The sequence below is a fragment of the Robertmurraya korlensis genome (assembly GCF_023715225.1).
Lineage (GTDB): Bacteria > Bacillota > Bacilli > Bacillales > Cytobacillaceae > Robertmurraya_A.
Window position 1 is genome coordinate 1 of record NZ_JAMBNS010000020.1, and the last position, 57,671, is coordinate 57,671.

50 protein-coding genes, 1 tRNA gene, 1 rRNA gene and 1 pseudogene are annotated in these 57,671 nt (G+C 36.5%); 12 read left to right on the forward strand and 41 right to left on the reverse strand.

Features of this window, described 5'->3' with window-relative positions; translation table 11 throughout:
* The 3 genes from M3175_RS23020 to M3175_RS23030 form a co-directional block, all read right to left on the reverse strand.
* Positions 1 to 82 (reverse strand): 16S ribosomal RNA (locus tag M3175_RS23020); the annotation flags it as partial.
* 329 nt (positions 83 to 411) lie between these two features.
* Entirely contained in the window at positions 412 to 1,188 is a 777-nt protein-coding gene (locus M3175_RS23025; RefSeq protein ID WP_251523967.1) for a TerC family protein, read from the reverse strand.
* 345 nt (positions 1,189 to 1,533) lie between these two features.
* A complete protein-coding gene (locus M3175_RS23030; protein WP_251523969.1) occupies positions 1,534 to 1,899 on the reverse strand; it encodes a Na-translocating system protein MpsC family protein in 366 nt (121 codons plus the stop codon).
* A 129-nt stretch (positions 1,900 to 2,028) separates the two neighbouring features.
* Here M3175_RS23030 and M3175_RS23035 point away from each other — a divergent pair, with 129 nt between their 5' ends.
* Positions 2,029 to 2,802: a C39 family peptidase gene (locus tag M3175_RS23035; RefSeq protein ID WP_251523970.1), complete on the forward strand. Its 774-nt coding sequence runs from the start codon at positions 2,029 to 2,031 to the stop codon at positions 2,800 to 2,802.
* A gap of 170 nt (positions 2,803 to 2,972) precedes the next feature.
* Positions 2,973 to 4,607, forward strand: coding sequence for an alkaline phosphatase (locus M3175_RS23040; RefSeq protein WP_251523972.1), 1,635 nt, complete (start codon positions 2,973 to 2,975; stop codon positions 4,605 to 4,607).
* Between the two features lie 53 nt (positions 4,608 to 4,660).
* Here the strand turns inward: M3175_RS23040 and M3175_RS23045 are convergent, their stop codons facing one another.
* The 3 genes from M3175_RS23045 to M3175_RS23055 all read right to left on the reverse strand — a co-directional run bounded on the left by M3175_RS23045 (position 4,661) and on the right by M3175_RS23055 (position 7,518).
* Positions 4,661 to 6,073: a SpoVR family protein gene (locus M3175_RS23045; RefSeq protein ID WP_251523975.1), complete on the reverse strand. Its 1,413-nt coding sequence runs from the start codon at positions 6,071 to 6,073 to the stop codon at positions 4,661 to 4,663.
* A gap of 112 nt (positions 6,074 to 6,185) precedes the next feature.
* Entirely contained in the window at positions 6,186 to 6,503 is a 318-nt protein-coding gene (locus M3175_RS23050; RefSeq protein WP_251523978.1) for a DUF3889 domain-containing protein, read from the reverse strand.
* 25 nt (positions 6,504 to 6,528) lie between these two features.
* Positions 6,529 to 7,518, reverse strand: coding sequence for a M14 family zinc carboxypeptidase (locus tag M3175_RS23055; RefSeq protein ID WP_251523981.1), 990 nt, complete (start codon positions 7,516 to 7,518; stop codon positions 6,529 to 6,531).
* A 171-nt stretch (positions 7,519 to 7,689) separates the two neighbouring features.
* On the opposite strand from M3175_RS23055, the gene M3175_RS23060 reads away from it, so the two are divergent.
* Positions 7,690 to 7,947 carry a YhdB family protein gene (locus M3175_RS23060; protein ID WP_251523984.1) on the forward strand — a complete coding sequence of 86 codons (258 nt, stop codon included), beginning with the start codon at positions 7,690 to 7,692 and terminating at the stop codon, positions 7,945 to 7,947.
* Positions 7,948 to 7,999: 52 nt separating this feature from the next.
* Here the strand turns inward: M3175_RS23060 and M3175_RS23065 are convergent, their stop codons facing one another.
* Positions 8,000 to 9,733, reverse strand: coding sequence for a phospho-sugar mutase (locus M3175_RS23065; RefSeq protein ID WP_251523987.1), 1,734 nt, complete (start codon positions 9,731 to 9,733; stop codon positions 8,000 to 8,002).
* A 208-nt stretch (positions 9,734 to 9,941) separates the two neighbouring features.
* On the opposite strand from M3175_RS23065, the gene M3175_RS23070 reads away from it, so the two are divergent.
* The 3 genes from M3175_RS23070 (at position 9,942) to M3175_RS23080 (ending at position 11,524) form a co-directional block, all read left to right on the forward strand.
* Complete coding sequence (locus M3175_RS23070; RefSeq protein ID WP_251523990.1) at positions 9,942 to 10,544, forward strand: TetR/AcrR family transcriptional regulator; 603 nt, start codon at positions 9,942 to 9,944, stop codon at positions 10,542 to 10,544.
* A 73-nt stretch (positions 10,545 to 10,617) separates the two neighbouring features.
* Positions 10,618 to 11,049, forward strand: a complete 432-nt coding sequence (locus M3175_RS23075) for a disulfide oxidoreductase (RefSeq protein WP_119707077.1) — start codon at positions 10,618 to 10,620, stop codon at positions 11,047 to 11,049.
* Between the two features lie 4 nt (positions 11,050 to 11,053).
* Positions 11,054 to 11,524: a thioredoxin family protein gene (locus M3175_RS23080; protein ID WP_251524008.1), complete on the forward strand. Its 471-nt coding sequence runs from the start codon at positions 11,054 to 11,056 to the stop codon at positions 11,522 to 11,524.
* 35 nt (positions 11,525 to 11,559) lie between these two features.
* On the opposite strand, the gene M3175_RS23085 is transcribed toward M3175_RS23080, so the two are convergent.
* Positions 11,560 to 11,952, reverse strand: coding sequence for a DUF5365 family protein (locus tag M3175_RS23085; protein ID WP_251524010.1), 393 nt, complete (start codon positions 11,950 to 11,952; stop codon positions 11,560 to 11,562).
* Between the two features lie 128 nt (positions 11,953 to 12,080).
* Between M3175_RS23085 and M3175_RS23090 the strand changes: the two genes are divergently transcribed.
* Positions 12,081 to 12,995, forward strand: a complete 915-nt coding sequence (locus M3175_RS23090; protein WP_251524013.1) for an RluA family pseudouridine synthase — start codon at positions 12,081 to 12,083, stop codon at positions 12,993 to 12,995.
* 198 nt (positions 12,996 to 13,193) lie between these two features.
* Here M3175_RS23090 and M3175_RS23095 read toward each other — a convergent pair whose 3' ends face one another.
* The 11 genes from M3175_RS23095 to M3175_RS23145 form a co-directional block, all read right to left on the reverse strand.
* A complete protein-coding gene (locus M3175_RS23095; RefSeq protein WP_251524016.1) occupies positions 13,194 to 16,091 on the reverse strand; it encodes an ATP-binding protein in 2,898 nt (965 codons plus the stop codon).
* Positions 16,081 to 16,443, reverse strand: coding sequence for a response regulator transcription factor (locus M3175_RS23100; protein WP_251524020.1), 363 nt, complete (start codon positions 16,441 to 16,443; stop codon positions 16,081 to 16,083). Before M3175_RS23100 ends, M3175_RS23095 begins: the two co-directional genes overlap by 11 nt.
* The gene (locus tag M3175_RS23105) at positions 16,440 to 19,688 is read right to left on the reverse strand and encodes a hypothetical protein (protein WP_251524023.1); all 3,249 of its coding nucleotides are present in this window, start codon (positions 19,686 to 19,688) and stop codon (positions 16,440 to 16,442) included. The genes M3175_RS23100 and M3175_RS23105 overlap by 4 nt, the downstream gene beginning before the upstream one ends.
* A complete protein-coding gene (locus tag M3175_RS23110) occupies positions 19,685 to 21,097 on the reverse strand; it encodes a glycosyltransferase family 2 protein (RefSeq protein ID WP_251524026.1) in 1,413 nt (470 codons plus the stop codon). The genes M3175_RS23105 and M3175_RS23110 overlap by 4 nt, the downstream gene beginning before the upstream one ends.
* Position 21,098: 1 nt before the next feature.
* On the reverse strand, positions 21,099 to 22,142 hold the full coding sequence (locus M3175_RS23115; RefSeq protein WP_251524028.1) for a HEAT repeat domain-containing protein: 1,044 nt from the start codon (positions 22,140 to 22,142) through the stop codon (positions 21,099 to 21,101).
* Complete coding sequence (locus M3175_RS23120; protein ID WP_251524031.1) at positions 22,139 to 23,764, reverse strand: diguanylate cyclase; 1,626 nt, start codon at positions 23,762 to 23,764, stop codon at positions 22,139 to 22,141. Before M3175_RS23120 ends, M3175_RS23115 begins: the two co-directional genes overlap by 4 nt.
* An 85-nt stretch (positions 23,765 to 23,849) precedes the next feature.
* Complete coding sequence (gene proC / locus M3175_RS23125; RefSeq protein ID WP_251524034.1) at positions 23,850 to 24,662, reverse strand: pyrroline-5-carboxylate reductase; 813 nt, start codon at positions 24,660 to 24,662, stop codon at positions 23,850 to 23,852.
* 145 nt (positions 24,663 to 24,807) lie between these two features.
* Positions 24,808 to 25,128 (reverse strand): hypothetical protein, encoded by a 321-nt coding sequence (locus M3175_RS23130; protein ID WP_251524037.1) that lies wholly within the window; start codon positions 25,126 to 25,128, stop codon positions 24,808 to 24,810.
* 126 nt (positions 25,129 to 25,254) lie between these two features.
* A complete protein-coding gene (locus M3175_RS23135) occupies positions 25,255 to 25,578 on the reverse strand; it encodes an STAS domain-containing protein (RefSeq protein WP_251524041.1) in 324 nt (107 codons plus the stop codon).
* Positions 25,579 to 25,826: 248 nt separating this feature from the next.
* Entirely contained in the window at positions 25,827 to 27,470 is a 1,644-nt protein-coding gene (locus M3175_RS23140) for a response regulator transcription factor (RefSeq protein WP_251524044.1), read from the reverse strand.
* Between the two features lie 58 nt (positions 27,471 to 27,528).
* On the reverse strand, positions 27,529 to 28,146 hold the full coding sequence (locus M3175_RS23145) for an NUDIX hydrolase (protein ID WP_251524047.1): 618 nt from the start codon (positions 28,144 to 28,146) through the stop codon (positions 27,529 to 27,531).
* A 170-nt stretch (positions 28,147 to 28,316) separates the two neighbouring features.
* Between M3175_RS23145 and M3175_RS23150 the strand changes: the two genes are divergently transcribed.
* Positions 28,317 to 29,126 (forward strand): uroporphyrinogen-III synthase, encoded by an 810-nt coding sequence (locus M3175_RS23150; RefSeq protein ID WP_251524050.1) that lies wholly within the window; start codon positions 28,317 to 28,319, stop codon positions 29,124 to 29,126.
* 76 nt (positions 29,127 to 29,202) lie between these two features.
* The gene (locus tag M3175_RS23155) at positions 29,203 to 29,949 is read left to right on the forward strand and encodes a sirohydrochlorin chelatase (RefSeq protein WP_251524053.1); all 747 of its coding nucleotides are present in this window, start codon (positions 29,203 to 29,205) and stop codon (positions 29,947 to 29,949) included.
* Positions 29,950 to 29,979: 30 nt separating this feature from the next.
* Here M3175_RS23155 and M3175_RS23160 read toward each other — a convergent pair whose 3' ends face one another.
* From M3175_RS23160 to queG, 12 genes and pseudogenes are all read right to left on the reverse strand, one after another.
* Positions 29,980 to 31,065: a metallophosphoesterase gene (locus M3175_RS23160; protein ID WP_251524056.1), complete on the reverse strand. Its 1,086-nt coding sequence runs from the start codon at positions 31,063 to 31,065 to the stop codon at positions 29,980 to 29,982.
* 16 nt (positions 31,066 to 31,081) lie between these two features.
* The gene (locus tag M3175_RS23165) at positions 31,082 to 31,747 is read right to left on the reverse strand and encodes an NAD(P)H-binding protein (RefSeq protein ID WP_251524059.1); all 666 of its coding nucleotides are present in this window, start codon (positions 31,745 to 31,747) and stop codon (positions 31,082 to 31,084) included.
* Between the two features lie 105 nt (positions 31,748 to 31,852).
* On the reverse strand, positions 31,853 to 34,423 hold the full coding sequence (locus tag M3175_RS23170; RefSeq protein WP_251524062.1) for a diguanylate cyclase: 2,571 nt from the start codon (positions 34,421 to 34,423) through the stop codon (positions 31,853 to 31,855).
* Positions 34,424 to 34,561: 138 nt separating this feature from the next.
* Positions 34,562 to 35,974 (reverse strand): aryl-phospho-beta-d-glucosidase, encoded by a 1,413-nt coding sequence (bglH, locus tag M3175_RS23175; protein WP_251524065.1) that lies wholly within the window; start codon positions 35,972 to 35,974, stop codon positions 34,562 to 34,564.
* 30 nt (positions 35,975 to 36,004) lie between these two features.
* Positions 36,005 to 37,929 (reverse strand): annotated as a pseudogene (locus tag M3175_RS23180) (beta-glucoside-specific PTS transporter subunit IIABC).
* 135 nt (positions 37,930 to 38,064) lie between these two features.
* Complete coding sequence (gene yhbH / locus M3175_RS23185) at positions 38,065 to 39,234, reverse strand: sporulation protein YhbH (protein WP_251524068.1); 1,170 nt, start codon at positions 39,232 to 39,234, stop codon at positions 38,065 to 38,067.
* Positions 39,235 to 40,064: 830 nt separating this feature from the next.
* Positions 40,065 to 40,304 (reverse strand): hypothetical protein, encoded by a 240-nt coding sequence (locus tag M3175_RS23190; RefSeq protein WP_251524071.1) that lies wholly within the window; start codon positions 40,302 to 40,304, stop codon positions 40,065 to 40,067.
* Between the two features lie 83 nt (positions 40,305 to 40,387).
* Complete coding sequence (locus M3175_RS23195) at positions 40,388 to 42,283, reverse strand: PrkA family serine protein kinase (protein WP_251524074.1); 1,896 nt, start codon at positions 42,281 to 42,283, stop codon at positions 40,388 to 40,390.
* Between the two features lie 336 nt (positions 42,284 to 42,619).
* On the reverse strand, positions 42,620 to 43,363 hold the full coding sequence (gene nfsA, locus M3175_RS23200) for an oxygen-insensitive NADPH nitroreductase (RefSeq protein ID WP_251524076.1): 744 nt from the start codon (positions 43,361 to 43,363) through the stop codon (positions 42,620 to 42,622).
* A 48-nt stretch (positions 43,364 to 43,411) separates the two neighbouring features.
* On the reverse strand, positions 43,412 to 43,888 hold the full coding sequence (gene trmL, locus M3175_RS23205) for a tRNA (uridine(34)/cytosine(34)/5-carboxymethylaminomethyluridine(34)-2'-O)-methyltransferase TrmL (RefSeq protein ID WP_251524079.1): 477 nt from the start codon (positions 43,886 to 43,888) through the stop codon (positions 43,412 to 43,414).
* A gap of 65 nt (positions 43,889 to 43,953) precedes the next feature.
* Positions 43,954 to 44,823, reverse strand: coding sequence for an amidase domain-containing protein (locus M3175_RS23210; RefSeq protein ID WP_251524082.1), 870 nt, complete (start codon positions 44,821 to 44,823; stop codon positions 43,954 to 43,956).
* Positions 44,824 to 44,890: 67 nt separating this feature from the next.
* Positions 44,891 to 46,021 carry a tRNA epoxyqueuosine(34) reductase QueG gene (gene queG / locus M3175_RS23215; RefSeq protein ID WP_251524085.1) on the reverse strand — a complete coding sequence of 377 codons (1,131 nt, stop codon included), beginning with the start codon at positions 46,019 to 46,021 and terminating at the stop codon, positions 44,891 to 44,893.
* Between the two features lie 88 nt (positions 46,022 to 46,109).
* On the opposite strand from queG, the gene M3175_RS23220 reads away from it, so the two are divergent.
* On the forward strand, positions 46,110 to 46,778 hold the full coding sequence (locus M3175_RS23220; RefSeq protein WP_251524088.1) for a B3/B4 domain-containing protein: 669 nt from the start codon (positions 46,110 to 46,112) through the stop codon (positions 46,776 to 46,778).
* A 40-nt stretch (positions 46,779 to 46,818) separates the two neighbouring features.
* Here M3175_RS23220 and M3175_RS23225 read toward each other — a convergent pair whose 3' ends face one another.
* Together M3175_RS23225 and M3175_RS23230 are read right to left on the reverse strand one after the other, a co-directional pair.
* Positions 46,819 to 47,664 (reverse strand): aldo/keto reductase, encoded by an 846-nt coding sequence (locus M3175_RS23225; protein ID WP_251524091.1) that lies wholly within the window; start codon positions 47,662 to 47,664, stop codon positions 46,819 to 46,821.
* 3 nt (positions 47,665 to 47,667) lie between these two features.
* On the reverse strand, positions 47,668 to 48,858 hold the full coding sequence (locus M3175_RS23230; RefSeq protein WP_251524094.1) for an MFS transporter: 1,191 nt from the start codon (positions 48,856 to 48,858) through the stop codon (positions 47,668 to 47,670).
* Between the two features lie 165 nt (positions 48,859 to 49,023).
* Here M3175_RS23230 and M3175_RS23235 point away from each other — a divergent pair, with 165 nt between their 5' ends.
* Complete coding sequence (locus tag M3175_RS23235) at positions 49,024 to 49,389, forward strand: winged helix-turn-helix transcriptional regulator (protein WP_251524097.1); 366 nt, start codon at positions 49,024 to 49,026, stop codon at positions 49,387 to 49,389.
* 96 nt (positions 49,390 to 49,485) lie between these two features.
* On the opposite strand, the gene M3175_RS23240 is transcribed toward M3175_RS23235, so the two are convergent.
* A tRNA-Gly gene (locus tag M3175_RS23240) sits at positions 49,486 to 49,559 on the reverse strand.
* A 178-nt stretch (positions 49,560 to 49,737) separates the two neighbouring features.
* On the opposite strand from M3175_RS23240, the gene M3175_RS23245 reads away from it, so the two are divergent.
* Entirely contained in the window at positions 49,738 to 51,003 is a 1,266-nt protein-coding gene (locus tag M3175_RS23245) for an ATP-binding protein (RefSeq protein WP_251524100.1), read from the forward strand.
* 123 nt (positions 51,004 to 51,126) lie between these two features.
* On the opposite strand, the gene M3175_RS23250 is transcribed toward M3175_RS23245, so the two are convergent.
* The 7 genes from M3175_RS23250 to M3175_RS23275 form a co-directional block, all read right to left on the reverse strand.
* Complete coding sequence (locus M3175_RS23250; RefSeq protein WP_251524103.1) at positions 51,127 to 52,218, reverse strand: glycosyltransferase family 61 protein; 1,092 nt, start codon at positions 52,216 to 52,218, stop codon at positions 51,127 to 51,129.
* 141 nt (positions 52,219 to 52,359) lie between these two features.
* Positions 52,360 to 53,337 carry a CgeB family protein gene (locus M3175_RS23255; protein ID WP_251524106.1) on the reverse strand — a complete coding sequence of 326 codons (978 nt, stop codon included), beginning with the start codon at positions 53,335 to 53,337 and terminating at the stop codon, positions 52,360 to 52,362.
* A 167-nt stretch (positions 53,338 to 53,504) separates the two neighbouring features.
* Positions 53,505 to 54,692 (reverse strand): DUF3880 domain-containing protein, encoded by a 1,188-nt coding sequence (locus M3175_RS23260; protein ID WP_251524126.1) that lies wholly within the window; start codon positions 54,690 to 54,692, stop codon positions 53,505 to 53,507.
* Between the two features lie 621 nt (positions 54,693 to 55,313).
* Positions 55,314 to 55,466 (reverse strand): hypothetical protein, encoded by a 153-nt coding sequence (locus M3175_RS25215; RefSeq protein WP_371321721.1) that lies wholly within the window; start codon positions 55,464 to 55,466, stop codon positions 55,314 to 55,316.
* Positions 55,457 to 55,702 carry a hypothetical protein gene (locus M3175_RS23265; protein WP_251524129.1) on the reverse strand — a complete coding sequence of 82 codons (246 nt, stop codon included), beginning with the start codon at positions 55,700 to 55,702 and terminating at the stop codon, positions 55,457 to 55,459. The genes M3175_RS25215 and M3175_RS23265 overlap by 10 nt, the downstream gene beginning before the upstream one ends.
* Before the next feature lie 141 nt (positions 55,703 to 55,843).
* Entirely contained in the window at positions 55,844 to 56,059 is a 216-nt protein-coding gene (locus M3175_RS23270; protein WP_251524133.1) for a hypothetical protein, read from the reverse strand.
* A 210-nt stretch (positions 56,060 to 56,269) separates the two neighbouring features.
* Positions 56,270 to 57,226 carry a UDP-glucuronic acid decarboxylase family protein gene (locus M3175_RS23275; protein ID WP_251524136.1) on the reverse strand — a complete coding sequence of 319 codons (957 nt, stop codon included), beginning with the start codon at positions 57,224 to 57,226 and terminating at the stop codon, positions 56,270 to 56,272.
* Between the last annotated feature and the right edge of the window lie 445 nt (positions 57,227 to 57,671).

Below are 57,671 nucleotides of genomic sequence, written 5' to 3' on the forward strand. Positions count from 1 at the left end.
AGCTCCCAAAGATCCGCTCGACTTGCATGTATTAGGCACGCCGCCAGCGTTCGTCCTGAGCCAGGATCAAACTCTCCAATAAAGAGTAAGATTAGCTCTTAAAGTTAAAACGTTGGCTAGTGTATATCTCAACACTAATCTTTTTTTGTTGACGTATGATTTGTTTAGTTTTCAAAGAACAAAATCAGTTCACTTCTTGCTTTGTCGCTCAGAAGCAACTATATTAGAATAACATTTTCCGTTTTGCTCGTCAACAACTTTTTTTAAAAAGTTTGTGTATCAACTTATAAAATATGTTGTTTCGCAAGCAGATTTTTATAATACCATCCGTCCTTTTTGTCGTCAATAGATTTTTATCATTTTTTGTCGAAAAAGCGTTCATTAGAAAATCCTAATGAACGCTCTTCAAAATTATGCTGCATTTTCTACTTCCTTCTCTTCTTTTGAGAGAAACCAACCAGCCAATGCAATTAGAACTAATACGATATAGAAAGTAATTTTCCACTCAGGCGATTTTGCAAATGTACTAGGAAGTACGGATAATGCGGGGTGTGATAAGGTGTAGACTGTAAGTTTCACCCCTACCCAACCTACAATAGCAAAGGCAGCGATTTCTAGACCAGGGCGCTTGGCAAGAAGTGTTACAAAGAAGTTTGCTGCAAAACGCATAATAATTAGACCAATTAAACCTCCAGCAAAGATAACTAAAAACTTACCTCCATCCAAACCACCAATAGGAGGAAGTGGAGTATCTGGTAAAGCTACAGCCAAAGCAACAGCTGCTAAAATTGAATCTACTGCAAAAGCTATGTCTGCTAACTCAACTTTGATAACTGTTGTCCAGAAACCCGAATTCTTTTCTTTCTTTTCTTTGTCAATTGACTTCTCTTCAAGTTTCTTCTTAAATAGTTTCCTCAAAATATGATTAAGGGCAATAAATAATAGGTAGACCGCACCAATTGCCTGCACTTGCCATACATCCACTAAGAACGAAATAACAAATAAGGAAGCAAATCTAAAAATAAAAGCTCCTGCTAAACCATAAAATAATGCCCTTTTTCTTTCTTCTTCAGGTAAATGCTTTACCATAATTGCTAATACAAGGGCATTATCTGCTGCAAGTAAACCCTCTAATGCAATTAGAACTAATAATACCCAACCATATTCTAATAATAAACTAAGATCCAATTTTCGTTTCCCCTTTCGATTGAGAACTCTCCACCATGCACTCTTTTAACATTCCGTATATATCTATAACAATTAGATCAGTTGTACTCATTTACTATTTCATACACTCTCCCCTTCCCAAATACTATATTTTGGTAAAGGTTAGAGACGCAAAAAAGACCTTTACCATTGATAGGTAAAGGTCTTGCTAACAACTAGTATCGTTGCCAACAAAGCCGAGAGCGCGTGTCTCTGAAATGACGACTTTGTTGTAAAAGCTACTCCCCTTTAAGGAATATCTTATTAAATTCTTATCATTATCATATGATGTTCTTGAATAATCGTCAATAAAAAAATACTTGTTATTCAAATAAACTCCTTTTCAAGATCACCCTGTAGCCGGAAGATCATCATTCTTTCTCCAGTCCGAGTACTAATATCTGTATGAAAATTAAGGACATTTTGACCGGTTATATTAGAAATTAATTGTCTTAAGTCACCTGTACCAGACTCAACCAAATCAGCACGCGTACGTTTTATGGCTAACATCCCATCCTTTGTTTCACAAACTGAATACTCAGCAGGAGTTAGAATTCCTTTTAAAGATACAATGATCATGTCTCGTAGAATATCTGCCTTTACAGATATTGACCCTCTACCTAAGTAGTCCTTTTCCCATTGAGTAATGGCTTTACTTATTTCTGCCTCGATTGAACCCTTTGTTTTCTTCATATTTCACCTCTTCCCACATTATAATAGTTCCTTAAAGATTCCTCAATTCTTCCTAACCTCGTAATAGTTTGTTCATAAATTAAATCTATCATTATGAAATCTATTACTTTATGAAGAAGGAAGGTTTCCATGAGCTATAAAATCCCTGCACTCATATTATCTACCACCCTATTTGCAGCAACTTTGTTCCTCGTTAACGATGAACAGGCTGAATCTACGACAAAAAAGGAATCAACAGCAGTAGCTGTTCAAACTACATCCAGCCCTTCTTTTACTGAAGAGACTGCTTCCTCAGGAACTATTGCTGAAGAAGAAGATCAAGAAATTACTGAGATTCTACTTGATGTTCCTTTATTGAACCAAATGGACAGTCCTAGATTATATAATGGTTGCGAGGTAACAAGCTTAGCAATGATTTTACAATATAATGGTCTTGATGTAACAAAAAATCAATTAGCAGAAGCAGTGGTTCGAACACCGCTCCAATATTCTAGTGGTGAGTATGGAAATCCTAATATTGGGTTTGTTGGTAATATGGAAGACGGGCCTGGTCTTGGAGTATATCATGGTCCCATTTATGATCTGGCAACAAATTATTCGAATCAAGTCATTGACTTAACAAATCAACCATTTGATGATTTGTTAAGTCAAGTTGCTCAAGGTCACCCTGTATGGATTATTACCACCTCTACCTTTTCTCCTGTTGATGAATTTGAGACGTGGGAAACACCACAAGGAGAAGTTACTATCACATATAAAATGCATAGTGTTGTCATAACAGGCTATGATAATGACACTATTTATATAAACAATCCTTATGGAGAGAAAAATCAACAACTTGACCGAGAGTCATTTATTCAAGCTTGGGAGCAAATGGGAAGTCAAGCGATCGTCGTTTTATAACCTCAAATACAAATTGTATTTGAGGTTTTTTTATGCCCCGATAAACTCCCTCTATTTTTACAAATCTGTGAATAGTTTTACAATTTATTAACACTCTATTAAAACTACAAATGTATACTCCAAAAGTAGAGTTAGAGATTCATACATTTAAATAAATGGAGGTATATGAAATGAAAGTAAACAAAAAAGTAATTGGAGTCACTCTTGCAAGCAGCCTTGCACTCAGCACACTTGGTTTCACAGCCGACAATAGCAAGGTAGAAGCGAAAAAAGATCCTGAAAAAGCGAAAAACGTTATTGTTTTAGTCATGGATGGGGTAAGTTCAAGTACAACTACACTTGCTAGATGGTATAAAGGGGAGCCACTTGCAATGGACGAAATTTTAACAGGTGGTGTTCGTACATACTCAGCAGAGTCTGCAATAACGGATTCCGCACCTGCTGGTACTGCTCTTGCCACAGGAAATAAATCAAACGACAAGTTTGTTGGTGTTTTACCAACTACAGTTACAAGTCCTGGGGTTGACCAATCACTTGCAGAAAACCCGTACAAGCCGGTAGCGAACGTTCTTGAAGGTGCAAAAATTAGCGGAAAAGCAACTGGAATCATATCTACATCAGAGATTCAACATGCCACACCAGCTGCTTTTTCTTCACATGTAACACATCGATCAGATTACGATAATATTGCTGAACAACAAGTCTACCAAAACATGGATGTCGTTTTAGGTGGAGGCAAAAATACACTACTTTCCCAAAATCGTAAAGATGGAGAAGATTTAGTAAATGTGATTGAAAGCAAAGGATATGATCTCGTTGAAACTCGTGATGAGTTGTTGAATTCTGAATCCAATAAGCTATGGGGCACTTTTGCTTCATCAGCATTGGCATATGATATGGATCGATCAAAAACAAACCCAGAAGAACCAACTCTAGCTGAAATGACTAAAAAGGGGATTGAAACTCTTTCAAAAGATAAAGATGGATTCTTCTTATTTATTGAAGGAAGCAAACCAGACTGGGCAGCACATGCAAATGATGCAATTGGTATGATTAGTGACACGCTTGCTTTTGACGATGCAGTAAGAGAAGCAATAGAATTTGCAAAGAAAGATAAAAACACGATGGTAGTCGCTGTTTCAGACCATGGAAACAGTGGTATCTCAATAGGAAACCAAAATACAAACGGGTCTTACCCATCTATTCCAGTATCTACTTATGTTGACCCACTTAAAAAAGCTACAATGACACTTGAAGGTGCATTAAAGCAACTTAAATCTGATAAATCTAATGTTTTAGAAGTGGCGGCTTTATATGGAATTGATAATCCAACACCTGCTGAAACAAAAGAGCTTAATAATTCCACTAACTTAGGAAAAACACTTGTCCAACTTCTAGCTACTCGTGCAAACATTGGCTTTACTACAGGTGGACATACAGGTGAAGATTTGTTTATGTATTCTTACGGACCTGGAAAGCCTGTAGGATTTGTTGAAAATACTGACATTGCACATTCAGTAGCAAGCGCGATGGGATTTGACTTAAAGAAACTAGACGATCAATTATTTGTTAATGCAGAAGTTGCTTTTAAGACGATTGGAGCAACAGTAAGTATTAATGCTTCAAACAAAGAAAATCCTATCCTTGTTGTACAAAAAGGAAAAACAATAGCAGAACTACCAGTTAATAAGGACATTGTCTTAATTAACGGCAAAGAGAATACGCTTAGAAGTGTGACTGTTCAATCTAATGGAATATTCTATGTTTCAAATGAAGTAGTTGAACTTGTAAAAAAAGGAAAATAATAACTTCATAAAAAAAATCAAACCCCATTTGTTTTGCAAATGGGGTTCTTCTTCTATAAATACTTTCTGTGTATACTTTTTCCATCATACGTATATAGCATATTTTTCCCTTCTATTACGGTTTCCATATGAATGCTTCTTCCCCATAGTTGATGAATATACGGCATAACCTTTTCCAAGTACTTAATATCAAGTTCAATTCCTTCGTAACCATGCAAAATATAAAGCTCACCGTTTTTCATATAATCGCCATCCGTTACCGATAAGTATGGAAAGCCACCGTTTACCCTCATACTTACCAACTGATCTCGGACATTTTCCCATGCTTTATCAACAATTTTATAATCCTTCCCTTGTTTTTGGAACAAATACATATCTTCTCGCATAACAAGATCCTTCGTTAAATAGTTGCGGAGGAAGGAAATATCTGATTCTATTTCACGTACCTCAAACATCTTCTCTCGACCTGATCCAGGTTGGACTCCCCGTCGCTTCATTTCTTCGGTCGGATTATTGTATCGTTCTTCAATATCCTCAAATATCTTCAACCCAAGGTAATATGGGTTTATCCCAGTTCGAGAAGGTTGAACAACACCAGCATTAAGCTTCGCAAATTCCAATGCTTCGCCACTCGTTAAATCCATCTCACGGAGAATTCTTTGATGCCAGAACGACGCCCAGCCTTCATTCATGATTTTTGTTTCTAACTGCGGCCAGAAATATAGCATTTCCTCGCGCATCATCGTTAAAATATCACGTTGCCAGTCTGATAACTCGCGACTGTAACTTTCAATAAATAACAAAAGATCTTTCTCAGGCTGTGGAGGGAACTTCTTTTTTCTTCTTACAGGTTCTAGCTTCTTTTTATCCTTTTCATCCAAATCCCACAAATCATCATAAGGACTTACCGCAACAACTTCTTCTTCGAATTCTACATCCTCCATGCTCCAAGCAAGTTTAGGCCTCATTAATGAGGGGTCAATATGTTCTTCAATAGCAAGGACGGCATCAAGAAACGTTTCAACTTCATGTTTCCCATATTGTATTTCATACTTCCGGATTCTCTCAGCTGTTGCGGCCATGCTTTCGACCATGTCTCTTTTTGTATTTTGGAATCGCACATTATTTTTAAAAAAGTCACAGTGAGCTAAAACGTGTGCAACAATTAGCTTGTTTTGTATAAGAGAATTGGAATCCAATAAAAATGCATAACAAGGGTCCGAGTTAATAACCAGTTCATAAATTTTAGACAACCCAAGATCATAGTGTAGCTTCATTTTATGAAACTGTTTCCCAAAGCTCCAATGGGAAAATCTTGTTGGCATGCCATATGCACCAAAGGTATAAATAATTTCAGATGGACAAATTTCATAACGCATTGGATAAAAATCGAGTCCAAAGCCAACCGCTATCTCCGTTATTTCTTCAATGGCATACTGTAAATCCTTCTGTTCTTGTTCACGCATTAGCTTTCTCCCCCTTTTTGCTCTTATCACAATGTATGAAACGAGAGAGAGAATGATGTACTAAGAAAAAGAAAAAAGCAGAACCCTATTGTTTTTAGAGCTCTGCTTTCCCTTATTTCTTTTCTTCTACTATAATTGTCAATTCTTTTCCTACCTTATTGTCATGTGAAATTTTGACTGTCACAATCTGTTTCTTGCCATTGACCATGACTTCAAACTGAAAGGAATCCATTACCTTGTTTTCAGCTAATGTCTCTCTTCCGACATACTTATACTCCACCACCTGCTGTCCAGGATAGTCTTCAGTTACAACTACTGTTGCGATTTTTCCAAACTTTTTATAGTCTAGTCCTGGCTGTTCAGCATAAGTAGAAGAAAGTGATCCAAAAATACATAATAGAGTTATGATTGGAATTAGAATTCTTTTCAAGCTTTTCCCTCCTTGTTTGTCATTTTTATTTTTCCATTTTCCCCTCACTTTTATGTAATTCCAAAACTTCATTTACTAATTTCATCCCAACATATTGATTCCTTTTCCATACCTCTGGGAAGCTGGACAATGGTGGGGCTCGATTGACCATTGGTGGACATATTTCTATGGTTAATGCTGGACGACGGTACGTGGTAATAAACCAATCCGTAAATCCTCCACCAGTAGCCTTTTTAGGAGGCTTCCCTAATTTATATCCAGTTAATTGAGCAATTTCCTTAGCGATCGAATAATCCCTTTGTTCATATTTCCCATTTTTATACTTCCAATAAATCTCCTGCCCAGTTGAGTGATAGGCTACGGCAATAGAGGGTTGGATTTTATCAATAAAAGCAGCTAAAGCTTGAGTTTCCAATGCCTCAAATGGTCTATTTCCCTTATAAAATTGGTAAGTAGGTGTATGTGGGCCCCTTAACTCTCTCCAGCCTGCTGGATATTGGCGATTTAAATCAATCCCCATCCCATTTGCCTTCCATCGCGAAAAATTAATTTCTCCTTCATTCATTAAAAATAGCTGATCAACAAAGACTAAAGGGATGTCCCGCTGCTGAATTTTGACTCCATCAGGATTAAGCATCGGAACAAACCAAATGGACACATCATTTAGCATATTGGAGTCAAATGGTCCAACTTTTGCACCAGTGCTAAAAGCTCCAACATAATTTTCAAGCATTCCCATTAAAAGAGAGCTTGTTAACCACTCTCTTCCATGATGTGCACCAATGAGTACGACATTTTTCTTCCCTTTTCCAATTTGTATTGCTGGAATATCATTTCCATAATAAGATTGACCAATTACTGTTACTTCTAGTTCTCTCTCATAGGTTTCCTTCAATTTTTGTATATCAAATTGCATTTGTTCGTATGTGTAGATTCGGTCTGACTTAACAATATTTGTTGCAAATACAGATGGGCAATACAGTAAAAAGCAAATAAGAAATATCGAAGTTTTCATTTCATTCATTCCTAAAATAAAATTTCCATCTTTAATGTGTCTTGAATATCCTAAATCTATTCAGGAAAAAGATGAAAACACTGATATATCAACAGTGACAAGTTTTTCTGAGAGTGATTTTAACAGAAAATCATACACTAAACTCAACTCCTTAAGAGGAGGAGAGAGAAAATGAATCATGTTGATTATGATCGAGCCTTGTACTATACACATCGCTCTGAATGGGATAACTTATTAATATTGATGGTACGGACAAAGGACCAATTTTTAGCCAAAAAAATTGAGCATTTCCTTCATGCGTACAATTTTGAAAAAGATTACCAAATAATTGAGAAACATTTATATTCTTTACTTCGTTACATCGACCATGCAAACGATCTTGTTGAAGCAAATGACGGCTTGCTTGATACAGTGATAACCATGGGGTAACAACCAGAATTCCACCAAAAAACACGGTCAAATTTGACCGTGTTTTTATGATTTATTTAGATAGTGCATTCATTTTATTTTCTACCGCTTGCATAAATGCATCTTCAATTGACTGTAATTTTTCTTTGCTTTCAGTTAAGCTTGATCCCTTTACGCCAAAATAAAACTTAATTTTCGGCTCTGTCCCTGATGGTCGAAGGCAGACCCATGAACCATCTTCAAAGAAGTACTTTAACACGTTGGAAGCAGGAAGATCGATTGGTTCTTCTGTTCCTCCCTCATATCTTGTACTAGTGAGATAATCCTCCGTTTTTGTTACCTTAAGACCAACCAGTTCTTCAAGTGGCTCAGCTCGGAACGATTCAAGTGTTTTATTAATTGTTTCTGCACCTGATTTCCCTTTTAACGTTAATGAACGTAAGCCTTCTTGATAATATCCATACTTATCAAAAATCATTAACAAGGCCTCATATAGAGACTTACCTTGCTTTTTATAGTACGCACATACTTCAGTTGCTAAAAGTGAAGCTTGAATAGCATCCTTGTCTCTTGCAAAATCACCAATTAAATAACCGTAGCTCTCTTCATATCCAAACAAGAAGCTATGTTCATTTGTGGAATCATACTCGTTAATTTTTTCTGCAATAAACTTAAATCCTGTTAATACATCAATTGTTGGAACACCAAAAGAAGCTGCAATCGTTGCACCCAATTCAGATGTAACAATTGTCTTTAAAACCAATGCATTTTCTTGTAATGTTCCCTTTGCAGTTTTATTTTCTAGTAGGTAATTCAGTAATAAAGCACCTGTTTGGTTTCCTGTAAGGATTTCATACTCCCCTGTTTCATTTTTAACAGCAATTCCAAGACGGTCTGCATCAGGGTCCGTAGCAATCAATAAATCAGCATTTACCTTTTTTCCAGCTTCTATTGCCAATTCAAACGCAGCGTGTTCTTCTGGGTTTGGACTTTTCACGGTAGAGAACTGTGGATCAGGCAATTCCTGTTCCTTTACAATTGTCACATTTTCGTATCCAAGCGCCTTAAGTCCAGAACGAACTGGTTTATTAGCTGTCCCATGCAGAGGTGTAAAAACTACTTGTAAATCCGTTTCTTTCGCTAATGTAGGATTCTCAGAAATCGTTACAAGCTTTTCTAAATACGCCTGATCGACATCTGCCCCAATCATCTTAATTAGTCCTAATTCTTTTAACTCCTGTTCGTCACGAACCTCTATTGTTAACTCATTTGAAATAGCTTCTACTTTTTCAATAACCTTATCTGCTCCTTCTAAAGGAAGCTGCCCACCGTCTGGACCATACACCTTATAACCATTATATTCAGGCGGATTATGGCTTGCTGTAATCACAATTCCAGAGAAAGCATTTAGATGTCTAACTGCAAAAGATAATTCTGGAGTTGGACGAAGCTCATCAAACACATATGCTTGAATTCCCCTAGTAGCTAATGTTTTAGCTGCCTCCATCGCAAATTCACTTGATTTATGGCGAGAATCATATGCAATGACCACCCCTCTATCCTTTGCTTCTTGACCAAATTCTTCTATATATGTTGCAAGGCCAGCGGATGCCTTCCTAACTGTGAAGATGTTCATACGATTCGTACCAACACCAATTTCTCCACGCATCCCACCTGTACCAAACTCTAAATTTTTATAAAAAGCATCCTCTAACTCCACATCAGATAGCTTTTGTAGTTGCCCCTTTAGCTCTTCTGGGAGCTTATCAAATTGATTCCATGTATGTACTTTTTCTTTCCAGCTCATTTCGTCTCCTCCTGAAAGTGTTTTCTAACTTTATTATTCAAGCCAGACTGTGCGTTTCCCTCTTTTTTGTCGTTAGTTTTTGTGACAACTTAAGAAACCATTTTCATTATATATGTTTTTTGTAAAAAATACACATCTCTCCAAGTTTTAAAATGTTACATTTGTATTATTTCATCATTTTTTTTAAAATTGGGAAAGAGGTGAAGTTATGAACGGATTTGAACGAAGAAGGCTTCAAAAAATGGACCAGATTCGCCAGGCAGCTTTTTCTTTATTCACAAAGTACGGAATTCAAAAGGTAAACATGCATGAAATAGCAAAAAAAGCGAATGTTTCTCAAGTAACGATATATAATTATTTTGGAAGTAAGGACGAGCTCCTCTATGATGTGCTAAAGGATTATCTTGAAAGGCAAGTTGAATCATTTCAACAATTAGTTTATAGTGAGCTCCCTTTTCAAGACAAGCTAATCAAAATGATTGAATTGAAGCTTTCCACCACAAATGAACTTAGTCCGGAATTTATCGAAGCGATTATTTCGGAGAATAGCCAAATTGCAAATTTATTTCGAGAATTTGCAAACGAAAAATCTATGCCTCTCATTGTTACATTTATGGAAGAAGGACAAAAAAGCGGTGATATATCAAGCATTCTATCGATGAATACGATCCTTTTTATCCTCCAAGCAATGACTGACGCCATTCAAAAGCATTCTGAGATCTTCCAATCTAACTCAAACAAGGATCAATTCATCAATGAATTCATTCATTTCTTCTTTTATGGAATTGTAGGAAAAAAGGAAGACGTATGAGTAGATTAATATACATTTTTGGCCTTTGTAATTATAATAAATTCACGGTCAATATACTTAAGGAGAATATTTTATGAAAAAGAATGACAAGCGCGAAAACTTGCTTTTCCTTGCTTTCGCTGCGGCGCTGATAGCAATGTTTGGCAGCTTATATTTTTCGGAGATACGCCAGTACGAGCCTTGTGAACTTTGCTGGTATCAACGAATCGTTATGTACCCATTTGTTGTGTTATTAGGTATTGCAACGGTGAAAAAGGATTATGGTATTGCATTCTATACGATGATTCTATCTGCCATTGGTGGATCGATCTCGCTTTATCACTTAGGAATACAGAAGCTTTCTTTTCTAGCAGACATCGCTCCAGCTTGCGGAAGAGTTCCGTGTACAAGTGATTATATTAATTGGTTTGGATTTATTACCATCCCTTTTCTTGCTCTAATTGCATTTATCATTGTGTTTGTTTGTAGCTTTCTAGTATGGAAGCAAACGAAGGAGGAAAAATAATTTTATGAAAAAAGTTTTGATTTTTATTGGTATTATCGTTGTAATATTTGGTGCATTAGCTATTGTTACAAAAATGCAAAATGAAGAAAAGGTAAGTGAAGATAATATTTACAAGAAAGACACTCTTCACCCAGAAACAGTTGCTCAATTAGAGGATCCAAACTATCAAAACCTGATTCTTCCAGAGGATCTTCAAACTCAGTTAGATAATGGTGAGGATATGACCGTTTATTTTTACAGTCCGACTTGCCCTCACTGTCAACGAACAACTCCAATCGTTTCCCCTTTATCTGAAGAGATGGACATTAATCTTGTTCAATACAATCTTCTTGAATTTGAACAAGGATGGGATGATTACGGTATCCAAGAAACCCCTACCATTGTTCAATACAAAGATGGGAAAGAAGTAGCAAGAATCGTAGGATACCATGAAGAGCCTGATTTTGAGAGCTGGTTTAACGAAAATACAAAATAAGTGATGAAAAAGCCGACTATTTTTGTAGTCGGCTTTTATACTAATAATTGATTAGCAGCTTGGGTGTATGTGCTGAAAAAGCTAGTCTTGTTTTCTCTTGCATAAATAAATTCATCATAAGAAAACGGGAAAATAAATCCATACTCATGTAATGTTTCAACATTTTTTTCATACAGTGCCTGGTGATCGTATGATAATATGCGAGATTCTAAAATGGATAGCAAAGTTTGAAGTGAAGCAATCACATGATATGCTTCCTTTAACGTCCCATCAAGCTGTGCTGTTTCATTATTCAGCACATTTCTACCCTCAAATTTCTTTATGTCTTTATCTGAGAAATACAAAGGAAAAATATCTCGATAAAACCTTTTGACAAGCTCCTTTATTTTCTCTTCTTGGTCTGGTGTCGACGCAAAAACAATCTTCACTTATAACCCACCTTTAAATATCCTTTAGTTCTAATGTAAAATATAAATTAAGAATACCATAAAAAAACCTGTCTCTATGGTGGTAATTATCACCACGATTAAAATGATAGCTAAGAACGGAGAGCACAATGTTACAAACCAAAACAGTGGGAAAACAGTTCAATATACTTATTCCAAAAGATTGGGAGAAATACACCCTAGAAAGTTTATTTAAAGATTATTGGAAGGCCCCCAAAAAACTAGTCCATGAATGGAGAATGGGAAAAAACGTGTTAATAAATGGGAAAGAAGCAAATTGGACTTCTCATTTCCATTCCGGAGATACCTTGTCTATTCCATTTTTTCTACCCGAACTTCCAATCGTCCAACCGACTTACATGGAGATTGACATCCTTTTTGAAGATGAACATCTTCTTATTGCTAATAAGCCCTCTGGAATGGATACTCATCCAAATTCAGAGAAAGATCATTACAGCCTATTAAATGGCGTAGCATTTCATCTTCAATCAAAAGGAGAACTTCATTACATCAAGCATATTCATCGTCTTGATCGGGATACTACGGGTGCTGTTATTTTTGCCAAGCATCGCATGTGTGGGGCCATCTTAGATAGACTCCTTGAGGAAAGAAAGATTAAAAGGACATACGTCGCTTTAGTAGAAGGGAAAATGAAAACAAGCACAGGATCAATTTCAAACCCCATTGGAAGAGATCGTCATCATCCTACGAGAAGAAGAGTTTCTTCAACTGGTCAATCCGCTGTTACACACTATAAAGTACTTGCTTACAATGCAAAAAAAAATACAACTCTAATAAGCTGCCAACTGGATACAGGAAGAACGCATCAAATTCGGGTACATTTAAGTTCAATTGGTCACCCTCTTATTGGTGATACCCTTTATGGAAGTCGTATTAAACAGAAAAGACAGGCACTGCACGCTTTAAAGGTAGAGTTTACTCATCCTTTTACCGAAGAGAACATGGTATGTAAGGCACCATTTGTTGATAATCCCTCCATTTTTCCTGATAATGTTGATATTTGATTCAAACCAACATAGAAGCGCCTACCATTTGGTAGACGCTCCCTTTATATAAACGGCAACTCACGCCGATATTTTCTTTGTACTCTTTCCTTTCCCGATACATTTTTGTCCAAAACAAATGAGCAAGCCTAATTTAGAAAAGAAAAATGTTGAAAAGGACTAGAGCAAATGCCCTAGTCCATTCCTGCACCATAAAGTTTATTCTTTTGTTTTTTCCAGACCACGTTCTTCTACAAAAGGGACAATCACTTGCCCTTCTTTTCCAATCTTGAGTAATAATTGCATCACAATTTTAGATAAGTGGCTTGTTTTATATGGTTTAACAAAGTACTCCTCGGCTCCATTCGCTAAACCTTTATCTCTCTCATCAAGCGCGCTGGAGATTATGACTGGGATTTGTTTTAATTCTTTTTTCTCTTTCATAAATCGCATAATATCCCAGCCATCAACGCTTCCTTTATCTAACATGATATCTAGAATTACTGCATCTGGAACCTCTTCCTTTAGGGCATCCATGGCATGGTCACCATTTGTAAATTGAGTAACTGTAAAGCCGTTATCAAGTAACTCTTGTGATATTAGATCTAACAAGCTTTCGTCATCCTCAATTACAAATAATTTGTAAGTCGATGCATCTACATCTCTTCTATCTGTAATGCTTGTTGCCTCTTTCTTGACAATTGGGAAAGAAAGAGTGAAGGTGCTTCCCTTTCCATACTCGGATGTAAAAGTTACATCCCCTTCATGGGCGTTCATTATTTCCTTTACAATAGCAAGACCTAGTCCAGTTCCACCAATTTTTCGACGGTCTGAATTGTCCACCCGATAAAACTTTGTAAAGATGGAATCCCCTACATTTTCAGGAATACCCAAGCCTTCATCTGTTATATCTAACCTTAATACTCCCTTTGTTTCAAATAGACTAAGTGTAATATTCCCTCCATTCGGAGAGTATTTAATCGCATTCCCCACTAAATTGGTAAGTACTTGCTCAATCTTTTCGCGGTCTCCTAAAATCCAATCGTTTTCGGCATGGGAGGTCACCTTTATTTCATGTATTGATGTTGTACCTCTTAACGTATTTGACACTGACTCAATAACTGGCAAAAGTTCAAAATATTTTTTTTCATACGTATGTTTCCCCGCCTCCATGCGTTGAACATCAAGAAAATCGTTTATTAATGCCGTCAGTCTTTTTGCTTCATTGTATACAGTAGTTAAATACTTCAGTCTTCGGTCTGGCTTTAGCTCCCGATGTAGCATAAGCTCTGTAAATCCTAAAATACTAGCTAATGGAGTTCGCAACTCATGGCTAACTGTACTGACAAATTCAGACTTCATTTGGTCCACTTCAAATTCTTTTGTAATGTCTCGATGTACAATGATCGTACCAATTCGAATATTATCCTGAAACAGTGCCTCACTATATACCTTTATCACTTGATGCCTATCTAGTCGTTTATATATAAATGAGTTTGAGTTATTTATATGGTTCGTTTCTATTGCAGATTGGACAAACTGTAGAAATTCATCCTTCTCTTCCATATCTTTTTGCATAAAAGATATCCAATCCTGAAGGTCAAGTCCTACTAAATCTCTTCCATCCACTACACATTCGAACATTTCGCAAAGAGCCTTATTTACTAGCAGGACAACCCCGTCCTGATTAATAAGCTGAATTCCCTCATGAGTTGTATTTAAAATAGACTGATTCCTTAGTCGTTCCGTTTCAGATAATTCAAAAATATATACCTTCTCTAAGGAATTGCTCATTTGCTTTGTGATCGATTGTAATTCTTCGATCTCTGACTCTTGAAACGCATTTCCAAACCTGCTAAACACCATTATTGCTGTTACCACATCATTCGAGGAGATGACAGGCAAGTACAAATCATAAGAATACAATTTCCCCTCATGGTATCCCTTCTCGGATTCCACTATCTCCCTCTTAATCGTATATGGTTGCTGATGTTCAATAAGGATGCTATTCAAGCCATTGTATATGTTCTTTTTAAACTGTTCTACACCTGATGAGGAAATTCCATATGAACTATACGCTTGATCCTCAAGCAATGTGATTAACCCTCGATCCGCTTTTATAATTCGTGTCATGTGTAACACGATGCTATCAAGAAGCTTTTGCTTTTCAAGCGTGTTTGTTAATTTATTTGTTAATTCATTCCGATTTTCGATTTTGATTTTGCTTTCATTTACGACATAAAGGGCATTTTCTAGCTCAGATTGTTGCGCATAGAGCTCATCTTGCTGTGCTAATAACTCCTCATTTTGCGCTAATAGATTCTTTTCTTTTTCTTGTATAGAATGAAGCATCTTCTTTAACGCGGAAGAAAGTACTCCGATTTCATCTTTACGATGGGGATCAATAAAAATTTCTGAATCCTTTCCTTCTGTAATATCTGTTGCTGTCTTTGCAAGTTGGGAAAGTGGTACACCAATATTTGTTAACATTCCCCTAATAATCCTAAAGAGGAATACCAAGAGAAATATGATAAAAGCAAGATTTACATTTTGATAAATCGTTTGATTTCGTCTCATATCATTGATGGCTGTATTTAATTCTTTATCAATTCCATCCATATATTCATCGGTTAAATCCAAAAATCCATTGGTTCTTGTAGTAGCACCAAGCTGAGCCAAATTGATTAAATCTTCTTGTCGCCCTGCCTCAAAATACTGGACTGCTTGAGGAAGTGTTTCAACAAAATAATAATCTACAAAGCTGTTCAGCTCTCTAACATACTCCGTGTCGTCCTCATTTGACGCACTAGCCTCCAGCTTTTTCGCTAGTTTTCTAATCTCAGGCTGTTGCGAGAGTGCTCTTTTCTTTAGTTCTTCATTACCATAAGCAAAATATCCCCTAACATCAAATAAAGCCGTATTCAGTGCATAATACAAATCTCTCGTAATTTTCTCTTTTTCCACAATAAGTGCTCTTTTTTCAATATAGTCATTGCTTTGCTTATACTGAAAATAAAGATTTAAAGATGTTCCGATAAGGATTAAAGAGAGAAAAACAATCATTAACTGAATAAATTGTTTTAATATGCTCTGTTTTTTATTTGAGCTATCTTTCATTTAAGATATCCTCAATCTTATCTTTTAGCTCCATCGGACTAAAAGGTTTGGCCATAAAATAATTCGCTCCCGCCTCTATCACTTTTTCTTGTTCATATTGTTGACTCTTAGCTGAGAGCATTAAGATTTTTACTTCCTTATTTTTTTGTCTAACATGATCAATCACTTCAAGCCCTGTTAACCCCGGCATCATATAGTCTAGAACAAGTAAATCATAGTTATTTTCATCAAATAGCTGGACCGCCTCAGTTCCATCAGCCGCTTCATCCACTCCATATTCTTCTTCTTCAAGAGTGTCTACAACAAGCATTCTTAATACTTCTTCATCCTCAGCTAATAATATCCTTTTCACTCTTTTATCCCCCCGTATGTTTCCTTCATAATATAATAAGAATCCTTTAGTCGTTCACTGTATACTGGCTGCTCCCATTTATCCCATTTATAGACTGCCATTTTAGATAAGGGATCAGTTTTCCCTTCCATTTCAGGTAAAATTGACAATCCCTTTTCTGTTGAAACAAAAGCAGAAAGAAAGATACCTTCAATATTTTTTGTACCCTCTAATCCACTCTTCCACATATCTCCAATAATCTCTTTTTCACTCGGATCCTTAATATTTAACATGAGCCATGGAATACGCAGCTCGACCATCTTTCCATCCTCACTAATGCTGACATCTGTCAATGAGTTATAATTTTCATCAATAGGGTTTCCGGAGCCATAAAGAAGCTTTCCCGTTTCATAAGCTTCAAAAGGATAGGTTTTCCCTGTTGAAGGAATTGTTAATTGTTTATTTAGCGCCAAGCGAATCGGATGGAACACACCATTTTCCTTTTCTGAAGGATACGTTTCTTTTGTTATTAGCTTTAACCGCTCACCATATTGATAGTAAAAAGAATCATAGTAGCTATCGACTGTAATCCTAGATTCCTCTTTGCCTGCCAATGTAACTAAGAAATCAACACCAGATGTTGTTGGCACCGATTGACCTGTACGAAGAGGAATCTTTTTTTGACCCTGCTCTCCTATCGTATCAAGTGTGATATATGTCGGAGTTTCCTCTAAATTTATGGATCGTTGATAATCTAGACGCACATAGATATTTGCTGCATCAGAAGTTACATACATATTTGTTAATAAATTTTCCTTGCTCTTGGATTGTGCTAAAGGTTCAACCAACGACTTTCTCCAGTCATTGTCTTTTCCGTCAAGAGTCATTTCTTTTCCGAATAAAGAAGGGGAAAACCCTAACATTCCAAACATTTGTTCATTTGTTTGGATATTTGACCAATACGGTCGACGGTCTGGATTATCGAAGTCCATTGTATTCCAAGTTCGTTTAAACCACTCATCCTGCCAGGAAAACACCATACCTCCAGCAAAATTTTCTGAAACTATAGTTTGAAATAGCTTCTGATTAATTTCACCTTGTTCCTGTTCACTATGATTACCTTGATCCATTCCATGGACATTTTCATGAGTTAATCCCCTTGAGGAAGGCACACCGTACTCTGCAATGACAACTGGCATTTCATGTGCATTTTTTAAATCATGAAGATAACCGGCATAGTTATTCTTCTCTCCACTGCTATCTACATAATTCACATAATCTTCCTCAAAGTTAAGGAAGTCTGGAAAATATGGATAGACGTGATATGAAGCAAATAAACCAGCATGAAATTGATCGGTTTTTTTTATATGATTGGGATCAACACTAACCATATCTTCCTCTTCAGCAGGTTCAGCCGGATGAGTTAATAGATCGGTGGTTACCCAGTTGGTAAAGCTCATGGAATGTTGCCAATTATACGTTTCAGCTTCATAACTTGCCATGTCATTCATTCGGACCGCTAACCACGCTTCGAATGGTGTTGCATTCTCCGTAAAGAAGTAGTCTCCTTTATACTGCTCCATTCCACTATGAACAGCGTCAGTATTTACCACCATACCTGGATCCCACTCAATTCCAATAATATATCCAAGTACGTAAGGAGATATATCGTGAGTGTAAGAGCCTGATGCATGCCCTGGATTTTCTGCTATGTGAGCATTGCCATGAACGATATCAACGATGTCTCTCATTTCTCTTTGAAACTCTTCCACAACAGATGGATCATAGGCATCCTGTTTCTCTAGTAAAGTTTCTTCTGTCACCCAAGCACCGTGGAATAAATATAAAGGCTTCTCGGCTTGTTTATTATATTCGTAGAATGCTTCATAGAATTGTGGAGGGTGAATAGTATAAATACGAAGGGCATTCGCGTTCATGGCGCCAATCATTTTGAACCATCTAAAGTATTCATCTTTAGAGATGGCCGTCTCACCCGGGAAGTAACCTGGTTTAGCTATCCCCATGTTAACCCCTTTAATAAGGAGATCCTCCCACTTACCATCCTTTTGGATTTGAATGGATTCTTCATCTGTTTTGCTATTAATTGAGGTACCTTGCTCCGTAACAAGCTCTACCATGTCCTGCTCATCGGATGGTTCTAAGCCGTGACGAAGAATTTGCTTCATCATTGGTACATACACACGCCAGTAAAAAGAATCTGACTGAGCGATCTCTCTCCAATTCGAAATGCCCCTTGTCTGATAAATCGAAGGGACATCTCCCTCATCGGCATAATCACCCGCAAAATAATAGGCAGCGTAACTTGCATTTTTATGGCTGATGACTGCAGGAAAGGTAACTGGTATCCCATTTTCTGCAAGTTTCGATTCGCCTACCTTTGTTACAGATAAATGATATGTTGCTAAAATTTCATCTGTATTTCTTGCGGAAATAATATCAAACCAATAAGAATAATCAGCATCGTTTTTCTTATTATTAAAAAGCTTCTTACCCAATTCCGTATATTGGAAACTTGGCCCTTCACCCTTAAACTCATTTTTATCAATGACCACAATATAATCATTGCTATTCACAAATACTAATCCTTCACCTGAAAAATTCCATGCTCTGTTCGATTTTTCGTAATTTTCTTTCACCCAGGTTGGAACCTCTTCCCCTTCCAACTTAGGAAAATACCTGCCAATCCAGCCTGTCCAATCGACATTTAACAGATTAGAAACTTTTTCACGAGCTGAAGCTGAAGTAGGACTAGCAAATGTATTAAATTCAGCGATAAGGGTTTTCCCCTTATTTAAAAGTAATTCCTGATGAATGGCATCTATTTCTTCCTCTTGTAATCCACCATATAAATGCTCAGACCGTTCTCCCTGTTGGTTTTCTCCATAGAATTCCTTCTCATAGACCCCATATGAATCCGCTAAGTAAAATACATCATACGGTTCTAATTCTTTTGGGAGATTGCGAATTTCATACTCTTCTCCCTCTTTTGGTACAAACCCACTATAACTATTTTCAATACTGTACCTTTCACGATCGCTAGTGACATATTTCTCATTATTCAATAGCCAGGTTAGTCCACTATGTTCTCGGTACGTTGGATCAGGTACCGTCTTATCGAGAATTAATACATTTAATTCTTTATTTGATTTTACTGCCCATAACCAGAAAGGACTTGTGATTCCTACTAATATGATGCCAATAACCGCAAAAACAAGCATTTGTTGTTTCGAGAACCAACTCTTCATTCCGATACACCTTTTCTTTTCATTTCTCCCCAGCCCTTTTCACCAACAATAATCTGCCAAATCCCCTCGCAACGCCAAAAGACGGTTAATGGACGGTACCATAATGTTTCGGTCATAGAGTAAAGAAATAACTTTACGATATGTGATACTTTTGGATATTTGCGTAGACTCCACTCCTCTAATAAAACAGAGGCCATGGAGAATAATGAACCATACAAACACGAGAGAAGAAAAATGATAATAGCAAACTCTAAATAAATTCCTCCAAAAAACAAAGAACATAAGACATAAATATATCCACAGAGCTCAATGATAGGACCAAAAAACTCAACTATCCAAAAATAAGGAAAGGAAATCATTCCGATTGAACCGTATTTTGGATTAAATGCTAACTTTCTATGTGCCCAAAGACTTTCAAATAAACCTCGGTGCCATCTTCTTCTCTGTCTTCGAAGAAACTTAGTTTCTTCCGGTACTTCTGTCCAACAGACAGGGTCTGGCACATAAACGATCTTTTTCTTTACACCCTTCTCTTTGATAAGTCGGTGCAAACGAACCACTAACTCCATATCTTCTCCTACGGTTGTGGTTTTATAACCACCCGCTTCTGCCACCCAGCTTTTTGAAAAGACGCCAAATGCTCCTGATACAATCAAAAGAAGATTATGACGACTTAATCCAATTCTGCCCATTAAAAAGGCACGTAGATATTCTATGATTTGCATAATCACAAGGGGATGTGTTGATAATCCCACTTCAAGTAAATTACCATTTGATATTTTACAACCATTGGCAATTCTAACGCTTCCTCCAGAAGCAATAACATCTTCATTTGAGATCATAATGGGTTTCATTACCTTTAAGAAGGCATCTCGTTCAAGTACCGAATCCCCATCTAATGAACAAATATAAGGATAATGCGAGAAATTTAATCCGACATTTAAAGCATCAGCTTTCCCACCGTTTTCTTTATCGATCAGATAAAGGTTTGGTAAAGTTTTGGATTGATATATTCCTTTAATATTTTTTGTTTCAACATGCTTTCGAATGACCTTTTTAATTTCCTTCATCTCATAATGACGGATCATTTTATTTAGACTATCATCTGTCGATCCGTCATTAACAACAATAATTTCAAATGTGGGATAATTGATTCCAAGCAAGGAACGTACACTCTGAATCAATCCTGCCTCCTCATTAAAGGCAGGAACAATAATAGAAATTGGCTTTGTATATAAGTCATCTAAATATTCATCGTAGGCCTGCTCTTTATCAAGTTTATATTCTCGTCTAAGCTGAAGAAGTGATAGCAGTAAAATCACTGAGTAAAAACTAATCACTAACACCATGTATATAGTGATAAAACTACCGAAAACAATCCCAATATACTCTCCAATCAGTTGTAGCATATTAAATTTCCCCTTTTTGAAGCCACTCTGCTGCAATATCTCTAGCATATGGATCGTGCGAGCTTTCCATTATTTTTATTAATTGTTCTCTTCCTTTTGGTAGCTTTGAAAAAGATTGAGCTGCTTGAGAACGAACCCACCAATTTCGGTCATGAATTAATGTTGCTAAAATGTCGTAAGAGGACTCCGAAGGAAAGAAGTGAATTAACTTAGCAAGTAGCATTCTCTCCTGCCACTCTGAACTCTCCTTTAATGGGTAAAACTGTTCAATATCGGTGGTAAATCCAATAGAAGCTATAGCTTTAAGTGCACGAATTCTCGTCTCTCCGTTATAGGTATGAAATATCATTTCCACAAAAGAGAGATAAGAGAGCTCTTTTCTTATTGAAATGATTTCAAGTATGGACCATTGAAGGCTAGAATGACATTCAGAAAACCTCTCAACAAGCAAACGGAAGGAACTTTCATCTAATTTAAACAAAATACTTCTATAGTCAAAATCCGTTAAATCAGTGTACCTCTTATTCACAAACTCAAAAACTTCGTCAAACCGACCCGTTGCTGCTAGAAACCGAATACTGACTATCACTTCTTCTTTCGTTAAAGAACGACTATGTAAAAGCTCTCTTACATCATCTGAGAGCTTTTGCATATGAAAATCTTCAATATGATATAAGGCATTGATTCTTTTGCTCCAACTTCTACCTTTTAATACTTTTCTATAACCTTCTAATAGATATTTATCTGCCATAGAAGTAAGAGATTGCCGCTCCCTTGTTCCATCGACTGTATCTGAGTAGCTTTTTAATAACTCCTCCATTGCTTTCAAAGAAAAACGGTCTCGATTAGTCATCTCATATATTTTTCCTTCAGAGATGCTTTCAAACAGTGATATTTCCATCTCCTGTTTTATCGTTTTAACCTTAAGGGTTTCCTCGTTTTCTAATGTTTTCCGAATAATTAAATACATCAAGATGAGTAATAGTAAGATAAGTATAAATATGGTGGCATAAAAGAGAACGATTATTTCATTTGAAATCATCATTTTGTTATCCTTTGAATAAAGCTATAAATTCTCGCTTGAAGATCCTGAATACTAAAAGGTTTTGTCACATAGTCATCCGCTCCGAGTTTTAGTGAACGAGCAATATCCTGTTCATTTTTCCGTCCTGTTAGCATAAGTACATGGAACTGTTTCCTTTTCCTTCCTGACTTCACTCGTTGAAGTACTTCAGTTCCATCCATCACAGGCATTACTCCATCGAGAACAAGAAAATGCTGACCAGAAATTTCATGTCTCCCCGAATCAAAAAATTTCATCCCATTCTCATAAGAACAAATATCAAGATCGACAAATTCAAATTCCATACTTTGAAGAATTTTCGTTATCATCGTCCGAATAATCACATCATCATCAATAAGGGATACATGTAGAGTTTTCTTAGTTGCGCCAAGATTTAATTGGTTGGCACTTTCGACTCTTGCTCTCCCATTCTCTTTTGCAAAATACAATGCTTGATCAGCGGTTTGAATGACGGTTTTACTATCCATTTTTTCATCTAAAACCATAAAAACCCCAGCAGAGAACGACAAATAAAATGTTTTTTCGTTTTCGGTAAATGGGGTGTTAAAGAATTTCTCTAACAACCTAGTAAGAACATTTTTGACGTCTGTATCGTTTGTTCTAGGAAATAAGATGACAAATTCCTCTCCCCCGTACCGAAAGACAGAATCCGTACCTCTTATATGTTCTTTTAAAAATTGGGCAAACGTTAGTAACACTTTATCGCCAACGATATGTCCAAATGTATCATTTACCTTTTTAAAGTAATCCAAATCAAGGACAGCTACAGTAAAATAAGAGCTAGATCTCTCAATGTCAACGAGACTTCTCTGTAAAGAATCGTTTAAAAATCTGCGATTATACACCTGTGTAAGTTCATCAATCATAACCGATTGGTCAAATAACTTTTTTCTATTTAGTTGACGCTTTACACGCAGAACAAATTCCTCAAGGTCTAACGGCTTCTCGATAAAATCATCTGCCCCTGATTCAATAGCCTTTATTCTTGTCTCCCGGTCATTCTCAATACTAATCATGACAGTCGGTATAAACATTTTTTCCAGATGGTGATTAAGGTCTTCCAAGAGCTGAAAACCATTTTTCCCCGGAAGATTAACATCTATGATTAAACAATCAGGTTGAAGTTCATAAAACAATTCTTTTCCTAGTTCCGCATCTGTATGTGCAACTACGATCCATCCCTTTGCTTCAAGTGTATCCTTTAATAAGATGAGCATGGAGATATCATCATCGATCACTTGAATAAGAGGTGTCCCCTCCTCTCTAGTAATAGGCTTAGACACATCTACCGTCTCAAAATGTTCATACTGGTAACTTAAGTCCATTAACTCGTAAAGGAAGTCACGCAAGTCTTGTTTCTCCCATTCAAGCTTTGTATGATTACGTTCAATCTCATTCATTAAGTTCGTAACTAGAGTAAATAATCCACCTAGGTCAATTGTCCCGGCTGTACCCTTAATGGAATGTAGGAAAAGAAATAGTTCATCCTTCGTGGCAGGTTTATTAGGTTCCTTCTCAAACCAAATGGAAAGCTGATCCTTAATTTTTTTGAAAAGAAGGAGTTTATATTTGTCCATATTCATTACAAACACCCCCCGAAAGGATAATCCGTCAGATTATGCTTATATTCCCCATTTTCAATCCTATTACGCATTCCCAAACTCCTCTTCATTGGTTTTCTGTTAGTTTGATTACTTTTTCTGTACAGCTTTCCATAGCTGAAAGAATGGAGGCACGAAAGCCTGTTTCTTCTAGTGCGGCTACTGCCTCGATGGTAGCACCACCTGGGGTACACACCTGATCCTTCAATACGCCTGGATGTAATCCTGTCTCTAAAACCATCTTGGCGGCACCAAGAACTGCTTGAGCAGCCATCTTATAGGCCTTGTCACGTGCAATCCCTTGCTTAACCGCTCCATCTGCCAATGCTTCAATCATCATATACACATAAGCAGGTGAAGAACCACTAATCGCTGGAATACTGTTCATTAACGACTCCGGAAATACTTCAACCTGTCCTAACGACTCAAATATATGGGAAACCCGTACTCTTTCATCATTCAAGACAAGTTCATGAAAACATAGCGCTGTCATTCCTTCTCCTACAAGGGATGGAGTATTTGGCATAGCTCTAACTACCTTTACTGGTCTTCCAAATGCTTGTTCTAAGAACTGTAATGAAATACCTGCTGCAATGGTAACCAATATCGTATTAGAGGATATCTCTGCTCTAATTTCCTCAATAACTTCTTTATGTAGATCTGGTTTCACAGCTATTACTATAATATCGGCCCAATTTCCAATATCTTTATTGTTGGTAGTTGTTTGAACCCCAAACAACTCTTTTACCTTAGTTAATGTAGTTTCTGTCTTCGCACTTACCCGGATGAGATTTCTTTCTATATTACTTTTAGTAGTTAGGCCCATTAATATTGCTTGTCCCATTTTTCCACAGCCAATAAATCCAATTTTATTACCCACTATATTCACCCCTTTTTATCTATAATTCCTCTTGCTATTATACGTTACTTTCACTTTGACCACTAAAAATAATGTCGATTTTTCTGTAACTTTAGACAAAAAAACATCCTACCATTTTTGGTCAGGATGTTGATGTCTTTAATACTTAAATCGTAAATGTTAGGACAACATTTTGCGGGATTTCTGCTATAACTTGATTATTTTTTTTGATGGTACCACAAGCTGGCATTTCAAAGGAGAATTCTGTTACACCTGGAGGTATCACACCAGTTCCTTTTAGTTGCTCAAAAACCTTTTCCATTGCTAGTTCCGGCTCAATCTTTTCCTCTGACCCTTCTACAGTAAAGCAATCCACACAAGTATGAATAATCTGTTCAGTAACTTCTTCTTGCACAAACACCATCTTAGCTCCTGCCATCTGTTCAACTTCTTGGTTATTCAGTTCAATGATCGTTGTGATATTCATCAATAATCCCCTCCTATAGGTCCACTATTATTATAGAAAATGTAGTGGTAATAGGGTGATTTATTTCCATTCATTCACTATTTTTTCAAATGTTTTTGACAAAAAAATGGCGATTAGTAAAATTACTTACTGATTAAAAAATTGAGTCGCCTCTTCTTCCGTAACAAAGAGATGAATAAATGATCCAAACTTAACAATTTCAAAAATCTCAGAAATTGGTTCTTGTATGTTTGCTACAACCAGTTCTTTCCCTTGCTTTCTTGCCTGCATGACTGCATCAGCGATCACTCCAAGTCCTGAACTGTTTATATACCCAACACCCTTTAAACTTAAAATCAGTTTATTATTTTCAGTCTGTATAAACGATTGTAACTCTTCTCGAAAGAGGTCGGCTGTTTTTAATGTGACATCCTGGTTCCAATCATAGGTGATAATCTCTTCTGTAGCCATTGTCAAAACTCCTTTGAAAAAACTTTTTCATTCAAGCTTTCTTTCTCTATTATAAATCAACCACTCGATTCCTCCACTCCCTATCTCTCCTATCTTTCTTCCAAACCAACTCATCTTCGAGAGGAACTCTCCTAGCTTTCCTATTAATAAAACAACTCCATTCTGTACAGATAGGAAACAAATGCTATAAAGGTTTTTCTTTCATAGTCTCTTCTTCTTATAATTAAGAAAAACTCCCAAAAGGGAGCTTAGGTGTAAAACTGAAGCTGATAAATAGTTGAAAACAATTGTCTTCGATCCGTGATGTTTAACTTTTGAAATATATTTGAGATATGGTTTTTCACGGTATGTGCACTAATAAAAAGGACCTCGGCGATTTCTTGATTGTTATAACCTTTTAACATCCATTGTAGGATTTCATTTTCTCGATTCGTTAGCAGATTCTTAATGGATTCAGGAACTTGCAATGATTGAATAGTTTCCGTTTGTTCTTTATTTGGTTCATGAAAATTGGCCATTCCAATGCTCAATAAATTGGATAATATCTCTAAATAGACCTCTAACTCATTTGTAACATTCTCCACTTTTACACATAAAACAGCTTCTACTTGTTGATTAACAAGAACGGGACATTCAATCATTGAACCAAATGAGAAGCTTCTTATACGGTTATGTGTTTCACCTTGTCCCTGAAACAAACTTTCTGATACATCTTTAATATATACTTCTAGTTGATTCTTGGGTAACTGATCGCCATTAAGACTTTCATATGTCCCGTCCCTCAATACAACAATCGCAAATGAATCCTTTATTAAATGATCTGTCATATCTAAGATTAAGAACAACAATTCTCGAACACTCTTCAAATCAGTCATTATCTTACTCATATCAATGACTCTAGAGAGCTTTGTTAAATGGTGAAAACCTACTATTTTTAGTTGCCGTTTCGCCTGATAAACAGCAAACATCCCTCTTATAATATCTATTGTTTGAAGATTTTTACGAGAAATTTTGTCTTTATGTTCACTAATTAAAATAATGGCTCCTTGTGAATCGAGTTCGTTTGTAACAGGAAAAAAATAGACAGACTTTGGCTTGATTTCATAAGCGTATAGAAACGAAAGTCGAGGATCAAACTGTATATTTTCAATACTTTGGTAGTCGCCTTTATCAAGCGCATTTTGCAATAAATCTGCTATCATATCTAACTTTAGATGAACCAGCCTATCTTCATTCTTACCTTTTGAATGTTCGAGTATCCATTGCTCGTTGCGATTTTGTGTAACATAACAAAGCAAATCAACATCGTCTATACTTTCATAAAGCTCCTCAAATAGACTTGTGATTTGAAGATTATCTTGATTCATTTGTAACAGTAATTTTTGCAGTGAATGAAAACGGTTGGTTTCGAATTCTTTAACAAAAAAAGCACTGCAGACGGTAGCCATCTTTTGTAATATATCTAGTAATTCATCTGTTTCATCTATAGTAAGAACTTTAATCACCTTTACAGCTTCTTGCCATTTTCTATCGTTAAAAATAGACACGAGATGTTCCTTACTAATATTCCCTTCTACAAACACTGAGCTTAAAATATAACCATATATAGTTCCGTCTACTTTGACTGGTATAATCGCTATTTTTAGACCTGTGGCCTCTCCATTATGAAGGAGTAAGTAGGTGATTGGCTTAGTTATAGTGGAAGATGTGACAACTTGATTAATTTGTTGGCGAAAAGCAATATCCTCATTGATAAACAGGTATTCTGTAACCTGATCGATCCCGGATACGGATGTAAGATACTCTCCTTTCGCACTAACAATAACCAAACCCATCTTCGACAGAGAGACATATGCTTCTTGTACATGTGATAATAACTCTCTTGTTTTCAATCCTACGTCACCTCCTGAGATGTTTTTTAATTATGATGTGACTACTGATTGGATGCCATTACTCTTCAATTAATTGAATAAAATGTCTAACGATTCTCGCAGTCAACCCCCATATCACTTTATCTTCAAAGTAGTAAAAGCACTCTTCCATTCTTTTTATTTGCCAGTTATAGTCTTTCCCACCAACTATGGAATCATAAGGAAAACCTGGTTCTGGTTCGAACCGGGCATTTACATAATGAATCTCAGGTTTCGTCTGTTTAAAAAATGCAAGCGGTACAGTGAAGACATGATCTACCTCTCTATGATTTAATTGCATTTCATTTACTGTATCTATGACACCAACAAATGGATAAATAATATTGCCGTACGGAGAAACGATGAAATCTAGTGGTACAACCTGAGAAATCCTCCCTTTGTTTAAGCCTAATTCTTCACAGGTCTCTCTCATGGCAGTTTCCATATGGTCCCTATCGGTTTCATCCTTTTTGCCCCCAGGAAAACAAACCTCACCCGGTTGTCTCCTTAATGAAAAGGATCGGACCTCAAATAGAAGATGTATTTCATTTTTAATATATACAAGAGGAAGCAATACGGAATAGGTAGAGAAGTTCTCACTTCCTAAAACAAAAGGACTTCTTTGCGCTAACTTAAATAAAATTTTCTCAAGGTCCATCACCTTCACCTCCAAGTAAAAATTATTTCTATATTATAACGAACTTTTCCCCAACACGAAATAAGCCTGCTTATTGCAAATATCTACAAAAAATTTAGTTTTAAGGAGGCTTACTTTCATTATTGATGCTAAAATGATTCTAACTATTCTAACAGAAAGATGGGATAAACATGAAAAAACTAGAAAACAAGCGAGTTGTGATTGCAGGCACGAGAAAAACGGATGAAATTAGTAAGATTATTATCAATCAAGGGGGAATTCCCCTTCTCCGACCATCACAAGGTACAACTAGATTGGATGATACGAATATAGAGGGTGAAATCTCGAAATTACTTGCTGGAAGCTATGATTGGCTTATTTTCACTACAGGTATTGGGCTAACGATTCTTTTAGAAACAGCTGAGAACATGCAAAAAAAGGATGAATTTATCTCCAAGCTTAAAGAAAGTAAGATTGCTGCTAGAGGATACAAGACGGTAAATGTATTAAAAACGCTTGGTGTTACCCCCATTGTAAGAGATGACGATGGAAGTACAGCAGGATTGGTACGTTCCCTTTCTACATGTGAGAAATTTGTTAAAGGAACAAGTGTGGCCCTTCAACTGCATGGCGACCCTGCCCCACTCCTTATCAAATTTCTAGAGGAAAACGAAGCCACATTCCATGAAATTCTTCCATATATTCATACACCGCCAAGTGAAGATGTCATTGAATTATTATTATCAGAAATTATTGATGGGAGCATAGATGCAGTAAGCTTTACAAGCACACCACAAGTGCGATTCTTATTTGCTCATGCGGAAAAAAAGGGACAGACTACGATACTTCTTAATCAATTTGAAAATAGCGTGGTGGCTCTAGCTGTTGGAAAAGTTACCGCTCAGGCACTTAAAGAACAAGGTGTTAACCGTGTCATTTTCCCAGAAACCGAACGTATGGGAAGCGCCATTATTTGCTTAGCAGACTATTATTCTAAGTAGCATACTGTTGCTTGCTCAGTATTCCAGCAACTGATATACTTCGAAATAATTATCAGCTTAGGGGTTGAGGTGACAAATGGAAGCCGTCGTTTATATAAGTCATGGTAGTCGCTCAAAGGATTGGAATGATCAATTTATTTCATTTATTACTGAAACGATGAAAGAAAATATTGCTCCTATACAAGCGTATGGTTTTTTTGAACTCGCTACGCCCTCTATTGGGGAAGCCATAGAAGCATGCATACAAAAGGGAGCAACGACCGTGACTGTCGTTCCTGTATTATTATTATCCGGGAATCATGCGTTAATAGATATACCAACAGAGATTGCTGACTCTCAAGCACAATTTCCCACAATACCCATGATGTATGCGAATATTCTAGGAAGCGATCGCTTGTTTCTACCAGCAATCATGGATAAGCTTCAAGAAAAAGGTTATCAACAAACACAGAATGAACTTGTTTTACTCGTTGCACATGGTAGTGCTCATCAAGAAACGGCTCAAGAACTTTCACAGTTATCAAAGGTAGTAAGAGAAGAATTAGAAAATCCGGTTGAATGGGGATATTTAAGTAGAGAACCGCATTATTTGAAAATGCTTGAAAAGACTTTTTTAAAGGAGTATCAAAAGGTTTATATTGTCCCACACTTTCTTTCAAAAGGTGGATTTACGGACAAAATTGAGAGACAGCTCCATGAAGCGTTTCCTAAAGAAATGGGAAACCAAATTATCTTATGTAATCCAACTGGATACCATGAACTTCTTCATACCATGATTCAAAATCGAGCACGAACACCAAGGCAACCGACCATTAAACAATAAAAGGATAGCGATTTAGCTATCCTTTTCCATTTACCGTGAAAAAGTAAGATTAATGACAAGCACTTCTGATTGACTCCCTAGTCTGAGTGGCGGACCCCATACACCAAATCCAGAAGAGACAAAGGTATGCAATCGCTCCATTTTTTCATAACCGTAGTCATTTTCGTAAAGTAGATTTGTTACAATACTTGCAGGAAAGAGTTGCCCTTTATGTGTATGTCCTGACAGCATAACATCTATTCCTTGTTTACTAGCCTCTGAAAAGTCAATCGGTTGATGATCAAGCATGATGAGCGGATTACTTTTATCGACCCCAGCTAAATATTCCTTTAACTGTTGTCTACTTTCGTCAGTAGGATCTTTTCTCCCAATTAAATATAGGTCTTCCACCTTTACCCATTCATCCATTAATACCGTTATACCTACCTTATCCATCTCAGTAAGTATTTCTTTTGAGTCTTCACCGTAATAATCATGATTGCCAAGGACCGCGTATACACCTAGGGGTGCATCAAGCTTTTTCATTACTTCACCCATATTTTGTTTTAGGTATGGTTCTATATAGTCATCGATTAGATCCCCAGGAATTAATATGATATCGGGATCTTCCTTTTTTGCAATTGAAACGAGCTTTTCTAAATGGCTATTACCAACTAGGACACCAGCATGGATATCTGAGGCCATTAATACCTTTAATTCTTTTCGTTCCCCAGCGGTTTTATCAACCTCGATATCATAGGTTTGTATAATTGGGTTCCATGCCAGATAAGACCCATATATCAATACAAATAAAAAAAATAACACAACGAAATTTCCAGCCCAAATGATAGACCTTTTTTTCAAAAAAAAGACCAGGAGATTGATGAGCGGAAGAATAATTAAACTGTACCCAACAACGGCTAACCATAATCCACTTACAATTTTAAAAAGATAAATAGGTAACAACTGCCCGGCAAAAACGGACAATGATAAACAAATAATAACGACAATGTAGACTCTCTTCCATTGAATTAGATTTCTTGCTTTCAGCCAAACCCAACCGTTATATCCAATATAAAAACAAATGGCGCTATATACAAGAACAACTAAAAAAATCGCACCAATCATTAAGAGCATATCTATAAATCCTTTCTCATGTAGTTATCCTGCTTTGAAGAATATCGGAAGGATAGATATTCACACCCAGCCGATTATTTTGTGCAATTGAATACATCGATTGCGCTACCTGTCTTCCTTCAATTGCTTTTACCTTTAATAAAGGACCAACAAATAGAAATGGAACCGCTCGGAAAATTGTTGCGGCCATTTTCTCTCCCAAGCGAAACTCCTGTCTATTACCAAGCAATAGTGATGGACGAAGAATGGAAATCGTTTGGAATGGTACGGTTGACAGCTCTTCCTCTAATTTCCCTTTCATTTGTGAATACCATATTTTCGAATGAGGATTGGCATTCATGCTACTAATTAAAAGAAAATGTTTGGCACCCAGTTTCTGTGTTAATCTAGCAAGCTCAAGAGGATAATCAGCATCTATCTTTTTCATCGCTTCTTTTGTTTTCGCTTTTTTAATGGTTGTTCCTAAACAACAAAAAACATCATCTACCACCAGCTGCTCGGAATATTCTTCAAGATGATCAAAGTCAATAATTACTTCATTTAGTTTTGGATGTTTTATGGAAAGAGGTCTTCTTACAATTGCAGTCACCCTTACATATTCCTTCGCCTCAAGCAATATATGTAAAAGTTCATTTCCAACAAGTCCTGTAGCACCAGCAATTAATGCTTTTTTCGCACTCATGATAACACTCCTTTCTATCGTACCTCTCTATTATCGTAGGAAAAGAAAACAATTATCAACTTTTAAGCTGCAGAAAAGCCCTCGTAATGATACGAGGGCTTTGATTTAACTGGACAATTGTTCTGGGATACTTGTTTTCATTGCTCTTAAAAACGCTTGAACAAGCTCGGGATCATACAGTGAATTCATTTGGCTGTGAATTTCAAATAGTGCTTTTTCAGTTGGAATTCCTTTTTTATACACTCGTTCTTCTGTCATAGCTGAAAAAGAGTCAACGATTCCTAATAAACGAGCGTTCAATGGAATTTCCTTTTCTTTTAGTCTATGTGGATATCCAGAGCCATTCCATCTCTCATGATGATAAAGGACTCCCTCTAATATTTCCTTTTTAAAAGGGAAATCTCCATGTCTTTGCAATTTTTCTACACCTAGAATGGGATGCTGTTTAATAATAGAATATTCCTCTTCTGTTAATCGACTAGCCTTCCTAAGAATACTCTGTGGAATATCTAATTTCCCTATATCATGGAGTAAGGCTGTTAAATAGAGCTTTTCCCGTTCCTTCTCACTGACACCTAGCTCTTTAGCAAGTAAAATAGCATAATGAGCCACACGATTCGAATGCTCCCAAGTGTGAGTATCCTTTGAATGTAATAAGTTGATATATTCCTGGACTGGGTCTTTTACTATAGTAGCTTCAATGATTCTTTCACTCACATCAATCGTGCGCGTTTCTTCTTCTATATAAGATTCTACTCGGTTCCTACCCTTTCTCTTGGCAGTATAAAGTGCTTTATCGGCGTACTCTAACAGTTGTTTTGCCGATGCGTCTTCTGAAGGTACGATGGATGCAACCCCAAGACTAGCAGTAATCATTGGAGATACCTTAGATTTTTCATGCTTGATTTGTAAAGAGAGAATTCCTTTTCTAATCTCTTCAGCAATAGTGGTTGCCTCTAATAATCCAGTGTCGGGAAGTAAAATCACAAATTCCTCACCACCATATCTTGCTCCAAAGTCCGTTGTTCTCGGCAATTCACGAACCATCAACCTGGCTACCTTTTTCAAACAGTCATCCCCTTGTTGATGACCATAATGATCATTAAAAAGCTTAAAGTGGTCAACATCTAATAGAATGGCAGACAAGGAAGATGATGTTTGTGCCCTACATCCTTTTTCCCACTCAAAAGCAAGGCGCTCATCAAATGAACGACGATTATTTATCCCTGTTAACCCATCAACAGAGGATAGTTTTAGCAATAAGTCATTGGCCTCTACCAGTTTCTGTTCAGCCAGCTTACGCTTCGTTATATTACTTTGTATTGTAACAAATTGATGGACTACCCCTTCCTCACTTAATAGAGGGACAATCACAGAATCAACCCAATAATAACTTCCATTTTTTGCTTTATTACGTAACTCTCCACGCCAAACTTCTTTTCTATTTAACGTTTCCCACATCGTGTGATAAAAACTTTGTGGATGATAACTAGAGTTTAGAAGCTGCTGTGGTTTTCCTATAAGTTCTTCCTTTGTATAACCTGATATGCTACAAAATAAATCATTAACCTTTAAAATCACTCCCTTTGGATCAGTAACCATTACAACAACAGATTCATCCATAGCGAATTTTATATCTTCTAACTCCTTTAGAGTTTTGTTCAATATTTGATCTGATATGTGGCGCTCTGTTATATCAGTCATTGTTCCGAATGTACCTAAAAAGTTTCCATCACCGTCATAGGAAAATGAAATATTCAGTTCCATCCAAAGTACGTCATGCTTTTTGGTGTAAAATTTAATTTCCAAACGTGTTCGTGCTTGTTTTTCATCTATTAACTTACTTATTTTTTTAATGTTCCTTGTTCTTTCCTCGGGAACAACATAATAAAGATAATGTTTGTTTAAACTATCCTCCACCTTAAATAAGGTTAACTCCTCCCAGGCAGCATTGAGGAAAACAATCTTTCCCTCCCGATTCGTTTGGAAAATCACCTCTCTAACACTTTCTACTACGGTTTGAAATTTTTGTTTTGTTAGTGAAAGTTCACTCTGTTTAAGAAGGATTTCATCATGCTGATCGGAAAGTTTTTGATTCTTCCGTTCAAGCTCAGTATATGCAACTCTTGAACGATGCACATGTAAGATTAAGTACATCGTAACAGTACCTGTTAATGCGCTTAGCAAGGCAAATGTCCAAAAGGGTGTTGAATCCTGCTTTGTAAATCTATAATAATCAAAGAAATAGCTTAAAAATGTTACTAATGTAATTGAATAAATCCATCTGTTCCAAATATGAGTAATCTTTCTATTTAGAATAGAAAGTAAGAACCATATTCCTACTAAAAAATATACGGAGGGATCTTCAATAAAAAATGCCCATCCTAATTTTATAGACATTCCCAAAAAAACAATGGTCATTGCACCGATTACTGAGGCTCCTCCACCGAATAATCCAATGATCAGAAAAGGTAGATGATAGAAAGATAAATCCACTTCACGCTCTCCGCCAGGTACAAACATCCATAGCAGTAGAGAAAATGCACCTGCCAACCCACCAGCAATCAATTTATGAGGAGTTGTAGAATTTAGGGTAAGAATGTTTTTACTTAATTGGGCTGCAATAAAAAAATACGCGACTACCATTACTCCATCGAGAATTAAGTGATAAGGCATAAGCTGTTCCTCCTAAAAGTCAAACGAGACTTACTATTTATATCGGAGGATTTTGTTGACTTTTGATGTTTTTTGTCGAAAACGACTGAAATAATGCAAAAGGAAAGCTCCTACTAAGAGCTTTCCTTTGTTATTCGACTATAAGTCTTCTCCATTACTAGTAATGACTTTTTTATACCAATCAAAGCTTTTCTTTTTATATCGTTTGTTTGAGCCTTTTCCTTCGCTGTCTCGGTCCACATATATAAATCCGTAACGTTTTTTCAGCTCTGCTGTTGATGCACTCACTAAATCAATTGGCCCCCAAGAGGTATAACCCATAATTTCGACGCCATCACCAATTGCTTTTTTCATTTCTTGAATATGGGCCTTCAGATAGTCAATTCGATAATCATCGTTAACCGTCCCATCCTCTTCAAGCTTGTCGACCGCACCGAGACCATTCTCAACAATAAACAGAGGCTTTTGATAGCGATCATATAATTGGTTACAAACGGTTCGAAGTCCTACAGGATCAATTTGCCATCCCCACTCGGAAGATTGTAAATAAGGATTTTTCACGCCTGCCATTAAGTTACCTGCTGTTTTTTCATTTTGATGTTCAGGAGCGGTACTTGCGACAAAAGACATGTAATAGCTGAAACCAATATAATCTACCGTATTCTCCTGGAGGAGTTCAAGGTCACCTTGCTCCATATGAATAGTAATCCCCTTATCCTCTAGATCATTCATCATATAGGTAGGGTAATACCCTCTTGATTGTACGTCAGAGAAAACCAATGTTTTTCTATCCTGAGATAAAGCAGCAAACATATCCTCTGGCTTTGAACTATAAGGGTACGTAAGCATAGAAGCGATCATACAGCCAATTTGAGCAGTCGGATCAATTTCGTGACCAATTTTCACAGCTAATGCACTTGCCACAAATTGGTGATGTGCAGCTTGATAAAGATCCTGCTCATTTCTCTCACCATTTTCAAATAATAATCCTCCACCGGTGAAAGGGGCATGAAATAGAACATTGATTTCATTAAAAGTCATGTAATACCTTACTCTACCTTTAAATCGGGTAAATAAGGTTCGTGCAAAATTCTCATAAAAACTGATTAATTTTCTATTTTTCCAGCCACCGTAATTTTTCACAAGGCTAAGAGGCATTTCATAATGTGATATTGTTAGCACGGGTTCAATATTATACTTTAACAATTCATTGATCATCTGATCATAAAATTGAAGCCCTTTTTCATTTGGCTCTGTTTCGTCCCCATTCGGAAAGATGCGCGTCCATGCAATAGAAAAACGGAACGCTTTAAAGCCCATTTCTGCAAATAAAGCTATATCCTCCTTGTACTTGTGATAAAAATCTATTCCCTCATGATAAAGATTAAATTCCTTCATGGAAAAATCAGGTGGAAACATTATCCCTTTTGGAGAGACATCAGCTGTAGATAAACCCTTTCCATCCGCTTGGTAAGCACCTTCAAGTTGGTTTGCAGCAACAGCGCCACCCCATAAAAATCCATCTGGAAACTTTGTTTTCTTTAAATTCAATCCATTCACCTCAAATAATTAATTTTCACATCACTTACGGTTTAGTTCGATTAATTGATCCCCTGATTTGATTTGTGTTTGACTGGTTTTTGCTAACGTGTACTCGGCATGATTTGTCACTACTACAGGAGTAGTCAAAACTAAACCCTCTTGCCTAATTTTTTGTATATCAAACTCAATAAGTAGTTGACCTTTTTCAACTTGTGAATCCATTTTTACATGTGAAGTGAAATATTTCCCACCAAGTTCAACGGTATCCATGCCAATATGAATTAATAATTCTACCCCTTCATCTGTTGTAAAACCAATAGCATGATTAGAAGGGAATAAAGCTGTTACCTTTCCAGTAACCGGGGCAAATAACTTTCCTTCTGACGGTTCTATTGCTACACCATCCCCAAGTGCACCCGAAGCAAAGGCTGCATCTTTTATGTTAGAAAGAGGCACAACTTCTCCATTAAGTGGACTGAAAATAGTCACTTGTTTAGTTTGGGCTGCTACTGTTTGACTATCTTTTTTCTGATTAGCAGCATTGTTTTCAACCGCTGAATCTTGCCCTTTTCCTAAGCCAAATAAATAAGTCAAGATAAAACCAAGCACAAAAGCAACTACAATCGAAATAATTAATCCCAAATCGCTAGTGTGGCTCCCCCTTCAGGATTAATGTGAGAGGGAATTCCAAAGATACCCAAACCACCAATCATATAAAGCTTAACACCGGTTGCTCCTATAATTCCTCCACCTACGGCTGCTGCGATACAGCTAATAATGAAAGGTTTCTTCAAAGGCAAGGTGATACCATATATAGCTGGTTCAGTTACACCGAAAATACCTGAAATAAATGCGGGTATACTTAAAGATTTTAACTTTTGCTGTTTGGTTTTTAACCATACACCTAAAACTGCTCCAATTTGGGCAAAGGAAGCGGCAAAGGTAGTTGCTAGTACTGGGTCTGAACCGAGTGTGCTCAGATTGTTAATGGCGATAGGAACAAGTCCCCAGTGAAGTCCAAAAATAACAAATACTTGCCATAAACCACCTACAAAAATACCAGCAAGCATTGGACTTAAGTTGTAGATAAATAAAGTGGCCTGTCCTAATAAGCTTCCTGCCCACGTAGCAATTGGTCCAATGACGATAAATGTAATTGGAACAACTATTAGTAGTGTAAAAAATGGAACTAAAAATGCTTTTACCACATCAGGAATAATCTTTCTTAACCATTTCTCGACCATTGCTCCAAACCATGCAGCTAATATAATGGGAATAACAGAGGAAGCATAACTCATTAAGATAACAGGAACACCTAGGAAGGTAATAAAAACAGGGGACTGAAACATGGATCCTGTAAATAAAGTAAATAATGGCTCTCCCCCTGTAAGAGTAGTTAAAGTTGGATAAACTAATGAGGCACCAATAGCCATCCCAATAAATGTGCTACCACCAAACTTCTTCATTGCCGTATATCCTAAAAAGATAGGGAAGAAATAAAACAAGGAATCTCCTATTGCATTTAATATTTGATATGTACCTGAAGTAGCATCAATCCATCCAAAAGTAACAAAAAGAGCATTAAATCCTTTGATCATCCCAGTTGCAGCTAACACGCCAAGGATTGGTGTGAAGATGCTTGCAATTATGTCAATGAAGCGAGCAAGTAACCCACCCTTTTCACCTCCCCCATCTTCTTCTACAGGGGATTGACTTTGGAAACCTCCTAATTCAACAACCGTTTTATATACATCTGGTACATGGTTTCCAATAACGACTTGATATTGCCCACCGCTTTTCATCACGGTAATGACGCCTTCCATATTCTTTAACGCATCGGTATTTGCTTTTCCCTCGTCTTTTAGCTTAAAGCGCAATCGTGTAATACAATGCACTACACTATTAACGTTTTCTTTTCCACCAACATTTTCAATTATGTCTTTGGCTAATTGTTCGTACTTAATAAGGATCCCTTCTTTCTATCTAAAATAATATCTAATGAACAATCTCCTTTGATATTTTGTTCAAATGGAAATAGCTTATTCTATACCCATATATTGCATTTGTTTGCAAAATAAAAACCAGCCATATGGCTGGTTTTATGCAAATTGTTTATTTTCTTCTTTCTTGAAGAAGCTTTTCATCGCATGGAATACATCGGATTTCTGTTTGAGGATATAGTATCTGAAGTCTTCATGTTTGATGTTTTTATACGCGGACATTAGGGTCGAGTGGCGGTTATATTGATTTACTTCTCCGTATCCAAACATATTGGATACTTTCATTAATTCCTCTACTAACTTCACACAACGTGCGTTATCAGAGGTTAAGTTATCTCCATCAGAGAAATGGAATGGATAGATATTAAATTTTGCAGGATCGTATTTTGTTTCAATCAGTTCTAATGATTTACGGTAAGCAGATGAACAAATCGTTCCTCCACTTTCTCCTTTCGAAAAGAAGTCCTCTTCAGAAACTACCTTTGCTTCAGTATGATGAGCAATAAACTCGATCTCTACGGTTTCGTACTTTGTACGTAAAAATCTTGTCATCCAGAAGAAAAAGCTTCGAGCCATATATTTTTCCCATAGGCCCATGGAACCACTTGTATCCATCATTGCTAACACAACTGCCTTGGAGTCAGGCTTAATAATCTCATTCCAGGTTTTAAATTTCAAATCTTCTCTATAAATAGGATGAAAGCTGGCCTTGCCTGTCATTGCATTTCGCTTATAAGCGGTCATCATCGTTCTTTTCTTATCAATGTTCCCCATCAAACCTGTTTTACGGATATCATTAAACTCAATATCCTCTACAACGTTCTCGGACTTTTCCTTCTTTTTTAAATTAGGCAGTTCCAACTCTTTGAACAGTGCTTCCTCAATGTCCATTAAAGACACTTCTGCTTCAAAATAGTCTTCTCCCGCCTGATCTCCTGCTCCTTGCCCTTTTCCAGGTCCCTTTTGATTCGCGGATCCATCTCTAGCTACAACATCACCAACTTGGCTTTCTCCATCTCCCTGGCCCACATGTTTGTTTTTATCATAATTATAACGAATTTTGTATTCATCCAGTGAGCGGATCGGGATTTTCACCACTTCTCGACCATTCGACATAACAATATTTTCTTCTGATACTAGGTCTGGTAAATTGTTACGGATCGCTTCCTGAACCTTCTCCTGATGCCTCTGTTGGTCGTCATAGCCTTTTCGGTGGAGGGACCAGTCTTCTTGCGAAATCACAAATTGATGGTTATTTACATCTGCCATAGTTTTAACCCTCCTAATTTTTTTGTCACCATTTTCACAAAACGCTCATACAATATCCCGAGTGTAAAATTGAGTGGGAAACGTTGATTACTCTATCATATGCAGAAGGACGTAATAATTTACAAATAATTTTGACAATGAGACATTTGCCCATAGTGTTGGACAAGCCTATTTATTGCTATTCAAGTACCTTAGAGGCAATCATCATCCTAAAAATTCACAGTAAGATGATCTGACGAATAATATGAGAGCTCCCCTACCTACCCAATGTAAAACTTACTACTATAAATATTATTTCGGGAAAGAAAATATGTTTTGTCTTTAATGGGAAAAGAAAAAGAGCTAGTCTTATAACTAGCTCAATTTTAAAATTTAATTTTATAAATAAAAATAAAGTAGTCAATGTACAATTTGTAAAAAAAGTATGCGAATCTGCCTTTAGGGTTCACACCTATCGGTTGGAAGAACAGTTAAGTACCCGAGCTGATAAATAGACGGAGAAATTCCGTTTAATTAGAAATCCATATTAAAAAAAGCTTAAATAGGCGGAGAAATTCCGCCTATTTGCTCGAAAACTTCGAAAAGGGGAGATTTTGCTTTGCATAAGCGGAAAACTTACCCTTATTTACCCCGAAACGAGCTCCATTCTGCATTTAACCGGAAAACCTCCGCTTATTTTACTTGTGCTGGTTACTCGATTCCTAATAAAGAAACTCGTGGCGACTTTTACTTTTTAATATACCAATAACGATTCCATTACGACTGTCATTTCGGCACGTATATTTAGAAAAGCACTTCAAAACGGAACCCTTTAGAATCAGCCGCATGCTCTAAAATTTTGCATCTAATAAACGATGCTTACTTTTTACTTGTTCGATTTTTTCTTTTGTTTCTTTCGTTTGGTCTGATTTTGTTTCCTGCTGTGGATCTGGAATTTGATTATCCTTTTTAAGCTCTTCATTTGTTTTCATTTGTTCTACTTCTTTTCCAAGGTTCTTCATTTCCTTCATATCCTCAGCCATGGAACTGTTTTGTGCAACATCATTTTTGGCATTTTGATTTGTTTTCATGATTATCACCTCGCTACTCTTTACCCGAGATGGACAAGCGGTAAACATAAAAAAGGACTGGCACTTTAGCCAGCCCTCCTTTATTAACGGTTCAACAAGCTACCAACATAACGAAGTAGTTCGTTTGCTGAGGTAGAATTATAGCCGTGCTCGTCAATTAATCTTGCTACAACTTCATTAACCTTTTTCAGTTGCTGCTCATCTGGTGTCTTTGTTGAGGTTGTAATTTTTACAACATCCTTTAAGTCTGCAAACAACTTCTTCTGAATGGCTTCACGTAGACGGTCGTGAGAATTGTAGTCAAATCGTTTGCCTTTTCTTGCATAGGCAGAAATCCGAATTAAAATTTCTTCGCGGAATGCTTTTTTCGCATTTTCAGAAATACCTATTTGCTCTTCAATTGAGCGCATAAGCTTCTCATCTGGATTGATTTCTTCACCAGTTAGTGGATCGCGAAGCTTCGCTTTATTGCAATATGCCTCTACATTATCCAAGTAATTGTCCATTAGCGTTTTTGCAGACTCTTCATACGAGTATACAAATGCTTTTTGAACTTCTTTTTTCGCAATGTCGTCATACTCCTTACGTGCAAGTGAAATATAATTTAAATACTTCTCTTTTAGCTCTGGCGTTATGGATGCATGTTGATCTAAGCCCTCTTTTAAAGAACGAAGAACATCCAGTGCATTAATAGACGACATTTCTTTTCTTATTATTGTAGAAGAAATTCGATTGATCACGTAACGTGGGTCAATTCCACTCATTCCTTCATCTGCATATTCCTTCTTCAATTCATCAACATCAGCGCTTGAGAAGCCTTCGACATTCTCTCCATCGTAAAGTCGCATTTTCTTTACTAAGTCAATGTCACCTTTTTTCGGTTCCTTTAATCGAGTTAGGATGGTGAACATCGCAGCAACTCGTAAGGTATGTGGGGCAATGTGGACATTTGACACATCACTCTCACCAATCATTTTCGCGTAAATTTTCTCTTCCTGACTTACTTTTAAGTTATAAGGAACAGGCATAACGATAATACGTGAGTGTAAAGCTTCGTTTTTCTTATTCGAAATAAACGAGCGATACTCCGTTTCATTCGTATGAGCCACAATTAACTCATCTGCCGAGATGAGAGCAAAGCGACCGGCTTTGAAATTCCCTTCTTGTGTCAGAGAAAGTAAGTGCCATAAGAACTTCTCATCACATTTTAACATCTCCTGGAACTCCATCATTCCCCGATTAGCTTTATTTAATTCTCCATCGAATCGATAAGCTCTAGGATCGGATTCTGATCCGTATTCAGCAATGGTTGAAAAGTCGATACTACCGGTTAAATCAGCAATGTCCTGTGATTTTGGATCGGATGGACTGAAGGTTCCAATCCCCACACGCTTATCTTCAGAGAAGAAAACACGCTCGACAATGACATCCTCAATTCTTCCACCATACTCCTGTTCGACTCTCATCGTATTTAAAGGAGACAAATTCCCTTCAATTCGAATACCATACTCATCGTAAAAATCTTTTCTTAAATGGTGCGGAATGAGATGTAATGGGTCTTCGTGCATCGGACAGCCTTTAATCGCAAAAACAGCGCCTCGTTCTGAATGCGAATAAGCCTCTAATCCACGCTTTAGCATGGTAACTAAAGTCGATTTCCCTCCACTAACTGGTCCCATAAGCAAAAGTATTCTCTTTCTAACATCTAAACGTTTGGCAGACGGGTGAAAATATTCCTCAACTAATCTCTCTAACGACTCCTCTAAACCAAATAACTGGTTACTGAAAAATTCATACTTTTTACTCGTCCCGTCTTTTTCAATTCCAGCATCTTTGATCATATTATAAACGCGAGAATGTGCCGACTGTGCTACCCATGGACTTTCCTTCACAATTTCTAAATACTCTGCAAATGTACCTTCCCATTTTAACTTTTCCTCTTCTTGTCTAAACATTTCGATCTTTTTTAAGATATCCATATGGACCTCCCCTGTTTGAATGATCAGAGACGATTAATATAATCTATGCACCCGTACAAACGAACATGCCTAATGAGGAAGAGTAATGTTGTCCTTTTTTAGAAACTCTTTAAGAACTTGGCTAAAAAATATCTCTTCCATTATTCACACTATGTTTGAAATAGGCTATAATAAGCCTATATGTAAACGTAATCTTTTACAGAGGAGGCTACATACATGGGATTGCTTCTTATTTTAGGTGTTATGGTTGCATTTCTATCTGCGATTTTCACTGCAGGATACGATGATAAGCCAGGTGTAAATAAGTAAAAAAAGCTGCCTTGGCAGCTTTTTTTCTTATTGTTTATTAAATTTTTGTGCTTCTACATAATTCTTCATATACATCCTTGATTTCTTCTCAAGCATATTGGCCATTTGCTCAGTCCACGTGTCAGTACGCTTTCCACCCGTTCTTTCCTTATAGTAGCTAGATATTACGTTATTATAGCTTGTAAGTTCCTGTTCATAATGATCCATATTATATTGCTCTTCATGATACACATGTGAAAGTGGCAACCTTGGCTTTTTATCTGTTACTTTTTTAGGATAACCAATTGCTAAACCAAATAGGGGAATCACCCGCTGTGGTATATTCAATAATTTTCCTACTTCTTCTAGATTATTTCTTATGCCACCAATATAACAAATCCCTAGCCCTAAAGATTCTGCTGCTAAACTTGCATTTTGAGCAGCTAATGAAGCATCAATTAGAGCTACCATAAATTTTTCCGTGCTTTCTATGGAAGAAATCACATCCTTGCCTTCCATTTTCCCAATGTATTCATGACGGTATAAGTCCGCACAGAAAACGAAGAAATGCCCATTTTCCTCCACATAGGTTTGATTTCCTGCAAGCTCTGCTAACTTTTGCTTTTTCTCACGATCGCTTACACCAATGATACTGTATGCCTGTATGTAACTAGAAGTAGATGCTGCTTGAGCACTTTCAACGATGATCTCAATCTGCTCACGAGTTAATAGCTTGTCCTCAAAGCTCCTGATTGACCGATGATTTAATATCGTTTCTATGACTGTATTCACTAGTTTTCCTCCTTTTAAAAAGGCCGTTCTATAATAGAACGGTCCCTTTTATGTTAGGTGTAAATAGTTTTGCTGTCTTAATGCCTCATACACTAAAATTGCTGCCGTGTTTGATAAATTTAATGAACGTACATGCTCATCATTCATAGGAATTCGTAATGCACGGTCCAAGTTTTTCTCTCTTACCTCTTGTGGCAATCCAGTTGTTTCACGACCAAAGATAAAATAATATTCTTTTTGTGAATCGCTGTAATCAAACGAAGTAAAGTTTTTCTTTCCAAACTTCGTTAAGTAGAAAAACTCCCCACCTGCATTCTTTTCATAAAATTCATCTAATGAATCATAGTAATGGATTGTTACTGCATCCCAATAATCTAATCCTGCACGCTTTAATTGCTTATCGTCTGTTGAAAAACCAAGCGGTCGAATCAAATGAAGTGTTGTATCTGTTGCTGCACATGTACGTGCGATGTTCCCTGTATTAGAAGGGATTTGTGGTTGAAAAAGTACGATATGGTTTGGCATGGTGTCACCTCTATAGTTAACTGTCAGAGGATATTATACCATTACTCTTTACTCGGAGCCAAAGCTCATACATCGTCAACAATTTGTAAAAAGATATATTTGATATTTGGTGTGTATGCCGTTGAATCTGTATACGCCCAATAACGTTTTCTACTATTCGTTGTATGTGCGTTGACAAGCGGCATACCATCTGCATCCTTTGCAGTTACAATGGTCGTATGATTAAATCTTCCATCTCCCTCGAAGTCATAGCAAATAATATCACCTAACTTCAATTCTTCTGGTCGATTCACTTCAACTGCCCGCAAACCTATCCTAGCATTCGGCAAATACCACCGGAAGGAGTGGGCAACTGTCCAGGTATACGTCCAACTATTGTTTTGCATCCACCAGCCCTTTGATCGGTTAGGATACCCCGTCATCGGTGCCCCTCCCGCGCGAAGACATTGGGATATATAATTTGTACAGTCGTTCGTAAACTTACTAAAGCGCGGATTATAACTGTTCCACCATGTTTCCGCATATTTCACAGCATTTAAACGATCGTATTCAAAACTCAGTCGTTCATCAAATACATCATTAATACTTGCTTCTGCTTTTTCTACAGTTAAATCAGGGAAGAGTTCCTCATCATCAACCAATGTGCCTTTATAAAATTCAGCTTTTCTTTCCTCTATTTCTTCCTCTATATATAATGTTCCTTTATGGTTAATCAAGTACTGAAAGTGAACCTGGTAATAAACGTGAGCGATGTCTGCTACCTGCTCTATGCTCTGTATTTTTCCGCTAGCTTTGGCTTTAACAATTTCTCCTTCTCTCTCTGCTAGCCCCTGTTTCTTCCTGTTTATTTTCTCGCATTCCTCGTTACTATTTCGTGTTTTGGTAACACATTGCTTGACCCTTTTCTCGAGTGATACTTGAAGCTGTTTTCTCACCTTTTTCACTCCCTTCAAGTACAACATATGAAGAAGGTGAAAAAAAAATGAGAGTAACGAAGTACTCTCACTGAATGAATGATAATCCTTTATTTATTTCTTCCAGAACCTCTTGGTCCTCTTCTTTTTGCTTTGCCGTGACTAGTGCATCCACTGCCGTTGTTCCACCGATTTTTCCTAGTGCCCATGCAGCCGTCCCTCTTAACACGGGTCTTGGATCCTTTTTCATGACTTGGATTAAATCCTCAACAGCAGTCTCATCTTTATAATGAGCCAACGCGATAATAGCATTTCTCTGAATTGGCTTTTTCCCACGCCAAGACCCCGATACATGTCCATATTTTTCTTTGAACTCGCGATTACTCATGAAGAGTAAAGGACGTAAAAGGGGTTTTGCAATCTCTGGATCAGGTTCCATTTCTTCATGAAGATGAAAATCCTTCCCTTTATTTTCAGGACAAACCGTTTGACATGTGTCACAACCGTACAATCTATTTCCAATCTTTCCTCTAAATTCATCTGGTAAGAAGCCTTTCGTTTGTGTTAAAAAGGCAATACATTTGTGCGAATTTAGTTGCCCACCTTGGACAAGTGCTCCTGTTGGACAAGCATCTACACATTTATTGCATTCTCCACACCCATTTTCAATCGGCTGATCTGGTTCAAACGGGAGATTCGTAATCATTTCCCCTAAATATACGTAGGAACCAAACTCTGGAGTAATAATGGCACAATTCTTCCCACTCCAGCCAATCCCTGCTCGTTCTGCTACGGCTCTATCTGCAAGCTCTCCTGTATCCACCATTGATTTTACAAGGGCGCCTGAGACTCTCGATTGGATATAGTCCTCGAGTTTTTTTAACCGATCACGAAGGACGGTATGATAATCTGTTCCCCAAGAAGCTCGACAGAAGATGCCTCTTCTCTCTCCTTTTTTGCTTTCCACTCTTGTCTTCATTTTAGATGGATAGGCAAGTGCAATGGAGATAATGGAAGCTGCCTCAGGTAAAAGTAAAGATGGCTCGACTCTTTTATTAATATCTGGCTCTTCAAAACCCGACTGATACTCTAACTTTTGTTGCCTTACAAGACGGTTTCGTAACTCAGAGAACGTCGATGCAGATGTAAATCCAATTTTATCGATTCCGATCGTTTTGCTATATTCAATAATATCTATTTTTAATTGATGATAATTCAAATGTCCTTCACCTCGTTCCATACTTACAAATACGAATTCACTGCATTCTATGATAAACTATTTTAAATACTTTTTGGAGGTGGAATGTTTGGAAATAACGATTTCTCCTGAGCTTCTGTCACTAGTCCCAGGTTTTAAAATGGGCATCATCATATATAAAGACATTGAGGTTGGATCTTCCCCACAAATGCTTAGAGGTAGACTACAGCTTTTTCAAGAATCATTATACTTCGATTTAGAAGAGAAGCAACTATCTGATCTTAAGGGGATTAGTGAATGGAGATCTATTTTCAAGAAAACCGGTAAGGATCCTAATCGTTATCGTCATTCAGCTGAAGCTTTATACAGACGTGTCAAAAAACAAAATTACATACAAAGTATTAACAGTGCCACAGATTTAAATAACTTTCTCTCATTGAAGTATGAGATTCCTTTAGGTATCTATGACCTTAGTCATCTTAATGGGGACATAATAATTAGCATCGGAACGGAAGATGAAGAATACGAGGGACTTAATGGACGTAGCAATTCCCTTCATCAGTTAATTATTTCCTCCGATGAAAAAGGCGGGTTTGGCAGTCCTTATGTTGATTCAGTAAGATCGGCTGTAACGGAAGCAACAAGAGATGCGATACACCTGATTTATTTACGTCCGTCATTAACAATTGAAGAAGGAGAACTTTTGACAGAATCCGTTATGAACATGTTTACACAAATTCATGGTGGGGTTGGGGAATGTCAAGTGATTGGTGAGTAAGGTAATTTAACTCCCCTGTGATTAGCAGGGGAGTTGTCTTTTAAAAATCAAAATTATCAGGGTCTGGACCCACTCTTTTATTTTGATTTAATTCATTGATCCGCTTCATATCTTCTTCTGAAAGAACAAAATCAAATAGTGATGCATTTTCAATGATTCGATGCTCTTTTGTTGATTTTGGAATCGTCACAACACCGTTTTGAAGGTCCCACTTTAAAATAACTTGAGCAACACTCTTTCCATACGTTTGTGCAATTTCCTGTAGAACAGGGTGGTTTAGCAACTCTCCTTGCATCAATGGAGACCATGCTTCAAGTTGAATATGATGCTTTTGGCAAAATTCTTTAAGCTCCACTTGCGTTAATCGAGGGTGGTATTCGACTTGATTAATCGCAGGAATAACGCTAGCATCTTTCATTAACTCTTCTAAATGATGAATTTGAAAATTACTTACTCCAATTGCTTTTACTTTTCCTTCATTATAAATGGTTTCAAGTGCCCTCCAAGCCTCTTTATATTTTCCTTCGACTGGCCAATGAATCAAGTATAAATCCAAGTATTCTAAACCTAGTTTCTTTAAACTTTCTTCATACGCCGAAATAGTAGAATCATAGCCTAAATCTGCATTCCATACTTTTGAGGTAATAAATAAATCCTCTCTAGTAATTCCTGCTTCTTTCATTCCTTCTCGGATCCCTTCCCCAACACCTGCTTCATTTCCATAAATTGAAGCTGTATCAATGCTTCTATATCCATGACATATAGCTGTTTTTATTGCATGAACCAACTCTGGCCCCTCTTCTACTTTAAACACACCAAGTCCAAACCAAGGCATGTTTACCCCATTATTTAAAGTAGTCGTTTCTTGTAAATGTTTATTTGTCATTTATTAGCCCTCCATTATATCTTTTTTTTCAAGAGTTAGGCTTACGCCTGTTAAAATTACAGCACCAAATACCATTAACGAACCAAACCATGCCGTATGAATCAACCCCATCTGATCGGTTATGATTCCGCCAACATAAGAACCAACAGCTATCCCTGCATTAAAAGCCGCAATGTTTATCGCTGATGCCACATCTACTGCTCCTGGAACGAAGCGTTCTGCAAGCATAACGACATATACTTGAAGACCAGGAACGTTCATAAAGGCAAAGAGCCCCATCAATAAAATTGTTAGTATTCCAACGACTTTGAACGGAGCAGTAAAGCTTAATATGAGGAGAATCACTGCCTGAATGAGAAACATATAAAATAAAGACTTGAGAGGCTTATGATTTGCTAGTCGACCACCAATAACATTTCCAAGCGCAATGGCAATGCCATATACGAGTAAAACGACAGCAACTAATTCCTCTTTAATACCTGTGATACTTTGAAGCAATGGTGTTAAATACGTAAATACTACAAATGTCCCTCCATATCCTAATGCCGTAATAATGAACATTAGTAACAAACGTCCATTTCTGACTAAGTTTAACTGATCACGGAATGTTGTTTTGTTCCCTTTGGGTAATTCGGCCGGAACGAGGATGCTATTTGCAATCAACGCTATTATTCCGACAATAACAATAGCAACAAATGCTGTTCTCCAACCGACCTGTTGACCAATAAAGGTACCGATAGGAACTCCGGTAATTGTTGCAACCGTTAGCCCTGTAAACATAATAGAAATAGCACTAGCTCTACGGTTTTCAGGAACTAAGCTCGCTGCAATTGTAGAGCCAATTGACATAAATACACCATGAGAAAATGCTGATAATACTCTTGCTGCAAGTAAAACACCTATTGATGTTGCTGAAGCTGCTAGACTATTGCCGATTATAAAAATGAGCATAATCCAAAACAGTAGCTTCTTTTTCGACATACTCGAAGTAATCGAAGTTAATACTGGGGCACCTACCGTGACTCCTAGTGCATATAAAGAGACCGTTAGGCCAGCCATTGTAACAGATATTTGTAAATCCTTTGCAATGAGAGGAAGCAACCCCACACTAATAAATTCAGTTGTCCCAATCGCAAAAGCACTAATTGCTAATGCTAATAAAGCGAATGTACTTCTCTTTTGATCTATATTCATTTACTTTCCTCCTATATTTTCGTTGATATGATTCCTTGGTGTATTTCATCAACAAATGTTATTATGATTCATAGAGTTCAATTAGGAAAGAACGCACTTTTAAGTAATATAGATACCTTTTAGTAAGGTAGGTACTTTTTAGTGCCTATAGAAAGGAGAACAAAAATGGAGAAAAAGAAGTACAACATAGGTGTTGAAGCCACGTTAGAGGTGATTGGAGGAAAATGGAAATGCGTCATTTTATGCCACCTTACACATGGGAAAAAGCGAACAAATGAACTGAAGCGATTAATGCCAAATATTACTCAAAAAATGTTAACACAGCAATTACGTGAGTTAGAGGAGGATGGAGTCATCAACCGAATTAGTTACAATCAAGTTCCTCCTAAAGTCGAATATGATCTCAGTGAGTATGGAAAAAGTCTACAATCAATTTTGGATTTGCTATGTGCATGGGGAGAATCTCATATTACAAAAGTTTACGGAGATAAATATGAGGTTTTAGAGGAAAGCATATTAAATCAAAAATAGATTATTATTAAAATTCCCCCGTTTTCTTTAATACGGGGGAATTAAAAAACGCAGTACATCGTTTTTATAAACGGCATACTGCGTTGCTTATATGTATGGAGCGGGTGATGAGAATCGAACTCACGACATCAGCTTGGAAGGCTGAGGTTTTACCATTAAACTACACCCGCAATATGTGATTCATATTTGGTACTTTTATATAATACAAAGATTCCTAAAAAAAATCAAGTATTTTGTCGAATTTTTTTCTTGTAAGAGCAAAGGTTATTTTTTCCTATTGTTCTTGTTAATAAATGTACATTCTCATAAAATAAGATATAGAATATATTGAGCTAGAGGTGCATAGGGATGAGTGAGCTTTTTCAAGGATTATTGATTAATTTATTGTTTATTCTTCTATCCATTTTGCTACTCAACTTATTAATCCTAGCCAAACACAATATATATACGTATCGATTTGGTAAGCTGCACCTTTTCCTTTTATCATCCCTCTTAATGATTGTTTGTATTCTATTGTCTGTTAGAGTTGATGAAGGCTTTGTTTATGACTTGCGCTTCATCCCTTTTCTACTTGGATGTATTTATGGTGGCAGACCTGTCATATTGGGTTTGGCTAGCGTCATGATCCTCATCCGACTCCCCTTCGGTGGAAACGGTATTTGGGTGACCATTATACTCGCAGTCATATACACAGCTGTTATGATTTATTTGTATCCTAATTTATTAAAAAAGCCTCTTTATAACCGACTATTTCTTTTTACATTTCTATCCTTTTTATATTCAGTGATAGGGTTCTTAATTCCATCGATTTTATTTGATTTTGATCAGACCTTTTCTTATTTCATTTATGTAATGGTCCTAACAGCTTCTACATTTTTTGTTTGTTACTTGTGTGAAGTACTTCGAACCTTTCATCTTTTGCAAATGGAATCGATTAAGTTTGAAAAAATGGAAACTGTCAGCCATTTAGCTGCTAGTATCAGTCATGAAGTACGAAATCCATTAACGGTTGTGAGAGGATTTTTACAATTGGTCCATGAACATGCCGATACACCTAAGGATTGTAAAACCTACACTTCTCTTGCGATTGCGGAAGCAGACCGTGCATCTGAAATTATTAATGAATATCTAACTTTTGCTAGACCACATCCTGAAGTGGAATTGCCACTCGACTTGGAGCATGAAATTCAAAAGTGTGTTGAAATCATTCGTCCGCTTGCCAACAAACAAGGAATAACAATTGAAACAGCATTTTTACATAACCACTCGATCACTGGTGATCCACATAAATTCCAGCAAATACTGCTGAATATCTCGAAAAATGGTATCGATGCGATGAAGTCTGGCGGTATATTATTTTTGTTCACAAAAGAGGATGAGAATGGTGTGCATCTAAGTATTACAGACACTGGAAATGGTATGACAGCAGAACAAGTCGCAAGATTAGGGGAACCGTTCTTTTCATTAAAAGGCAACAAGGGGACTGGTTTAGGAATGATGGTCGTTTTTCGTATTGTCGAAAGCATGAGAGGCTCTGTGCATGTGGAAAGCAAGCCGATGAAAGGCACAAGAATTACCCTTTCCTTTCCTATTGATGAAACCTCTCATACATAAAATGAGCTCTTACCATCTGGTAAGAGCTCATTTTACAATTCTTTTTGTAGTTCAAAAACATCTTTATAAGGTACAGGGTCTAAGACAACAATGGAAGTAAGGAAATAGGAGAACAACTATCCTCTATTCTAACTCTAAATCATTTACTGCTTTTTTCAACTGCTCAATGTCTATCTTAATATTGTCAAAACCACTCCAATAAGTAGAATCATTGGGGTATTGGTCATAATGGATCCCCTCTCCTATTATGTGGCGATAATTTAAATCAAGAAATGAACTGAGATGCCAGTAACAGGTTTCTAAGTAATTTGGAGAAAAAAACTCAATTACTTTAGTACCTGGGTTGCAAAAGGTCAGATTAGTTAAACCTGCACCATGAGGTGCAACAATAAATTTAGCTTTAGAAAATAAATTAATCTGTTCTACAACTGACAGGTTTTGTAGAGATACTTTAGTAAATCCATGTTCGTTTAAAAAATTAACAACCTCCTCCTCATTCAGTACTCTTCTACCTTCTGCATCTTCTCTAGTAATGTAGATCCTTTCGCTAAATGATGTTGTCATATCATTTGCAAAAGGTAAGAATTTTTCCCTTAAAAAGTCAGAAGCCCATTTTGCCGTATATCCAGTACGGGATGGAACGACAAGTTGTTTAGATTGAATAAACATATCATTACTACTTTGAATAATTTTTTCCTTTGGAATCCTTAATAAATCCAAGGTTTCTCTTTGATAAGAAAAGTTACACTTATTTAATATATAGTAATCTATCGGGATTCTACTTTTCGTTAGTAAGTCAAAGCGTGGTAAAATATCAAACATCCAATGGTAGTAGTTATGGCCTCCTAAAGTTGCGATTACTCCTATAGTTTTGGAAGAACTTTCGACTTTTGGAAGATGGTTACGTTTAAAGAGTGAATGATCAGCAGGAGAAGAAATAAATTCAGTTGAGAGATCCCACACCAATTTATTATCAGGTGTAATAATTACTCCATTTTCTCCAAAAACATACCCATTAGGAAATGTAAATACATAAGCAGGGGATTGCCAATCTAAACAGTAATCAGAAGGATTATTGTCAAATAGTGCAGGGTTTGGTATAGCATCATATACTTTTTTACAATATTGATCCAAGGAACCAAGGCCTTCTTGGGATTCAAACCATTCAAAAAAAGATGAAACATATTCTTTGGGTACTTTTTCTTCATTATGCATATTTTAGTAAAACCTCCACTCTAAATTGATGATCAATAGTCCTACCTTCTGATTAATTGGTGGGGGGAATTATAAAAAAGTTTGCTTCTTAGATAGCAGTTCTCACTACTATTTTTTGTTATTCATTTCATAACTTTCTTTTCAGATCACATTGTTTTTCTTTAAAACTCGCACAATTTCTTCTGCCCTACTATGATAAGTATTGTGTTTGACAGTTTCATAACCTTGTGCACTAATAACCTCTCGTTGTTCAGGGGTCTTTAAAAAATACTTTACTAATTTTATCGTTTCTTCAGGCGAATTGGTAACGACTAAATCATGTCCGGGTACAAATAATCTCCTAATCTCCTCCGTATCATTCGTTATTAAAAATCCCTTTGAACCTAAAATCTCATAAGTTCGGTGAGTAAGTTGATGATTAAAACTTTGTAACCCCAATACAATTTTTGCAGATCTATATAAATTACCAGTATCAATATACGATATTGGCCCCCTTAACCAATCTGATGGGATATTCTTCCCTAAATAGTTCCCCATTTTTTCCCACCCACGTCCGAAAAAGTCAATTCGTATCCCTTCTTCAATGAGTCCAAATACCAAATCTTCAAGATATTTTAAGCGTTCTTTGTAATCATTATTGTTAAAATCCCAAACATATGAATTGGCAACTAATACTACATCATGTCTAAATTCTTCCATTTCCTTTCCTGGAAAATGAATATTTTGCTCATATCCAAATTGAAGGTATTCACATGGAAATCCATTTTCACGGTAAAATTGAACTTTTTCCTTACAGATAGTAAAAACGAAATCTGGATTTAACCTTTTAATGCATGGATAAGCAAAAGTTTCTGTATACCTGGGGTCTTCAACTGACCAGTAGACATGCGGGATTCCCCTCATCTTAACATGTTTATGAATTAAATCAGGATTATCCCCCTCTGTTTCCGCTCCCCACCCTTGAGTTATGATTAAATCGGGTTTAAAATTTTCTATTGCATCAACTATTTTCTTTTCATCAAGGTTCCCTACTAGCTCAACTTCATGACCGGCACTTTTGAAACCATTGGGGAGCAAATGAATCAATACATAATTACTATCGAAGAAAAGAACTTTCATAAAATGCACCTCAATATTTTAGATTCTTTATAAGGTACGTGAATCAACTTAATGATGTACGTAACTATGAGATATAAGAGTAGAATTTCAACTATATTTGCTGAGTCTTCAGCGCATAAATCCTTTTTTTAACCCTTAAAAATTTTTAGGACCAATTTTAATAATCTTCAATTAATATCCTTACTTAATTTTAATATTTGATCTACAAAAATTAAGTCAGATGTTAGCCCATTAAAAGCTTTTAAATCTTCAATAGAAACATTAAAAGTTTTAGAGATTTTATATAAGGTATCGCCCTTTTGAACCTGATAGGTTTTGTTGTGGTTTTCTCCGTAATGAATTAAATTTCCTAATCCTACAGTATTACTTAATCTACTTTTTATAATGCCATTCTTAATTAATCGTTCAATAATCTGGTTTGCTCTAGATTTATAAGTATGAGCTTGGACAGCTTTACTACCTTGTCTCTGAATTTCTAACCTCTCATCAGGATGGTTTAGGTAATATTTAATTCTTTGAATTGTTTCTTGTGGAGAGGAAGAAATAACTAAATCTTTTCCAGGCTTAAAGTTTTCTCTAACTCCAGGAGTATCTAGTGTAAGGAGAAAACCTTTAGATCCTAATATTTCATAGGTTCGTTGAGTTAGTAAGTCAGGATAATTTTGTAATCCCAGGATAATTTTCGAGGAAGAATATACTTTATTAGCATCTTTATAATTTATAAAACCATGAATCCATTCTTTTGGTATTTCCAGACCAAAGTAATCATTCATTCGATTCCATTCATCCCCCCAAAAATCAATCCTAATATGCTCATTAAGAAGTGGCCGAATTAAGATATCTAAACTTCTATGACGATAATGATTAGGGTACTCACTCAATTTATCCGGATAAGCATTTGCAACAATTGCAATATCTACTTCATATTCGGAACAGCTAGTAGTTGGTTGATGTACCGTTTCTTCATAGCCAAAATCTAAATGATATGCTGGGAAACCTAAACGGCGATAGGTGTGTACTGTATTGGGACAAATAGTAAAAACCAGGTCAGGTTTTATCTTACTTACTAATGGAATAGACCAGTTATTTGTATAAGCCGGGTCTTCCACAGCCCAATAGACTAATGGGATTTTGCGAGTTTCCATTGATTTCCTAATTATTTCTTGCTTTTCTATAGTATGTTCTGCTCCCCAACCGACTGTGATAGCAAAATCAGGATTAAAACTTTCAATCATGTTTAATAAATTTTCTTCATTAATAGGTCCGGAAATAAGAACGTCATGACCATTTGCTTGAAACCCTCTAGCTAAATTGTTACTCCAGATCTCACTGCTGTCCAAATAAAGAATCCGCATTATTACACCTCTTTTTAATTTCCAATTAATTAACAGGACCTCAAAACTATAGTATGTACCAATTAGAAAAATGTATAGGACAAACACACAATATGCTAGAAAGAGGCATTTCGCCTAGAATAGCAAGACTATGTAGGGTAAATGGGTGAATGATTAAAGATATATTTGAAGGCTATCGTGAGGGGGCTTGTCTCTACTAATCTTCATCATGAAATTCTTTAGAGTTATTATACTTCAGTCCTATGAAATTTCTTAATTAGCAATCAGTTCAAAAATCAGAACTGATTGCTTCTTAAGACATTTTTTGAAAGGTGTCAGATCGTTTTTTTTTTCTTTTTTCCCCCTTAGAACTGAGCTAACTAACACGGCATTTGCTCCAATAAACACATATTATTAAATTTTTTGTCCAGTATAGCGTATCGAGAAGAAATGCAGTCAAAGTGAAATTAAAATGCATTTGCATTAGAAGAAAGGGAGGAAAGGTAAAAGTTTATTAATATATCTACATTATTTAATTTAGTTATTTATAGAAACAATTGATCCAATCACTATAAGAAGATAAATATATGTTGGAACTTGTACCACTAGATTTAGAACCTGTTCAATAATAGTTAAAAACACCTAAATTCCTAGCCCATCGTAAGAGAATCCAATTTTTTCTATCGTTTCTCTAGCTAAGAAGTTATGTGTATCAAATATATATGGACGACGCATGGCTGAGAATATTTTTCCCCAGTCTAATGTTTCATTTTGTGGCCAGTGTGTTAGAAGGATAACTGCATCTGCCCGTGGCCCATCCCTTTCGCCTCTTCAAGTGCATTTGCCCCAATTAATTCACAAAACTTAGCTATTTCATTTATATAACTAATTTTCACAGCTAAAAATGCATTAGAGGCGTATTTAATCCATTCAGCACTTTTCGGTTCTGTTTCAAAGTCGGCCACAGTTGCCCGCTTGTCTACATTTTCGAAAGGAAAAAGTGATAATAACGGTTTGTACAATTTACGCATTAAAGTACGTGCTTGTTCATGAAGTGTCCCAATTACGATTCTATCGGGAAAAACACATCCTCCACCGCATAACCTTCTCGAAGGAACTCCAGATTACTGACCACTGAAAAATGATCGTCAGCTGTAAGTTCTGACGTTATTTCAAAGAATTTCCGACACAAATTCACATGTCCCTACTGGCACCGTCGACTTAATAACAATTAACGTAAAACTCTCTGGATTTAATTGCTCACCAATTTTTTGTGCAACCGATTTTACATTTGTTAAATCAACAGGTCTGTCCAGTTTTGACGGTGTGCCAACTGTTATAAAAACGACATCAGCTTGACTGACAGAATCAAAGGGATATATCTGCATGTAGCATTCCTTTTGATGTTGTCATTTTAAATTAGTTCAGTTAATCCTGGTTCATAAATTGGACTCTCTCCTTGATTAATTTGAGAAATTGTCCTGATCAATATCTACAACAGTTGTCTGATATTTGATAGTTGCAAAGGCTACAGCTGTCACTTCCAACATCACTAGAACCAATATATACAACCTTCTTACCTATGAATCCCACCCATTTTATAACTTTAATAGTTTTCTATACGAATTTATTGTACGTAATAGGCCTTCCTCTATATCAACTTTAGGCTCCCAACCAAGTAATCGTTTAGCCTTCTCAATCACCGGTCGTCGTTCTCTAGGATCATCTATGGGTAACGGATGAAAAACTATTGTACTTTTTGAACCAGTCAAGCGTTTAACAAGTTTTGCTAATTCGAGGATTGTAATTTCATTTGTATTACCAATATTAACAATTTCCCCCGTTGCATCTTTACTCTCCATCATTTTCAAAAACCCATCAATCGTATCATCGACATAACAAAATGAACGTGACTGCAGACCATCTCCATAAATGGTTATATCCTTTCCAAGTAAAGCTTGAGTAACAAAATTAGAAATTACTCGACCATCATCATTTCTTAAGGAAGCAGAATACGTATTAAAAATTCGTACTATTTTTACCTGCACACCATACTGGTGATAATATTCATAGCAATAAGTCTCGCCTAACCGTTTTGATTCATCATAGCAAGCTCTTGGTCCCCAAGTGTTTACATTTCCTCGATAGTGTTCACTTTGTGGATGTTCTATTGGATCACCGTATACTTCACTCGTACTTGCAAATAAAAATTTTGCTTTATTCTGTTTTGCTACTTTAAGCATATTCTCTGTTCCAATCGTATTTACATAGATAGTACCTAATGGATCTTTCTGGTAAAATTTTGGAGATGCAGGTGATGCTAAGTGGAAGATCTCATTGACGCCATTTAAATCGTCTAAATTTAAAACAGTCGCCGACGTTATATCCTGTTCTATAAATGTAAAATTTTGATGATTTAGAAGTTCAACAAGATTTTCTCCCTTTCCGCTAGAGAAATTGTCAATCCCAATAACTTTATAGTTTTTATCTAACAGCCTTTTTACTAAATGGGATCCTAAGAATCCTGCAGCACCAGTAATAACGGCTTTTTTCAAGAAAGTCCCCTCTTTCCTATTTTAATATTAACATTACAAAAGGATTACATCCCATTCCGGACTTGCATGTAAATAACTCAATTTTTATCCCATTTATGAATAATAGTGATTTAACCGTTGTTACCGCAAATGCTTAACTATCTAGTTCATTTAATAATCTTTATCAAATTAAATGCTAGCCTATTAAACAAAACTTCTAAAAAATAAGTTATTTTTTCAGATGAAAACCTTTTGTTTAATTTTATGCAGTTCTATTTAATAGTGCTTGGGCATATGTGAATCTAATAACATACTAAAAGAAAGATTTTAAGAGGGGGAAAGTGAGAGTTAATGAGGAAAGTGGAAAATTCCAGTAACATCATACTGAGAAGTCTGGAAAAAGAGTCCAAATAATGGATCGTAGTAGCAGTTACATTGCATAAGGGCTATGGTTGCAACACAATGA

Coding starts and splice junctions, on each gene's coding strand:
- M3175_RS23190 (WP_251524071.1), bottom strand. CDS start 40,304: ATGAAAACAAATCAAAATGCCAAAAATGATGTTGCACAAAACAGTTCC.
- M3175_RS23230 (WP_251524094.1), bottom strand. CDS start 48,858: ATGAATATAGATCAAAAGAGAAGTACATTCGCTTTATTAGCATTAGCA.
- M3175_RS23150 (WP_251524050.1), top strand. CDS start 28,317: ATGAAAAAACTAGAAAACAAGCGAGTTGTGATTGCAGGCACGAGAAAA.
- M3175_RS23080 (WP_251524008.1), top strand. CDS start 11,054: ATGAAAAAAGTTTTGATTTTTATTGGTATTATCGTTGTAATATTTGGT.
- M3175_RS23045 (WP_251523975.1), bottom strand. CDS start 6,073: ATGCGTGAACAAGAACAGAAGGATTTACAGTATGCCATTGAAGAAATA.
- M3175_RS23225 (WP_251524091.1), bottom strand. CDS start 47,664: ATGACAAATAAACATTTACAAGAAACGACTACTTTAAATAATGGGGTA.
- M3175_RS23090 (WP_251524013.1), top strand. CDS start 12,081: ATGTTACAAACCAAAACAGTGGGAAAACAGTTCAATATACTTATTCCA.
- M3175_RS23270 (WP_251524133.1), bottom strand. CDS start 56,059: ATGCAGATATATCCCTTTGATTCTGTCAGTCAAGCTGATGTCGTTTTT.
- M3175_RS23030 (WP_251523969.1), bottom strand. CDS start 1,899: ATGAAGAAAACAAAGGGTTCAATCGAGGCAGAAATAAGTAAAGCCATT.
- M3175_RS23170 (WP_251524062.1), bottom strand. CDS start 34,423: ATGCCTTATCACTTAATTCTCGATGGAGTAATGGTAGTCGCGTATTTT.
- M3175_RS23055 (WP_251523981.1), bottom strand. CDS start 7,518: ATGAAAACTTCGATATTTCTTATTTGCTTTTTACTGTATTGCCCATCT.
- M3175_RS23060 (WP_251523984.1), top strand. CDS start 7,690: ATGAATCATGTTGATTATGATCGAGCCTTGTACTATACACATCGCTCT.
- M3175_RS23165 (WP_251524059.1), bottom strand. CDS start 31,747: ATGAGTGCGAAAAAAGCATTAATTGCTGGTGCTACAGGACTTGTTGGA.
- M3175_RS23255 (WP_251524106.1), bottom strand. CDS start 53,337: ATGAAAGTTCTTTTCTTCGATAGTAATTATGTATTGATTCATTTGCTC.
- M3175_RS23195 (WP_251524074.1), bottom strand. CDS start 42,283: ATGGATATCTTAAAAAAGATCGAAATGTTTAGACAAGAAGAGGAAAAG.
- M3175_RS23245 (WP_251524100.1), top strand. CDS start 49,738: ATGAGTGAGCTTTTTCAAGGATTATTGATTAATTTATTGTTTATTCTT.
- M3175_RS23265 (WP_251524129.1), bottom strand. CDS start 55,702: ATGCGTAAATTGTACAAACCGTTATTATCACTTTTTCCTTTCGAAAAT.
- M3175_RS23120 (WP_251524031.1), bottom strand. CDS start 23,764: ATGAATATGGACAAATATAAACTCCTTCTTTTCAAAAAAATTAAGGAT.
- M3175_RS23135 (WP_251524041.1), bottom strand. CDS start 25,578: ATGGCTACAGAAGAGATTATCACCTATGATTGGAACCAGGATGTCACA.
- M3175_RS23095 (WP_251524016.1), bottom strand. CDS start 16,091: ATGAAAGATAGCTCAAATAAAAAACAGAGCATATTAAAACAATTTATT.
- yhbH (WP_251524068.1), bottom strand. CDS start 39,234: ATGGCAGATGTAAATAACCATCAATTTGTGATTTCGCAAGAAGACTGG.
- M3175_RS23110 (WP_251524026.1), bottom strand. CDS start 21,097: ATGCTACAACTGATTGGAGAGTATATTGGGATTGTTTTCGGTAGTTTT.
- M3175_RS23035 (WP_251523970.1), top strand. CDS start 2,029: ATGAGCTATAAAATCCCTGCACTCATATTATCTACCACCCTATTTGCA.
- M3175_RS23065 (WP_251523987.1), bottom strand. CDS start 9,733: ATGAGCTGGAAAGAAAAAGTACATACATGGAATCAATTTGATAAGCTC.
- M3175_RS23040 (WP_251523972.1), top strand. CDS start 2,973: ATGAAAGTAAACAAAAAAGTAATTGGAGTCACTCTTGCAAGCAGCCTT.
- trmL (WP_251524079.1), bottom strand. CDS start 43,888: ATGCCAAACCATATCGTACTTTTTCAACCACAAATCCCTTCTAATACA.
- M3175_RS23235 (WP_251524097.1), top strand. CDS start 49,024: ATGGAGAAAAAGAAGTACAACATAGGTGTTGAAGCCACGTTAGAGGTG.
- M3175_RS23250 (WP_251524103.1), bottom strand. CDS start 52,218: ATGCATAATGAAGAAAAAGTACCCAAAGAATATGTTTCATCTTTTTTT.
- M3175_RS23070 (WP_251523990.1), top strand. CDS start 9,942: ATGAACGGATTTGAACGAAGAAGGCTTCAAAAAATGGACCAGATTCGC.
- M3175_RS23130 (WP_251524037.1), bottom strand. CDS start 25,128: ATGAATATCACAACGATCATTGAACTGAATAACCAAGAAGTTGAACAG.
- M3175_RS23115 (WP_251524028.1), bottom strand. CDS start 22,142: ATGATGATTTCAAATGAAATAATCGTTCTCTTTTATGCCACCATATTT.
- M3175_RS23155 (WP_251524053.1), top strand. CDS start 29,203: ATGGAAGCCGTCGTTTATATAAGTCATGGTAGTCGCTCAAAGGATTGG.
- M3175_RS23145 (WP_251524047.1), bottom strand. CDS start 28,146: ATGGACCTTGAGAAAATTTTATTTAAGTTAGCGCAAAGAAGTCCTTTT.
- M3175_RS23260 (WP_251524126.1), bottom strand. CDS start 54,692: ATGCGGATTCTTTATTTGGACAGCAGTGAGATCTGGAGTAACAATTTA.
- M3175_RS23160 (WP_251524056.1), bottom strand. CDS start 31,065: ATGCTCTTAATGATTGGTGCGATTTTTTTAGTTGTTCTTGTATATAGC.
- M3175_RS23105 (WP_251524023.1), bottom strand. CDS start 19,688: ATGAAGAGTTGGTTCTCGAAACAACAAATGCTTGTTTTTGCGGTTATT.
- M3175_RS23075 (WP_119707077.1), top strand. CDS start 10,618: ATGAAAAAGAATGACAAGCGCGAAAACTTGCTTTTCCTTGCTTTCGCT.